Source organism: Roseovarius conchicola (assembly GCF_041403425.1).
GTDB classification, from domain to species: domain Bacteria; phylum Pseudomonadota; class Alphaproteobacteria; order Rhodobacterales; family Rhodobacteraceae; genus Roseovarius; species Roseovarius conchicola.
In genome coordinates this window covers 1-54,253 of record NZ_JBGEHK010000010.1, presented here as the reverse complement: position 1 = coordinate 54,253, position 54,253 = coordinate 1, and the positions used below count along the sequence as shown (strand labels likewise).

At 58.3% G+C, this 54,253-nt stretch carries 66 protein-coding genes (1 of these 66 cut by a window edge); 12 read left to right on the top strand and 54 right to left on the bottom strand.

The genetic code is table 11. The annotated features are described in order from the left end of the window. Positions 1-233 carry the 5' end (the start) of an amidase gene (locus tag V6N02_RS19995; RefSeq protein WP_371228681.1) on the bottom strand. 1,168 nt of this gene lie to the left of the window's left edge, so only the first 233 of its 1,401 coding nucleotides appear in the window; it begins with the start codon at positions 231-233; its stop codon lies off the left edge, out of view. A gap of 27 nt (positions 234-260) precedes the next feature. Then, positions 261-1,004, bottom strand: a complete 744-nt coding sequence (locus V6N02_RS19990) for a DUF3592 domain-containing protein (RefSeq protein WP_371228678.1) — start codon at positions 1,002-1,004, stop codon at positions 261-263. A gap of 120 nt (positions 1,005-1,124) precedes the next feature. Between V6N02_RS19990 and V6N02_RS19985 the strand changes: the two genes are divergently transcribed. Next, entirely contained in the window at positions 1,125-4,292 is a 3,168-nt protein-coding gene (locus tag V6N02_RS19985) for a valine--tRNA ligase (RefSeq protein ID WP_371228676.1), read from the top strand. 52 nt (positions 4,293-4,344) lie between these two features. Here the strand turns inward: V6N02_RS19985 and V6N02_RS19980 are convergent, their stop codons facing one another. Then, complete coding sequence (locus V6N02_RS19980) at positions 4,345-4,632, bottom strand: DUF1467 family protein (protein WP_371228672.1); 288 nt, start codon at positions 4,630-4,632, stop codon at positions 4,345-4,347. Further along, the gene (gene mce, locus V6N02_RS19975) at positions 4,632-5,036 is read right to left on the bottom strand and encodes a methylmalonyl-CoA epimerase (RefSeq protein WP_371228670.1); all 405 of its coding nucleotides are present in this window, start codon (positions 5,034-5,036) and stop codon (positions 4,632-4,634) included. Before mce ends, V6N02_RS19980 begins: the two co-directional genes overlap by 1 nt. A 149-nt stretch (positions 5,037-5,185) precedes the next feature. Between mce and V6N02_RS19970 the strand changes: the two genes are divergently transcribed. Beyond that, entirely contained in the window at positions 5,186-5,902 is a 717-nt protein-coding gene (locus V6N02_RS19970) for a response regulator (RefSeq protein ID WP_371228668.1), read from the top strand. Between the two features lie 2 nt (positions 5,903-5,904). On the opposite strand, the gene V6N02_RS19965 is transcribed toward V6N02_RS19970, so the two are convergent. Beyond that, positions 5,905-6,624, bottom strand: a complete 720-nt coding sequence (locus tag V6N02_RS19965; RefSeq protein ID WP_371228665.1) for a GNAT family N-acetyltransferase — start codon at positions 6,622-6,624, stop codon at positions 5,905-5,907. A gap of 100 nt (positions 6,625-6,724) precedes the next feature. After that, entirely contained in the window at positions 6,725-8,578 is a 1,854-nt protein-coding gene (gene aspS, locus V6N02_RS19960) for an aspartate--tRNA ligase (protein WP_371228662.1), read from the bottom strand. Between the two features lie 246 nt (positions 8,579-8,824). Between aspS and V6N02_RS19955 the strand changes: the two genes are divergently transcribed. Next, entirely contained in the window at positions 8,825-10,057 is a 1,233-nt protein-coding gene (locus V6N02_RS19955) for a class I SAM-dependent methyltransferase (RefSeq protein WP_371228878.1), read from the top strand. Here V6N02_RS19955 and V6N02_RS19950 read toward each other — a convergent pair whose 3' ends face one another. After that, entirely contained in the window at positions 10,058-11,173 is a 1,116-nt protein-coding gene (locus tag V6N02_RS19950; RefSeq protein ID WP_371228659.1) for an aminodeoxychorismate synthase component I, read from the bottom strand. It lies immediately after the preceding gene. 157 nt (positions 11,174-11,330) lie between these two features. Between V6N02_RS19950 and carB the strand changes: the two genes are divergently transcribed. Then, a complete protein-coding gene (carB, locus tag V6N02_RS19945; protein ID WP_371228657.1) occupies positions 11,331-14,627 on the top strand; it encodes a carbamoyl-phosphate synthase large subunit in 3,297 nt (1,098 codons plus the stop codon). A 203-nt stretch (positions 14,628-14,830) separates the two neighbouring features. Next, complete coding sequence (locus tag V6N02_RS19940; protein WP_371228655.1) at positions 14,831-14,953, top strand: hypothetical protein; 123 nt, start codon at positions 14,831-14,833, stop codon at positions 14,951-14,953. A 334-nt stretch (positions 14,954-15,287) separates the two neighbouring features. Here V6N02_RS19940 and V6N02_RS19935 read toward each other — a convergent pair whose 3' ends face one another. The 13 genes from V6N02_RS19935 to rplO all read right to left on the bottom strand — a co-directional run bounded on the left by V6N02_RS19935 (position 15,288) and on the right by rplO (position 29,441). Continuing rightward, entirely contained in the window at positions 15,288-16,958 is a 1,671-nt protein-coding gene (locus V6N02_RS19935) for an ABC transporter ATP-binding protein (protein ID WP_371228652.1), read from the bottom strand. Between the two features lie 3 nt (positions 16,959-16,961). Further along, positions 16,962-18,026 (bottom strand): ABC transporter permease, encoded by a 1,065-nt coding sequence (locus V6N02_RS19930; protein ID WP_371228650.1) that lies wholly within the window; start codon positions 18,024-18,026, stop codon positions 16,962-16,964. 13 nt (positions 18,027-18,039) lie between these two features. Further along, positions 18,040-18,996 carry an ABC transporter permease gene (locus tag V6N02_RS19925; RefSeq protein WP_371228647.1) on the bottom strand — a complete coding sequence of 319 codons (957 nt, stop codon included), beginning with the start codon at positions 18,994-18,996 and terminating at the stop codon, positions 18,040-18,042. Between the two features lie 210 nt (positions 18,997-19,206). Beyond that, on the bottom strand, positions 19,207-20,808 hold the full coding sequence (locus V6N02_RS19920; protein WP_371228644.1) for an ABC transporter substrate-binding protein: 1,602 nt from the start codon (positions 20,806-20,808) through the stop codon (positions 19,207-19,209). Positions 20,809-21,104: 296 nt separating this feature from the next. Beyond that, positions 21,105-22,412, bottom strand: a complete 1,308-nt coding sequence (locus V6N02_RS19915; RefSeq protein WP_371228642.1) for a replication-associated recombination protein A — start codon at positions 22,410-22,412, stop codon at positions 21,105-21,107. A gap of 2 nt (positions 22,413-22,414) precedes the next feature. Beyond that, positions 22,415-23,794, bottom strand: coding sequence for a trypsin-like peptidase domain-containing protein (locus V6N02_RS19910; RefSeq protein ID WP_371228639.1), 1,380 nt, complete (start codon positions 23,792-23,794; stop codon positions 22,415-22,417). A 139-nt stretch (positions 23,795-23,933) separates the two neighbouring features. Next, complete coding sequence (rplQ, locus tag V6N02_RS19905) at positions 23,934-24,356, bottom strand: 50S ribosomal protein L17 (RefSeq protein ID WP_371228636.1); 423 nt, start codon at positions 24,354-24,356, stop codon at positions 23,934-23,936. A gap of 164 nt (positions 24,357-24,520) precedes the next feature. Further along, positions 24,521-25,537 carry a DNA-directed RNA polymerase subunit alpha gene (locus V6N02_RS19900; protein ID WP_371228633.1) on the bottom strand — a complete coding sequence of 339 codons (1,017 nt, stop codon included), beginning with the start codon at positions 25,535-25,537 and terminating at the stop codon, positions 24,521-24,523. A gap of 114 nt (positions 25,538-25,651) precedes the next feature. Next, entirely contained in the window at positions 25,652-26,041 is a 390-nt protein-coding gene (gene rpsK, locus V6N02_RS19895; protein WP_007817184.1) for a 30S ribosomal protein S11, read from the bottom strand. A gap of 15 nt (positions 26,042-26,056) precedes the next feature. After that, positions 26,057-26,425 carry a 30S ribosomal protein S13 gene (rpsM, locus tag V6N02_RS19890; protein WP_371228628.1) on the bottom strand — a complete coding sequence of 123 codons (369 nt, stop codon included), beginning with the start codon at positions 26,423-26,425 and terminating at the stop codon, positions 26,057-26,059. 427 nt (positions 26,426-26,852) lie between these two features. Beyond that, positions 26,853-27,497 carry an adenylate kinase gene (locus V6N02_RS19885; protein WP_371228626.1) on the bottom strand — a complete coding sequence of 215 codons (645 nt, stop codon included), beginning with the start codon at positions 27,495-27,497 and terminating at the stop codon, positions 26,853-26,855. Then, complete coding sequence (gene secY / locus V6N02_RS19880) at positions 27,494-28,858, bottom strand: preprotein translocase subunit SecY (RefSeq protein WP_371228623.1); 1,365 nt, start codon at positions 28,856-28,858, stop codon at positions 27,494-27,496. Before secY ends, V6N02_RS19885 begins: the two co-directional genes overlap by 4 nt. A 109-nt stretch (positions 28,859-28,967) precedes the next feature. After that, positions 28,968-29,441: a 50S ribosomal protein L15 gene (gene rplO / locus V6N02_RS19875; RefSeq protein ID WP_371228620.1), complete on the bottom strand. Its 474-nt coding sequence runs from the start codon at positions 29,439-29,441 to the stop codon at positions 28,968-28,970. A 559-nt stretch (positions 29,442-30,000) separates the two neighbouring features. On the opposite strand from rplO, the gene V6N02_RS19870 reads away from it, so the two are divergent. Both V6N02_RS19870 and V6N02_RS19865 read left to right on the top strand, forming a co-directional pair. Next, positions 30,001-30,771 carry a hypothetical protein gene (locus V6N02_RS19870; RefSeq protein ID WP_371228617.1) on the top strand — a complete coding sequence of 257 codons (771 nt, stop codon included), beginning with the start codon at positions 30,001-30,003 and terminating at the stop codon, positions 30,769-30,771. Positions 30,772-31,036: 265 nt separating this feature from the next. Next, entirely contained in the window at positions 31,037-31,693 is a 657-nt protein-coding gene (locus V6N02_RS19865) for a hypothetical protein (RefSeq protein WP_371228614.1), read from the top strand. Between the two features lie 86 nt (positions 31,694-31,779). Here the strand turns inward: V6N02_RS19865 and V6N02_RS19860 are convergent, their stop codons facing one another. Beyond that, on the bottom strand, positions 31,780-33,039 hold the full coding sequence (locus tag V6N02_RS19860; protein WP_371228611.1) for an adenylate/guanylate cyclase domain-containing protein: 1,260 nt from the start codon (positions 33,037-33,039) through the stop codon (positions 31,780-31,782). Positions 33,040-33,108: 69 nt separating this feature from the next. Then, entirely contained in the window at positions 33,109-33,480 is a 372-nt protein-coding gene (locus V6N02_RS19855; RefSeq protein ID WP_371228609.1) for an ectoine synthase, read from the bottom strand. An 84-nt stretch (positions 33,481-33,564) separates the two neighbouring features. Between V6N02_RS19855 and V6N02_RS19850 the strand changes: the two genes are divergently transcribed. Continuing rightward, positions 33,565-34,239 (top strand): vWA domain-containing protein, encoded by a 675-nt coding sequence (locus V6N02_RS19850; protein WP_371228606.1) that lies wholly within the window; start codon positions 33,565-33,567, stop codon positions 34,237-34,239. A gap of 4 nt (positions 34,240-34,243) precedes the next feature. After that, entirely contained in the window at positions 34,244-34,993 is a 750-nt protein-coding gene (locus tag V6N02_RS19845) for a vWA domain-containing protein (protein ID WP_371228603.1), read from the top strand. On the opposite strand, the gene V6N02_RS19840 is transcribed toward V6N02_RS19845, so the two are convergent. The 14 genes from V6N02_RS19840 to V6N02_RS19775 all read right to left on the bottom strand — a co-directional run bounded on the left by V6N02_RS19840 (position 34,990) and on the right by V6N02_RS19775 (position 40,454). Beyond that, on the bottom strand, positions 34,990-35,142 hold the full coding sequence (locus V6N02_RS19840; RefSeq protein WP_371228601.1) for a hypothetical protein: 153 nt from the start codon (positions 35,140-35,142) through the stop codon (positions 34,990-34,992). The genes V6N02_RS19845 and V6N02_RS19840 overlap by 4 nt on opposite strands. Positions 35,143-35,322: 180 nt before the next feature. Beyond that, a complete protein-coding gene (rpmD, locus tag V6N02_RS19835; protein WP_069301454.1) occupies positions 35,323-35,511 on the bottom strand; it encodes a 50S ribosomal protein L30 in 189 nt (62 codons plus the stop codon). Positions 35,512-35,523: 12 nt separating this feature from the next. Continuing rightward, positions 35,524-36,105: a 30S ribosomal protein S5 gene (gene rpsE / locus V6N02_RS19830; RefSeq protein ID WP_371228598.1), complete on the bottom strand. Its 582-nt coding sequence runs from the start codon at positions 36,103-36,105 to the stop codon at positions 35,524-35,526. Between the two features lie 104 nt (positions 36,106-36,209). Further along, a complete protein-coding gene (gene rplR / locus V6N02_RS19825) occupies positions 36,210-36,566 on the bottom strand; it encodes a 50S ribosomal protein L18 (RefSeq protein WP_371228595.1) in 357 nt (118 codons plus the stop codon). 12 nt (positions 36,567-36,578) lie between these two features. Next, a complete protein-coding gene (gene rplF, locus V6N02_RS19820) occupies positions 36,579-37,112 on the bottom strand; it encodes a 50S ribosomal protein L6 (RefSeq protein ID WP_371228593.1) in 534 nt (177 codons plus the stop codon). Positions 37,113-37,124: 12 nt separating this feature from the next. Further along, a complete protein-coding gene (rpsH, locus tag V6N02_RS19815) occupies positions 37,125-37,517 on the bottom strand; it encodes a 30S ribosomal protein S8 (protein ID WP_371228590.1) in 393 nt (130 codons plus the stop codon). 12 nt (positions 37,518-37,529) lie between these two features. After that, positions 37,530-37,835 (bottom strand): 30S ribosomal protein S14, encoded by a 306-nt coding sequence (gene rpsN / locus V6N02_RS19810; RefSeq protein ID WP_371228588.1) that lies wholly within the window; start codon positions 37,833-37,835, stop codon positions 37,530-37,532. Positions 37,836-37,854: 19 nt separating this feature from the next. Then, positions 37,855-38,418 (bottom strand): 50S ribosomal protein L5, encoded by a 564-nt coding sequence (gene rplE / locus V6N02_RS19805; RefSeq protein ID WP_371228585.1) that lies wholly within the window; start codon positions 38,416-38,418, stop codon positions 37,855-37,857. Next, positions 38,411-38,722: a 50S ribosomal protein L24 gene (rplX, locus tag V6N02_RS19800; protein WP_371228582.1), complete on the bottom strand. Its 312-nt coding sequence runs from the start codon at positions 38,720-38,722 to the stop codon at positions 38,411-38,413. Before rplX ends, rplE begins: the two co-directional genes overlap by 8 nt. 1 nt (position 38,723) lies before the next feature. After that, entirely contained in the window at positions 38,724-39,092 is a 369-nt protein-coding gene (gene rplN, locus V6N02_RS19795) for a 50S ribosomal protein L14 (protein WP_371228581.1), read from the bottom strand. A gap of 77 nt (positions 39,093-39,169) precedes the next feature. Beyond that, complete coding sequence (rpsQ, locus tag V6N02_RS19790) at positions 39,170-39,400, bottom strand: 30S ribosomal protein S17 (protein ID WP_371228579.1); 231 nt, start codon at positions 39,398-39,400, stop codon at positions 39,170-39,172. A gap of 11 nt (positions 39,401-39,411) precedes the next feature. Continuing rightward, on the bottom strand, positions 39,412-39,615 hold the full coding sequence (gene rpmC, locus V6N02_RS19785) for a 50S ribosomal protein L29 (protein WP_371228576.1): 204 nt from the start codon (positions 39,613-39,615) through the stop codon (positions 39,412-39,414). A 234-nt stretch (positions 39,616-39,849) separates the two neighbouring features. Beyond that, entirely contained in the window at positions 39,850-40,212 is a 363-nt protein-coding gene (locus V6N02_RS19780; RefSeq protein ID WP_371228574.1) for a hypothetical protein, read from the bottom strand. Between the two features lie 35 nt (positions 40,213-40,247). After that, positions 40,248-40,454 (bottom strand): cold-shock protein, encoded by a 207-nt coding sequence (locus V6N02_RS19775; protein ID WP_371228572.1) that lies wholly within the window; start codon positions 40,452-40,454, stop codon positions 40,248-40,250. Positions 40,455-40,881: 427 nt separating this feature from the next. Between V6N02_RS19775 and V6N02_RS19770 the strand changes: the two genes are divergently transcribed. Continuing rightward, positions 40,882-41,712 carry an SAM-dependent methyltransferase gene (locus V6N02_RS19770; RefSeq protein WP_371228569.1) on the top strand — a complete coding sequence of 277 codons (831 nt, stop codon included), beginning with the start codon at positions 40,882-40,884 and terminating at the stop codon, positions 41,710-41,712. A gap of 12 nt (positions 41,713-41,724) precedes the next feature. Here the strand turns inward: V6N02_RS19770 and V6N02_RS19765 are convergent, their stop codons facing one another. After that, on the bottom strand, positions 41,725-42,279 hold the full coding sequence (locus V6N02_RS19765) for a TetR/AcrR family transcriptional regulator (RefSeq protein WP_371228567.1): 555 nt from the start codon (positions 42,277-42,279) through the stop codon (positions 41,725-41,727). 186 nt (positions 42,280-42,465) lie between these two features. Here V6N02_RS19765 and V6N02_RS19760 point away from each other — a divergent pair, with 186 nt between their 5' ends. Next, a complete protein-coding gene (locus tag V6N02_RS19760; protein WP_371228564.1) occupies positions 42,466-42,936 on the top strand; it encodes a YHS domain-containing (seleno)protein in 471 nt (156 codons plus the stop codon). Between the two features lie 127 nt (positions 42,937-43,063). Here the strand turns inward: V6N02_RS19760 and V6N02_RS19755 are convergent, their stop codons facing one another. The 6 genes from V6N02_RS19755 to V6N02_RS19730 form a co-directional block, all read right to left on the bottom strand. After that, the gene (locus V6N02_RS19755) at positions 43,064-43,951 is read right to left on the bottom strand and encodes an IS1 family transposase (RefSeq protein WP_371228875.1); all 888 of its coding nucleotides are present in this window, start codon (positions 43,949-43,951) and stop codon (positions 43,064-43,066) included. A gap of 31 nt (positions 43,952-43,982) precedes the next feature. Next, positions 43,983-45,143, bottom strand: coding sequence for a helix-turn-helix domain-containing protein (locus tag V6N02_RS19750; RefSeq protein WP_371228562.1), 1,161 nt, complete (start codon positions 45,141-45,143; stop codon positions 43,983-43,985). Positions 45,144-45,153: 10 nt separating this feature from the next. Then, positions 45,154-45,855: a hypothetical protein gene (locus tag V6N02_RS19745; protein WP_371228561.1), complete on the bottom strand. Its 702-nt coding sequence runs from the start codon at positions 45,853-45,855 to the stop codon at positions 45,154-45,156. Between the two features lie 49 nt (positions 45,856-45,904). Next, positions 45,905-46,120, bottom strand: coding sequence for a histone H1 (locus V6N02_RS19740; RefSeq protein ID WP_371228558.1), 216 nt, complete (start codon positions 46,118-46,120; stop codon positions 45,905-45,907). Between the two features lie 87 nt (positions 46,121-46,207). Beyond that, positions 46,208-46,636: a hypothetical protein gene (locus V6N02_RS19735; protein WP_371228557.1), complete on the bottom strand. Its 429-nt coding sequence runs from the start codon at positions 46,634-46,636 to the stop codon at positions 46,208-46,210. Between the two features lie 99 nt (positions 46,637-46,735). Next, positions 46,736-47,356, bottom strand: coding sequence for a 2OG-Fe(II) oxygenase family protein (locus V6N02_RS19730; RefSeq protein WP_371228554.1), 621 nt, complete (start codon positions 47,354-47,356; stop codon positions 46,736-46,738). 261 nt (positions 47,357-47,617) lie between these two features. Between V6N02_RS19730 and V6N02_RS19725 the strand changes: the two genes are divergently transcribed. Next, the gene (locus V6N02_RS19725; RefSeq protein WP_371228552.1) at positions 47,618-48,031 is read left to right on the top strand and encodes a hypothetical protein; all 414 of its coding nucleotides are present in this window, start codon (positions 47,618-47,620) and stop codon (positions 48,029-48,031) included. A gap of 226 nt (positions 48,032-48,257) precedes the next feature. Here V6N02_RS19725 and rplP read toward each other — a convergent pair whose 3' ends face one another. The 11 genes from rplP to V6N02_RS19670 all read right to left on the bottom strand — a co-directional run. Continuing rightward, a complete protein-coding gene (gene rplP, locus V6N02_RS19720) occupies positions 48,258-48,671 on the bottom strand; it encodes a 50S ribosomal protein L16 (protein WP_371228550.1) in 414 nt (137 codons plus the stop codon). A gap of 13 nt (positions 48,672-48,684) precedes the next feature. Beyond that, on the bottom strand, positions 48,685-49,407 hold the full coding sequence (gene rpsC, locus V6N02_RS19715) for a 30S ribosomal protein S3 (RefSeq protein ID WP_371228547.1): 723 nt from the start codon (positions 49,405-49,407) through the stop codon (positions 48,685-48,687). Then, complete coding sequence (gene rplV, locus V6N02_RS19710) at positions 49,407-49,787, bottom strand: 50S ribosomal protein L22 (protein WP_371228545.1); 381 nt, start codon at positions 49,785-49,787, stop codon at positions 49,407-49,409. Before rplV ends, rpsC begins: the two co-directional genes overlap by 1 nt. A gap of 3 nt (positions 49,788-49,790) precedes the next feature. Continuing rightward, positions 49,791-50,069, bottom strand: coding sequence for a 30S ribosomal protein S19 (gene rpsS / locus V6N02_RS19705; protein ID WP_371228543.1), 279 nt, complete (start codon positions 50,067-50,069; stop codon positions 49,791-49,793). 3 nt (positions 50,070-50,072) lie between these two features. Further along, positions 50,073-50,915 (bottom strand): 50S ribosomal protein L2, encoded by an 843-nt coding sequence (rplB, locus tag V6N02_RS19700; protein WP_371228540.1) that lies wholly within the window; start codon positions 50,913-50,915, stop codon positions 50,073-50,075. A 453-nt stretch (positions 50,916-51,368) separates the two neighbouring features. Beyond that, the gene (locus V6N02_RS19695) at positions 51,369-51,743 is read right to left on the bottom strand and encodes a hypothetical protein (RefSeq protein ID WP_371228537.1); all 375 of its coding nucleotides are present in this window, start codon (positions 51,741-51,743) and stop codon (positions 51,369-51,371) included. Positions 51,744-51,849: 106 nt separating this feature from the next. Next, positions 51,850-52,146 carry a 50S ribosomal protein L23 gene (locus V6N02_RS19690; RefSeq protein ID WP_371228534.1) on the bottom strand — a complete coding sequence of 99 codons (297 nt, stop codon included), beginning with the start codon at positions 52,144-52,146 and terminating at the stop codon, positions 51,850-51,852. After that, entirely contained in the window at positions 52,143-52,760 is a 618-nt protein-coding gene (rplD, locus tag V6N02_RS19685; protein ID WP_371228532.1) for a 50S ribosomal protein L4, read from the bottom strand. Before rplD ends, V6N02_RS19690 begins: the two co-directional genes overlap by 4 nt. Then, a complete protein-coding gene (gene rplC / locus V6N02_RS19680; RefSeq protein ID WP_371228529.1) occupies positions 52,757-53,620 on the bottom strand; it encodes a 50S ribosomal protein L3 in 864 nt (287 codons plus the stop codon). Before rplC ends, rplD begins: the two co-directional genes overlap by 4 nt. 15 nt (positions 53,621-53,635) lie before the next feature. Beyond that, positions 53,636-53,944: a 30S ribosomal protein S10 gene (rpsJ, locus tag V6N02_RS19675; RefSeq protein ID WP_057795293.1), complete on the bottom strand. Its 309-nt coding sequence runs from the start codon at positions 53,942-53,944 to the stop codon at positions 53,636-53,638. Between the two features lie 80 nt (positions 53,945-54,024). Further along, positions 54,025-54,253: EF-Tu C-terminal domain-related protein (locus V6N02_RS19670; RefSeq protein WP_478013484.1), on the bottom strand; the 229-nt coding region annotated here is incomplete at its 5' end.

Below are 54,253 nucleotides of genomic sequence, written 5' to 3'. Positions count from 1 at the left end.
TTGACCGTCACCGGCAGCCCCCAGAGCGGAGGCAATTCATCGGGGCGATTGGCATCCATCGCGCGGGCCTGCGCCATCGCCTGATCGCCAAAAGGCTCCACGACAGCGCGCAAATGCGGCTCGCAGTACTCTACCCGCTCCAGATGCGCCTCAGTCACGTCCGCCACGCTGACCTGTTTGGTGGCAATGGCACTGGCGGTCTCGGTCGCACTCCAACGGATGATCTCGTTCATATATGCTGTCCTTGTCCTACCCGTTGGCTACTGAGCAAATTCCGGGCGCTCGCCGATATCGCCCACCCACCATGACGTCTTGAGACCCATGTAAATCTCGATCGGGTCACCCTTGCCGAAACTCTCCAGATCCGCCCCCTTGCGCAACAGGCTTGCGCCCTCGCGCCCCTTGCTGTCGCGCCAGATCAGGCGATACCGAGGTCGATTGTTTATGCGAACCGCGGTCCGCCGCACCTCTTTCACCTTGGCCGTCTCACGCGTGCCGAACCGACGGGCACGTACCGCCGAGACGGACCAGCCACCGACCTTCCACAGCCCAACCAGCCAGATCAGACCAAGAACCAGCGCCATGATCTGGAACACCCTTGATCCTCGGCGGTTGCTGCCCGGTGTCGCCTCGATCTTCTGCGGGTTGCTGGCCAGATAGAGCAACTCAAACGGTTGCCCCACTTCGGCGCGACGATAGGCCGAGGTGCCGACCGACTCGGTCACGGTCACCTCTTCCCTGCGCTCGGTGACAAAATCGAAGGTCAGCCAATAGGTGGTGGTGCGGTCCCCGTCTGAATCCCGGCTTTCGGTGGTGTATTTCTCGGTCACCATGGCGCTGGCCATGCGGCCTTCGCGCTCGAACTGTTTGGCGGTTTGCAGGGCCAGGTGGCTGATCAAGGTAAAGAGCAGCAGGATCGCCCCGCTGATCAGCACGATCCAGCCGCCCATTTTCAGGAACAGCCGCCAGATTGGCACCGGGTATCGCGGGATCTCAAGGCTCATGAGATCAGACTGAGACGATTCACATCCTCGTGCAAGCGAAAGGGCATAACCGCTTCCCCTTGGCCGCCACATTGGGTAGACGAGGCCCGATACGCAAGATGAAGCACGGGATGCACGACCATGGCGATGGAAAAGACCTTTGATGCCGCCGAAGCGGAACGCCGGATTTACGAGGCGTGGGAGGCTGACGGGGCCTTTGCCGCGGGTGCCAATGCCTCGCGCGATGAAACCTTCAGCATCATGATCCCGCCGCCCAATGTGACGGGCAGCTTGCATATGGGCCACGCGTTCAACAACACGTTGCAGGATATCCTGATCCGCTGGCACCGGATGCGCGGCTTTGACACGCTCTGGCAGCCGGGCACCGACCATGCAGGCATCGCCACGCAGATGGTGACCGAACGCGACATGGCGGAAAATCAGGAACCCTCGCGCACCGAAATGGGCCGCGAGGCGTTTGAAAAACGCGTCTGGGAACAAAAGATCAAATCGCGCGGCACCATCATTGGTCAGTTGAAACGCCTCGGCGCCAGCTGCGATTGGTCCCGCGAGGCGTTCACCATGTCCGGTGCACCCTCGGCCCCAGAAGGTGAAGAGGGCAATTTCCACGATGCCGTCATCAAGGTCTTTGTGGATATGTACAACAAGGGCCTGATCTATCGCGGCAAGCGGCTGGTCAACTGGGACCCGCATTTTGAAACCGCCATTTCCGATCTTGAGGTCGAGAATCTCGAAGTGGCGGGCCATATGTGGCATTTCAAATACCCGCTGGCTGGCGGGGCCACCTATACCTATGTCGAAAAAGACGAGGACGGGAACGTCACGCTTGAGGAAGAGCGGGATTACATTTCCATCGCCACCACGCGGCCCGAAACCATGCTGGGCGACGGGGCGGTCGCGGTTCATCCGTCAGATGAGCGATATGCCCCCATTGTCGGCAAGCTGTGCGAAATCCCGGTTGGCCCGAAAGAGCATCGCCGCCTGATCCCGATCATCACTGATGAGTATCCTGATCCCAATTTCGGTTCGGGCGCCGTGAAGATCACCGGCGCGCATGACTTCAACGACTACGAGGTGGCCAAGCGCGGTGGCATCCCAATGTACCGTCTGATGGATACCAAAGGCGCGATGCGTGCCGATGGCGCGCCTTACGCCGAGATGGCCGAAACCGCCATGGCCGTCGCCAAGGGCGAACGCCAGCTGAGCGTGGCCGAGGCCGATACGGTGAACCTTGTCCCCGACGATCTGCGCGGGCTGGATCGGTTCGAGGCGCGCGAGAAGGTGGTGGACCAGATTACCTCCGAAGGCCTCGCCGTGATGGTCGCCACCCAACACGAGGACAAGAGTAGGCCGGGGTTCACCCCGGCACCCGAGGACGGTGCCGAGCCGGGGTCAACCCCGGCCTACCTCCCTTATGTTGAAAACAAACCCATCATGCAGCCCTTCGGCGACCGCTCGAAAGTGGTGATCGAGCCGATGTTGACCGATCAGTGGTTCGTCGATACCGCCAAGATCGTGGGCCCGGCGATTGATGCCGTGAAGAACGGCGAGGTGCGGATCATGCCCGAAGCCGACCGCAAGGTCTATTTCCACTGGCTGGAGAATATCGAGCCCTGGTGCATCTCGCGCCAGCTGTGGTGGGGGCATCAGATCCCGGTTTGGACTGCACGGGTTCCAGATTTGAACGGAACCGTTGGAACCCATAGTGTCGGCGTTACCGGAGGTGTTGAGCTTTCAAGAGCAATGGACTTCATGCGCGAAAACGCTCCCAAGGATGACCCCGAGGCTGGCTATCGCACACGGGGCGGCCTTTTGGTCAAAGATTTCTGCGCTGCGTCTATTGAAGAAGCGAAAGCTCAGATTTCTAAGGTCTGGATGGAGCGGGCTGGATACACTCCTGCATGTTTCTTTGATACAGAGGGTGACCCGGGTTCTTGGGAAATAAACTTCCCTGAAGCCCCGAGCGGCGCTTGTCCTATGTGGCAAGACCCCGACGTCCTCGACACCTGGTTCTCTTCCGGCCTCTGGCCGATCGGCACACTGGGCTGGCCTGAAGAAACCGATGAGCTCAAGAAATACTTCCCCACCTCCACCCTGATCACCGGGTTTGATATCATCTTCTTCTGGGTCGCCCGGATGATGATGATGCAATATGCGGTGGTGGGCGAAAAGCCGTTCTCGGACGTCTATGTCCACGCGCTGGTGCGCGATGAGAAGGGCAAGAAGATGTCCAAATCGCTGGGCAATGTTCTGGACCCGCTGGAGCTGATCGACGAATACGGCGCCGATGCGGTGCGGTTCACCCTGACGGCCATGGCGGCGATGGGGCGCGACCTCAAGCTGTCACCGCAACGCATTGCCGGCTATCGCAATTTCGGCACCAAGCTGTGGAATGCCGCGCGCTTCGCCGAGATGAACGGGGCCGTGGGCAGCGATGGGCAAATTCCGGATGCCAAGGCCACCGTCAACCGCTGGATCATCGGCGAGACCGCCAAGGTGCGCGAGGCGGTGGATGGCGCGCTTGAGCAATACCGCTTCAACGATGCGGCCAATGCGCTTTATGCCTTTGTCTGGGGCAAGGTGTGTGACTGGTATGTGGAGCTGTCCAAGCCCCTGCTGCTGGACGGCGACGAGGCCATGAAGGCAGAAACCCAAGCCACCATGGCCTGGGTGATTGACCAATGCGTGATCCTGCTGCACCCGATCATGCCGTTCATCACCGAAGAACTCTGGGGCACGCTGGGCAAGCGCGATAAGGCACTGATCCATGCGGATTGGCCGACCTATACCAGTGATTTGGTCGATGCCGAGGCAGATCGCGAGATGAACTGGGTGATTGACCTGATCGACTCGATCCGCTCGGCCCGCGCGCAGGTGCATGTGCCGGTTGGGCTGTATGTGCCGCTGTTGGTGACCGGATGGGACGACAACGCCAAGGCCGCATGGGCCAACAATGAAGTCATGATCAAGCGGCTGGCCCGTGTGGCGGACCTTTCCGAGGCCGAGGCCTTTCCGAAAGGTTGCATCACCATCGCTGCTGAGGGGGCCAGCTTTGGCCTGCCATTGGCGGATGTGATCGACGTGGCCGAAGAAAAGGCACGACTAGAGAAGACGCTTGGCAAGCTGGAGAAAGAACTTGGTGGATTGCGCGGACGCCTGAACAATCCGAAATTCGTGGCCAGCGCGCCGGAAGAGGTGGTGGCCGAGGCCCGCGAGAACCTTGCCCTGCGCGAAGAGGAAGAGGCGACGTTGAAGGCGGCTTTGGCGCGTCTGGCAGAGCTCGGGTAAGTGTGGCGGGGTGAAACCCCGCCCTACGGCCTATTCAGGACGGGTATTCAAGTCAGTCGGTCGGATTATGCGCGCCGCTCATCGTGCCGAACCAGTCGATATCGCGCACCGTGATCGTGCCGGTCAGGATGATCGTCGCGATGATCGCCCATAGGACAAATGCCACCCCGGTGGTGATCCACGCCTTCTTTTTCAGGTGATGTTGTTCAGGTGAGCCATGATGCGTGCCCGGCACGGTCGTTCCGGCCTCGCCCTGGGTCTTTATGCGAATGGGCAAGGCCACGAGGAAGGTCATGAACCACAGCACAAGGTAGAGAACAAGACCCGAGACCGGCCCCATCAGACCTGCTCCAGCTCAACAAGGCATCCGTTGAAATCCTTGGGATGCAGGAACAGCACGGGTTTGCCATGCGCCCCTATCTTGGGCTCTCCCGATCCCAGCACGCGGGCACCGGTTTCCTTCAGGTGGTCACGGGCGGCGATGATATCATCGACCTCGTAACAGACATGATGAATGCCCCCCGACGGGTTCTTTTCCAGAAAGCCATTGATCGGGCTGTCATCGCCCAGCGGATAAAGCAGTTCGATCTTGGTGTTGGGCAGTTCTATGAAAATCACCGTCACGCCGTGATCCGGTTCATCCTGGGGTGCGCCGACATTGGCGCCCAGCGCGGAGCGGTATTGATCCGCGGCCGCCTCAAGGTCGGGCACGGCGATGGCAACGTGATTCAGGCGTCCGATCATGACGGGTCTCCTTTGCGTTTGTCAGGACACGTTATGGGGCGGCACGACCCGCCTGACAAGCGACAGGGCGCCGCAATCCGCGCATTAACCAGTCATTAGGTATGAAAGCGTAGCGTTCCCTCTGACGAACCCGCCACAGGAGACATATCATGGACAATCTGGACCCTTTCGCGCCACACCAGACACCCACCGCCAAGAGGCCCCTTTTGGGCATGATCGTGCTGGTGGTGGAAGACAGCCGATTTGCCAGCGAGGCGCTGCGCCTGATGTGCCTGCGCAGCGGTGCGCGGATCAGGCGGGCGGATTGCCTGCGTTCGGCACGGCGGCATTTGCAGGTCTATCGTCCATCGGTGGTGATCATTGACCTGGGCCTGCCCGACGGTTCGGGGCTTGAACTGATCGAAGAGCTGAACCGCGCCGCCCCGCGTGTGGGTGTCATTCTGGCAATCAGTGGTGATGAACACGCCCATAACCCGGCCATCGCTGCCGGGGCCGATGGCTTTCTGGCGAAACCTCTGGACGGTCTGGGCGTGTTTCAACAGGCCATCGTCGGTGCCCTGCCGCCCGAACTGCAGTCAAATCAGCTCTGCGCTGTCAGTGATGAGGTGGTCGTGCCTGACCCGGTGGCCTATCGCGATGACATGAGCCACGTGGCCAATCTTCTGGATGATCATCAGGATGGGTCGACACTGGATTATGTCGCGCAGTTTCTGGCCAGCGTCGCCAAGTCGGCCGATGACGGACCACTGGGCCGGGCTGCCGAGGATCTGGCGAGGGCATGCGAAGACAGCGGCGTGTCCCGCGCCAAGGTGGCGCGACTGGCTGGCATGGTGCAGGAACGCCTGGGCGAAAGAATCGCGATCTGAATTCAGGCGCTTTGATCCGGGTCGCCCGCGCGACGCACAAGGCCAGTCAGATCGCTCAGCCGCTCGCGTTGCCGGCCCTTTTCGTCAAAGTTCGAGGGTGACAACCAAAACTCATAAGCCTCACGCAGAGCAGGCCACTCGCCATCAATCGCGGCGAACCAGGCGGTATCACGATTGCGCCCCTTCACCACAGTTGCCTGCCGGAAGATGCCTTCAAAGGTCAGGCCCAGACGCTGAGCCGCCCGGCGCGAGGGCGCGTTCAGGGCATCACATTTCCACTCGTAGCGACGATACCCGGATTCAAAGGCCCATTTCATCAACAGATACATTGCCTCGGTGGCCGCGCGGGTGCGCTGAAGCTGGGGGGCCATCGCGATGTAACCAACCTCGATGGAGCCGCTGTTCGGTTTGATCCGCATATGCGAAGCAAACCCGCCGAATTCCCCGCGCTCCAGATCACGGATGGCATAAAACACGGTATCGTCCTGCGCCGCCAAATCGCGCAGCTGTCGGTGAAACTGTGCCGACGAGGAAAACGGCCCGCTGGGCATGTAATCCCAAACCCAGTCATGACCGTCAAACGCCTTGTAAAGCAGGGCCGCATGGGCATCGGCGTCGAGCTTCTCCAGCCCGACATACCTGCCCGTCATCGGCGCACCATCGGGCGCGGGTGGCGGCGTCCAATTGTCAACGCTGGGGCCGAGGGGCCGTGACTTATCCATGCGGATATCTTTCTTTCACCTGTTCCCTTGTCTTGCAGGCAAGCCTGCCGCCCCCGAAAAGTAAAGCGTTTTCAGGCTCCAACAAGGACCGAGGTTCCGATTACTCCTGCGGAATAACACGCAGCCCCAGTTCCATCAGCTGATCGCTGGTGGGATCGGAGGGGGCATTCATCATCAGATCTTCGGCGCGTTGGTTCATCGGGAACATGATCACCTCGCGGATGTTGGCCGTGTCGGCCAGAAGCATCACGATCCGGTCGATCCCAGCGGCGCATCCACCGTGGGGCGGTGCGCCATATTGGAACGCGTTGACCATGCCACCAAAGCGCGCATGCACCTCGGCCTCGTCATAACCCGCAAGACCAAAGGCCTTGATCATGATCTCAAGCTTGTGGTTCCGGATCGCGCCCGAGACCAATTCATAGCCATTACAGCTGAGGTCATACTGATAGCCCAGCACATCCAGCGGATTACCATCCAGCGCCTCAAGCCCGCCTTGCGGCATCGAGAACGGGTTATGCGAGAAATCGACCTTGCCGGTCTCCTCATCCGCCTCGTAGAGCGGAAAATCAACGATCCAGGCAAAGGCAAAGCGATCCTGTTCTGTCAGGCCCAGCTCTCCTCCAATGACGTCACGGGCCTTTCCGGCCACTTTCTCAAACGCTGCCGGCTTGCCGCCCAGGAAGAACGCCGCATCGCCCACCTCAAGACCCAGCTGCTGGCGGATCGCCTCGGTTCGTTCGGGGCCGATATTCTTGGCCAGGGGCCCTGCGGCCTCTTCGCCCAGGGTAATCTCGCCCGCCTTGATCTTGGCGTTGACCTCTTTGACCGAAATCCCCTGCTCCTGGGCAATCGAATCCGCCGATTGTTTGCGCCAGAAGATATAACCCATCCCCGGCAGGCCCTCTTTCTGGGCAAAGGCGTTCATCCGATCACAGAATTTGCGGCTGCCACCCGTGGGCGCAGGGATCGCCCGCACCTCGGTGCCGTCCTGCTCCAGCAGCTTGGCAAAGATCGCAAAACCAGACCCGCGGAAATGCTCGGACACATCCTGCATCTTGATCGGGTTGCGCAGGTCGGGCTTGTCGGTGCCATACCAGAGCGCGGCATCGCGGAACGAGATTTGCGGCCACTCTTCATCGACCTTGCGACCAGCGCCGAATTCCTCGAACACGCCCTTGATCACCGGTTGGATGGTGTCGAACACATCCTGCTGCTCGACAAAGCTCATCTCAAGGTCAAGCTGGTAGAAATCGGTGGGCGAGCGGTCGGCACGCGGGTCTTCGTCGCGGAAACACGGCGCGATCTGGAAATACTTGTCGTAGCCCGACATCATGATCAACTGTTTGAACTGCTGCGGGGCTTGCGGCAGCGCATAGAATTTGCCCGGATGCTGGCGCGAGGGCACAAGAAAGTCGCGCGCGCCTTCGGGCGACGATGCGGTGATGATCGGCGTTTGATATTCACGGAACCCGATATCCCACATCCGGCGGCGCATCGAGGCCACCACGTCCGAGCGCAGGGTCATGTTGCGCTGCATCGCCTCGCGACGCAGGTCGAGATAGCGATAGCGCAGGCGGGTTTCTTCCGGGTATTCCTGATCGCCGAACACGATCAGCGGCAGATCGCCATTCACACCGCCCAAAATCTCCATATCGCGGATATAGACCTCAACCTCGCCGGTGGGCAGCTTGGGGTTGATCAGGCTTTCGTCGCGCGCCTTCACAGTGCCATCGATACGAATGCAGAACTCGCTGCGCAACTTTTCGACATCTGCAAATACCGGGCTGTCGGAATCGCACAATACCTGCGTGATGCCATAATGATCGCGCAAATCGATAAACAAAACGCCGCCATGATCCCGAATCCGATGCACCCAACCTGACAGGCGGACGGTTTCGCCAACATTGGCTTTGGTGAGGTCGACGCAAGAATGGCTGCGATATGGGTGCATAATATCCTCTCGGCCCAGTCCCGGGCGCTGGTATTGGTTCGCGCCGATACACCGTGCAGCGACGATAAAGTCAAGGGCACGAACCGGCCAATCCGCGCCCAATACGGCAAAACCGTTTACAGACGCCGGATTTTGAGCAAAACTACGTCCCGTTCGGGCAAAACACCCGGGATCACCGGGAAAATTGGCAGGTTTCGCATCACCAGAAAAACGCGCCGGGTGGGCGCAATTCAGGGGGGTGAAAACATGTGGACCATGGCTTTGGACAAGTTGCTGCGGCACTTGATCCGCACCGGTGAGATGACCGTGCAATACCCGGATGGACAGACGCGGCGATACGGTGAGGCTGATAACGGTGCAAAGGTCAGCATCGCGCTGAATGATCCATCTTTGCCACGCAAGATCGCGCTTTCCCCGGATATGGCGGTGGGTGAGGCTTATATGGACGGCCGCCTCACCATCAAGGACGACGATCTTTACGGGTTCCTGGGCCTGGCGATTTCCAACATCGCCGCGCAGGGACAACCATGGTTTCGCCGCCCGCTCGAAGCCGGCCGGCACTTGCTGCGTCATCTGCAACAGTTCAACCCGGTGCATCGCGCGAGGGCCAATGTGGCGCATCACTATGATCTGTCGGGCGAACTCTACGACCTGTTCCTGGACGAAGACCGCCAATACTCCTGCGCCTATTTCCGCGATCCGGACATGTCTTTGGAACAGGCGCAAGCGGCCAAGAAACACCATATCGCGCGCAAACTGCGGATCGAGCCGGGGATGCGCGTTCTGGATATCGGCTGTGGGTGGGGGGGCATGGGTCTGACCCTCGCACGCGATTACGGCGCCGAGGTGATGGGCGTGACCCTGTCACGCGAGCAACACGCGATGGCCAATGCCCGGGCTGATGCAGCCGGATTGGCCAACAAGGCGCAGTTCCGGCTGATGGATTACCGTGATGTCACAGGGCAGTTTGATCGCATCGTTTCGGTCGGGATGTTCGAGCATGTGGGCGTGCCTCATTACCGCGAGTATTTCGATGCCGTTCGCACCCTGCTGCCCGAAAGCGGTATCGCGTTGATCCACACGATCGGGCGCGCAAGGCCCCCCGGCAGCACCAGCCCGTGGATCACCAAATACATCTTTCCCGGCGGGTATTGCCCGTCCTTGTCCGAGGCCAGCGCGGCGGTGGAACGCGCCGATCTGATCGCCACCGATATCGAGATATGGCGCCTGCATTACGCCGAAACCCTGCGTCATTGGCATGATCGCTTCATGGCCAATATCGATCAGGCCCGCGCGCTTTACGATGAGCGGTTCTGCCGGATGTGGCGTTATTATCTGGTCGCCAGTGAGCTGACATTCCGGTTGAACAGGCAGGTGGTGTTCCAGATGCAGCTGACCCGTGCGCAGGATGCGGTGCCGTTGACGCGGGATTACCTCTATACATCTGACGATGAGGCCGCGCGCCACGCCGCGCAGTGATCAGCGCGTTGGCTGCACAAATCGGGCCTTCCAAAGCGCCTCTTCGTATTCGCTGGTTGCGGTGCTGTCGTAAACCACGCCGCCGCCCACGTTCAGGCGCGCGCGCCCATCCTCCTCCAGCATCAAGGTGCGGATCGCCACGTTGAACTCGGACCGCCCGTCCGGCGCAGCCCAGCCGATGGTGCCGCAATAAATGTCGCGCGCCGCCCCCTCCAGATCGGCCAGCAGCTCCATCGCGCGCATCTTGGGCGCGCCGGTGATGGATCCACAGGGGAACAACGCGCGGAACACATCACTCAGCTGCGTGCCCTGCTGCATCTGCCCGGTAATCAGCGAGGTCATCTGATGCACGGTCTTGTAGGTCTCGATTGAAAACAGTTCGGGCACCCGCACGCTGCCGGGGACAGAAATGCGCGACAGGTCATTGCGCAGCAAATCCACGATCATCAGGTTTTCGGCGCGGTTCTTCTCATCGGTTTGCAAGAAAAACCGTCGGCGCGCATCCTCGGTCGGATCCTCCGAGCGGGGCTGCGTGCCCTTCATTGGCCGGGTCTGGATCACGCCGCGTGTGTCGGTGCGGAAAAACAACTCGGGCGATCGGGACAGAATATCAGGCAGCCCATCCTGTTCAACCAGCGCCCCAAAGCGCACGGTCTGCAGATTGCTGAGCGCGCGATACAGGGCCTGCGCCGGACCGCTGGTCTCAAAATCAATCGGAAAAGTCAGGTTGGCCTGATAAAAATCGCCCGCACAGATATGGTCATGTACGGTTTGAAAGGCCTCGCTATAGCGCGCCTCGTCCCAATGCGGCTTGATCTCGCCCAAGACAGCGGACCCTTCCGGGATCACGGGCGCAATCGAGGGCCAGTCATAGACCCCGAACTGCAACAGTGGCAGGCGGCGGGTCTCGGGCATCAGCGGCGCCAGTTTGGGCTCTAACGCGAATCCCAATTCGTAGCTTGCGTAGCCCGCCAGCCATTGCCCCTCGCTGCGCACTCGGTCCATAGCGGCCAATGCCTCGGGCACCTCTTCCGGTTCATGGGCCGTGATCACCTGACGCGCCCGCGCAAAACTGCAGGCGGTGCCATCCGGGCCATGATCAAAGCGAATCTGCACGCGTGCGTCCTTTTTGTGCTCAACGATCGGTATCTAGCGCCCGGGCCCCGAAATGGCACCCCAAAAAGCGGCACATGCGCTCAGTTTCGCGATCCCCCTTGCGCCGCCGCTGCACATGGATATAACGCCAACAATTTGCGCGTACCCGGGGGATGTCATGCCAAAAAGAACCGATATCAAATCCATCATGATTATCGGCGCAGGCCCCATCGTGATCGGGCAGGCCTGCGAATTCGACTACTCGGGCGCTCAGGCGTGCAAGGCGCTGCGCGAAGAGGGGTACCGGGTGATCCTGGTCAATTCCAACCCAGCCACCATCATGACCGACCCCGAACTGGCCGATGCCACCTATATCGAGCCGATCACCCCCGACGTTGTCGCCACCATCATCGAAAAAGAACGCCCCGACGCGTTGCTGCCCACGATGGGCGGGCAAACTGGCCTCAACACCGCGCTGGCCGTGGCCGATATGGGCGTGCTGGAAAAATTCGGGGTGGAACTGATCGGGGCCAACCGTGAAGCCATCGAGATGGCCGAGGATCGCAAGCTGTTCCGTGAAGCAATGGATCGGCTTGGCATCGAAAACCCCCGCGCCACCATCGCCAACACGATGGAAGAATGCATGGCTGCCCTTGATGATATCGGCCTGCCCGCCATCATCCGCCCCGCCTTTACGTTGGGCGGCACCGGCGGTGGCGTGGCCTATAACCGCGATGATTACGAATTCTTCTGCAAATCCGGCCTCGATGCCAGCCCCGTCAACCAGATCCTGATTGATGAGTCGCTGCTGGGCTGGAAAGAATACGAGATGGAAGTGGTGCGCGACACCGCCGACAACGCCATCATCGTCTGTTCCATCGAAAACGTGGACCCGATGGGCGTGCATACCGGCGACAGCATCACCGTCGCCCCTGCCCTGACCCTAACCGACAAGGAATATCAGATCATGCGCAACGGCAGTATCGCCGTGCTGCGCGAGATCGGCGTGGAAACCGGCGGGTCCAACGTGCAATGGGCGATCAACCCCGATGATGGCCGCATGGTCGTGATCGAGATGAACCCGCGTGTGTCGCGCTCCTCGGCTCTCGCGTCCAAGGCCACGGGCTTCCCGATTGCCAAGATCGCCGCCAAGCTGGCTGTGGGCTATACGCTGGACGAGTTGGATAATGACATCACCAAGGTGACACCCGCCAGCTTCGAGCCAACAATCGACTATGTCGTCACCAAAATCCCGAAATTCGCGTTCGAGAAATTCCCCGGCTCCGAAGCCTACCTGACCACCGCGATGAAATCCGTGGGCGAGGCTATGGCGATTGGCCGCACGATCCATGAAAGCCTGCAAAAGGCTCTGGCATCGATGGAATCCGGCCTGACCGGCTTTGACGAGGTCGAGATTGAAGGCGCCCCCGAGAAATCCGCCGTCATCAAGGCAATCAGTCAGCAGACACCCGACCGGATGCGCACCATTGCCCAGGCCATGCGCGAAGGTCTGAGCGATGACGAAATCTTTGGCGTTACCAAGTTCGACCCGTGGTTCCTTGCCCGCATCCGCGAGATTGTCGAGGCCGAAGCGCGCGTGCGGGAAAATGGCCTGCCCGAGGACGAGGCCGGCCTGCGCGCCCTCAAAATGCTGGGCTTCACCGATGCGCGCCTCGCCAAACTGACCGGGTTTTCCGAGGCAGAAGTCCGCCGGGCACGCCATGCCCATGGGGTGACGGCCGTGTTCAAACGCATCGACACCTGTGCCGCCGAGTTCGAAGCGCAGACGCCCTACATGTATTCCACCTACGAGGCCCCGATGATGGGTGACGTGGAATGCGAGGCACGGCCCTCGGACAGTAAGAAGGTCGTGATCCTCGGCGGCGGTCCCAACCGGATCGGTCAGGGCATCGAGTTTGACTACTGCTGTTGTCATGCCTGCTTTGCCCTGACAGATGCGGGCTATGAGACGATCATGGTCAACTGCAACCCCGAGACGGTCAGCACCGATTACGACACGTCCGACCGGCTGTATTTTGAACCGCTCACCTTTGAACATGTGATGGAAATCCTGCGCGTTGAGCAGGAAAACGGCACGCTGCACGGCGTCATTGTCCAGTTCGGGGGGCAGACCCCTCTGAAGCTGGCCAACGCGCTTGAGGCCGAGGGTATACCGATCCTCGGGACCACACCGGATGCGATTGACCTGGCCGAAGACCGCGAGCGGTTCCAGGCGCTGGTCAATCAGCTGGGATTGAAGCAACCGCGCAATGGCATCGCCAGTTCCGACGCGCAGGCCTTGGCCATTGCCGAGGAAATCGGTTTCCCGCTGGTCATCCGCCCGTCTTACGTGCTGGGCGGACGTGCGATGGAAATCGTGCGCGACATGGCCCAGTTGGAACGCTACATCGCCGAGGCGGTTGTGGTGTCTGGCGACAGCCCGGTTCTGCTGGATGGCTATCTGGCCGGTGCGATTGAATGCGATGTGGATGCACTCAGCGACGGCAAAGATGTTCACGTGGCTGGTATCCTGCAACATATCGAAGAGGCCGGCGTGCATTCCGGTGACAGTGCCTGTTCCTTACCTCCCTATTCACTGAGCCCGGGGATCATTGCCGAGATCGAAAAACAGACCCGGGCGCTGGCCCTTGCCCTGAATGTGCGTGGGCTGATGAACATTCAGTTCGCGGTGCAGGGCGACGATATTTACCTGATCGAGGTGAACCCCCGCGCCAGCCGCACCGTGCCGTTTGTGGCCAAGGCAACGGATAGCGCGATTGCCTCGATCGCCGCGCGGTTGATGGCCGGCGAAAACCTGACGGATTTCCCGCATCGCGGCGAATATCCGACAGATGCCAAGCCCGGCACCCTGCCGATGGCCGATCAGATGACACTGGCCGATCCGGCGATGCCGTGGTTCTCGGTCAAAGAGGCGGTGATGCCCTTTGCCCGCTTCCCGGGGGTGGACACCATCCTTGGGCCTGAGATGCGCTCGACAGGCGAAGTGATGGGCTGGGACGTGTCGTTCCCCCGCGCCTTCCTCAAGGCGCAGATGGGTGCAGGCACCGAATTGCCAGATGGCGGCACAGTGTTCTTCTCGATCAAGGATGCGGACAAAACCCCGCAACTGGTGGAATGCGCACAGACGCTGGTTGATATGGGCTTTTCGATTGTGGCCACTGGCGGCACAGCGGCATTCCTTGAAGGCCACGGGATCGCCTGCGAGATCGTCAAGAAAGTCTATGAAGGGCGGCCCAACGTGGTCGACATGCTGAAAGACGATCAGATTTCACTGGTGATGAACACGACCGAGGGCGCTGCCGCGGTCGAAGACAGCCGCGAAATCCGCTCGGTTGCGCTCTATGATCGCATTCCCTATTTCACCACCGGAGCAGGTGCACATGCCGCCGCAATGGCGATCAAGGCCCGTCAGGAGGGTCCGGTCAAGGTCATGCCGCTTCAAGGGGCCAGTTGATCGGAAAAAGGTCCCGCCGCAAAGCACTGAAAGTGCTATATATTTTATAGTTATCCACGCTATGCGTTGCCGCGTTACCACCTATGCAAAATGAACATAGGATTTTTTGATCTCCGCCATTGCATTGCCATATTTTTTGACTATTTGTCGGACATGGATGTTGAGACATCTCATGAACGCAACAGCTGAAACCGGAGGCCATCATGACACGTGACGAACTGAACCGCGAATTGCGTATGCATAGTGCCACCTGGCAGGCTGTAGCCGCCGTTTATGGCGCCATCGTTGGTACGCTTGTTCTGTCTGCAATGGCGATTGTGTCCTAAGACAGAACCCAGGGATCAGAACGGTCTCTTCCACACATAGCATTGAACAGCGCCGCGACGGATTTCCGCACGGCGCTTTCGCGTACCGGGCCATTGCGCCCTGATCCCCACCCTCTTGAGCAGGAGGCATTCATGACCCGCGATGAAATGATCCGTGAAATGCGTATGCACAGCGCAACCTGGAAATCGGTTGTGATTTTCTACGCGATTCTTGTTGGCATCCTGGTCGGGTCGGCGATGGCCATCCTCTGACGCCATTTAAACAGCGCACCCATAGAAAACGGGCGGCCCTTGGGAAAAGGCCGCCCGTTTTTACATCATATCAAACTGCTATCTAGTCGCCAATTTTAGCGGATGCCGCATCGCCTACATTGTCCACGCCGCGCTCTTCCAGCAGTGTGGTCAACCAGTTCGGGTCCATCTCGGGGACCGAGCTGAGCAGCAGATCGGTATAGGGGTGGTGCGGAGGCGTGAACATATCGTCCTTCGGCCCCTGCTCAACCACTTTACCTTGCTGCATGACAACAACCTCATCCGCGATCGAGCGTACCGTCGCCAAATCGTGAGTGATGAACATATAGGCCAGGTTGAACTCGTTCTGCAGACGATCCAGCAGTCGAAGGATACCTTCAGCCACCAGTTGGTCCAGCGCCGATGTTACCTCATCACAGATGATAAAGGTCGGCTCGGCCGCAAGCGCCCGTGCAATCCCGATCCGCTGTTTTTGACCACCGGACAGTTCGGACGGATAGCGGTTGTAGTACTGCGATGGCTCAAGCTCGATCAGATCAAGCAATTCATCCACCCGCGCCTTGAGCGCTGCACCGGTCAGGCCAGAGTAGAACTGCGCCGGGCGTCCGATGATTTCCGAGATTTTCACCTTTGGGTTCAGCGACGTGTCTGCAGACTGATAAATCATCTGGCATTGACGCAACTGGTCTTTGGTCCGTTGATGATAATCCGTCGGGAACGGCTCGCCCCGGAACAAAACTTCACCTTTGGACGGTGGCAACAGCCCCGTGATCACGCGCGCACATGTGGATTTGCCAGACCCGGATTCCCCCACAACAGCCACGGTCATCCCTTCGTACATGTCAAACGACACATCGTTGAGGATTTTGGGGCCGGAACTATAGGATGCATCCACGTTCTTCAGCGAAATCAGTGGCGGTGACCCGTCTGTGGGACGGTGCCGCTGTGGGCTGGTAAAGCTGCGCACTGCCCAGAGAGATTTGGTGTAATCCTCTTTCGGGTTCTTCAGCATCTCCTCGGTCGAGGCTTCTTCGACCTCTTCGCCTTTCAGCAACACTTTGATCGTGTCAGCCATCTGCGCCACAACCGCAAGGTCATGGGTGATGTAGAGGGCTGCTGTGTTGAACTGATCCACGATATCGCGGATCGCGGCCAGCACCTCGATCTGGGTGGTCACGTCCAAAGCTGTGGTCGGCTCATCAAAGATGATGAGATCCGGCCGACAGGACATGGCCATTGCCGTCATGGCGCGCTGCAACTGACCGCCCGACACCTGGTGCGGATACCGGAACCCGATTTCCTGTGGGTGCGGCAGACGCAGACGCTCGTAGAGGTCCATTGCGTCTTCCTGCGCTTCCATCCGCTTTTGCAGACGGTATTGCAGCGGGGCTTCGGTGTGCTGATCAATGATCTTGTGCGCCGGGTTGAACGAGGCTGCCGCCGACTGGGCCACGTAAGCGATCCGTGAACCGCGCAGGGCGCGTTTCTCGGCTTCGGTGGCCGTGGTCAGCTCCATCCCGTCAAACTCGATGGAAGATCCTTCCGAGATCCGTGTGCCATCCCTGGCATAGCCCATGGCACCAGCACCGATGGTCGATTTACCGGCGCCGGATTCCCCGATCAGGCCCATCACCTCACCGCGGTGGAGGGTCAGGTCGACACCTTTGATAATGTCGACCCATGTTTCGTCCGAGTAACCTTCGATTCTCAGATTTTTGATATCGAGCAGGACTTCTTTTTTCTTAGGGCTCATAACTTATTGCTCCTTCAGACCGGAGGACCGGAACAACATCCAGTCAACCACGAAGTTAACCGCCACCGTTAACAGCGCGATGGCTGCCGCCGGAATAAGCGGTGTGATGTCGCCGAACGAAATCAGCGTTGCGTTTTCCCGCACCATGGACCCCCAGTCCGCCGTGGGCGGTTGGATACCAAGGCCAAGGAACGACAGGCCCGCGACCAGCAGGAACACAAAGCAGAACTCCAGACCAAACTCGGCAATCAGGGGTGCCATACAGTTGGGCAGGATTTCCTTGCGGATCAGGTAGAACGTCCCTTCCCCGCGCAGCTTGGCCGCTTCGATATAGTCCATGACCACCACGTTGCCGGCCACAGCGCGTGTCAGGCGGAACACCCGAGGCGCATAGATGATGGCAACCGCGATGATGATCACCGGGGTTGTGGGGCCAAAGATCGACAGCATCAGCAGGGCGAAGATCAGCGACGGGATCGACATGATCACATCGGCAAACCGGCCCATGAACTGATCAAACCAACCGCCCTTGGTGGCCGCCAGAAGGCCAGCACCCGCGCCCAGAATGAACGCCGCGATGGTCGCTGTCAGAGCCAGCCCAACCGAGTTGCGCGTGCCATAGACCAGACGGCTGAACATATCGCGGCCCAGCTGATCGGCCCCCAGCAGCATGTTTTCGTCTGCCGGTGCAAAGGCAGATGAAACGATCTCAGCCTCTCCGAAGGGCGCGATGACCGGCGCAAAGATTGCCGCCACGGCGTAGGTGAATATCACGAACATCCCGAAGGCGGCGGTCAGCGGCGCTGTGCGCAGCTCTTTCGCCACCTCTGGCGAAGCTAGGGCGATCAGGAACTCGCGGAAGGCGTAAGACACCATTGCCGCCAGCGCCAGAACCCCGGCCGCAACCGCGATCATCCGCAGGGCACCTGGCCCCCCGACAATACCGACCACGAAAGAGACCAGCGTCAGCGAAAAGGCCAACATGAAGATAGACCGCTTGTTGAAGTAAGCTGCCAGGCAGGATGCGCCCAGAAGCAACGTGTAGTATGTGATTACGAATACACTCATATCTCTGCCCTCCTTATTTCGGGTGCCGCAGACGCGGGTTGGTAAGAATGGCACCGACATCGGCTGCAAGGTTCAGCAGGATGAAGGTGGCCGCGAAGATCAGACAGCAGGCCTGAACAACGGGGAAGTCACGCTTGGACACCGCGTCCACCAGCGCCTGACCGATGCCAGGATAGACAAACACCACTTCCACCAGAACCACACCGGTGATCAGGTAAGCCAGGTTCAACGCCACAACGTTGATGATCGGCGCCCAGGCATTGGGCAGCGCGTGGCGCACAATCACCTTCCAGGGGGGCACCCCTTTTAGCCGCGCCATCTCGATATAGGGCGAGGCCAGAAGGTTGATGATCGCAGCCCGGGTCATCCGCATCATATGCGCCACAACCACCAGAACCAGCGTCAGGGCCGGCAGGAAAGTGCGGTTCAGCAACTCTCCCAGGCTCATGCCCTCACTGAGGCTGGCGATGGCCGGGAACATGCTCCACTTCACGGCGAAGTAGAGGATCAGGATGTAACCCAGAAAGAATTCAGGAGACGAGATCGACGTCAGCGTCAGAACGTTGGCCACACGGTCAAAAATCGAGTTGCGCAGCAGAGCCACAACAACCCCAAGAATGATTGCAACAGGCACCGCGATCACAGCAGCGTAGGCCGCCAGGAACAGCGTGTTCATGAACCGCTCACCAATCACCGTGGTGACTTTTTCGCCGGTCACGATGGAATTGCCGAAATCGAAAAATACAGCGCCGCCAAGCCATTCAAAATATCTGACAAACGCGGGCTTATCCAATCCCATTTCCTTGCGCAGTGCTGCAAGGTTTTCTTCAGTCGCGCCCTGCCCCAACACCGCTTGCGCGATATCGCCTGGCAGAAGTTCGACCATGAAGAAGATGATGATCGAGATGACGAACAAAATCACCAACCCGAGACCGAGCCGTTGTCCAACGAGCTTCAGTATGTCTCCCATGAGTCCCTCCCTGTAGGGTTATTGTTATTGTTTTCAGCTTTGAGGAAAAAAACCTGTGGGTCAATGCGCCAGCGGGCAATCCCGGTTCGCAAGAGGCAATTTGGTCCACAAAAGCTGTTGATGCGGGCTGGCTTCTGTTCGGCGAGGCCGCCGACATCCCGAATTGAAAACCCCGGCACCTTCGTGGGGCGCCGGGGTTCATGTCTTGCCTTAGGTGTCGAACCACCAGCGGCTGGCGTGACGGTACCCGTCCATTTGCCATGCCGGCGACAGGTTCTCGCCGCGACGGCAGTTTGCCCGGCGGCCATAGACGAAGTTCGGGAAGTACGGGATAACCGTGCTGCCTTCATCGCGCGAGATCATGCCCATTTCATGGTACATCTCGGCGCGCTTCGTGTCGTCCAGTTCGGCCTTGGCCTGCAACAGCAACTCGTTAAAGCGTGCATGCTGGAAGTGGGATTCATTCCAGGCTGCATCATCCTTATAGGCCAGCGTGTACATCACGTCCGGTGTCGGGCGTGCACCCCAGGTCACCATGCACCACGGCTTGACCAGCCACACATCCGACCAGTAGCCATCGTTCGGCTCGCGTACGACCTTGATGTCGATGCCTGCCGCCTTGGCCTGCTCAGAATAGAGGATCAGCGCGTCAACAGCACCGGTGGTGATGGATTCAGCAGTCGAAATGCTGACCTGCTGACCTTCCATACCAGCCTTTTTCCACAGCGACGCCGCCTGATCGGGATCGTACTCGCGCTGCGGAATATCCGCCGGGAAATACGGCATGGCCGGCGAATGATGGAAGTCATTGCCGATTGTGGCCGCACCGAAGGTGATCTTTTCGATGATCTCTTCGCGGTTGATCGCCAGTTTCAGCGCCATGCGGACATCGTTATTGTCAAACGGTGCGACATCCATGTGCATCGGAAGCGTGATGCACTGAGCGGACGACACATTGTCAACTTCGATATTTGGGTCACGGCCCAGCAAGCCAAGCGTTTTGTTTTCCAACAGTGAACAGGCATCGACATCGCCCGTCACCAGAGCAGTCTGACGGGCGTTCGGATCGTTGATCACCAACATCTCGACTTCATCGAAATAGGCACCTTCACCATGCCATTCCTCGTGGCGAACCAGGTTACAGCCAACGCCGAATTCCAGGTTGACGATCTTGTAGGGACCCGAACCATCGGCAGATTGCCAGTTGGCCGTGCCATCGGCATTCGCAGGCACGATCGGCAGGTGATAGTCGGTCAGCAGCCATGGCAGGTCAGCGTTGGGGGCCGACATCTTGAAGGTGATCGAGTCACCGTTGTTGGTGATGTCTTCAACACCGGCCAGCAGCGCCTTGGCCGCCGAGGTGGTTTCCTCACCGCGGTGATAGTTCATCGAGGCAATGACGTCTTCTGCTGTCACCTTGGGGCCACTGTGGAAGGTGGCGGCCGGGTTCAGAACAAAAGTCCATTCCTTGGCATCAGGGGACGCCGACCATTCCGAGGCGATATCCGGGCCAAGTGTGCCGTCGGCATTGATCATGGTCAGGAACGACCGGAACGTATGCACTAGGCTGATGTCAAAGTTCGACTGGTACTTGCCGGGATCATGCGTATCCGAGGTGTTCCCGTCATGTTGGGCGACGCGGTACTTGCCGCCTCGCTTGGGTTCAGCATTTGCCGTGGTGCCCCAAAGACCGGTTGCGGCCGATGTGGTCATCCCCGCGGCAAGCGAGTAGTTCATGAACGACCGGCGCGAAATCTTGCCCTGACGGGCAGCATCGGCGAGGCGATCAATCATCATCTGATCTTTGATCATTGTTATTCTTCTCCCTGTGAGTGATATGTCGAATTCAGCGATCGGCTTACAAAGCCCGTTTGATACACCCGAGTTTCTTCCAGCGCTGATAGGTCAAATCCGACATGCGCGAAGGAAACCATGAAACTTTCATGTCTTCCACATAATCCGGCATAACTTCAATATTTCTTAATTTTGAAGCCTTTTTCAAGTGAAATTGAACTCAAAGACGCACGATATGCGCGCGCGGCAGCGGCGTGAAAGGCACGGAATTGTCCTGAAAACGACATCAGCAGGAAGCATTCCGACGATTTGCCCTACCCTCGGCGCAAGCGCAGTTTGGCAAAGTAATCCAACCGTTTTTTCAGCTCTCTTTCAAAGCCGCGCTCGACCGGTTGGTAAAGCACCGGGCGTTTCATGGATTCGGGGAAATAGTTCTGACCCGAAAATCCATCTTCAGCGTCGTGATCATAAGCGTATCCGTCGCCATAGCCCTGCTCTTTCATCAGGTTTGTCGGCGCATTCAGGATATGTTTCGGCGGCGGCTCACTGCCGGTTTTCCCCGCTTCTTTCATCGCGGCCTTATAGGCGACATAGGCGGCGTTGGATTTCGGGGCCAGTGCCAGGTAGGTCACCGCCTGCGCCAGTGCCAGTTCCCCCTCGGGACTGCCCAGACGCTCATAGGTCTGCCACGCGTCCAGACACCGCGCCTGTGCCTGTGGATCGGCCAACCCAATATCTTCGATCGCCATCCGGGTGATCCGGCGGGCCAGATAGCGCGGGTCTTCCCCACCGGTCAACATCCGCGCCAGCCAATAGAGGGCTGCGTCCGGGTCTGACCCACGCACCGATTTATGAAGCGCAGAAATCAGGTTATAGTGCTCATCCCCACCCTTGTCGTATTTCGCCGCGCGTTTCATTAACCGCTTGGTCAGGGCATCCGTGTCCAGCTTTCCATCGGTCTTCCATGCTGCAACCTGCTCGATCAGGTTCAACAGCGCGCGGCCATCACCATCGGCCATCTCCAGCAGCGCCTCGCGCGCCGGACCATCCAGCGGCAGCGCCTTGCCCAGTTCCTTCTCGGCCCGTTGCGCCAGACGCTCAAGGTCACTCAAAGCCAGCCGTTCCAACACCAGAACCTGCGCCCGGCTCAGCAAAGCGGCATTCAGCTCGAAACTCGGGTTCTCGGTTGTCGCGCCAACCAGAAGGATGGTGCCATCCTCCATATGCGGCAGGAAACCGTCTTGCTGTGCCTTGTTGAAGCGATGAATCTCGTCAACGAACAGCAATGTGCCCTGCCCGTTCGCCCGGCGATGCTTGGCCGCCTCGAACACTTTGCGCAGCTCGGGCACGCCGGTGAAGATCGCGCTGATCTGAACAAAATGCAGATCGGTTTCGTCCGCCAGCAGGCGCGCGATGGTCGTCTTGCCCACGCCGGGCGGGCCCCAGAACACCAAAGACCCAAGCGATCCCGAGGCCAGCATCACGCCCAAGGGGGCCTCGGGGCCCAAAACCTGATCCTGCCCGATGACATCCGACAGCTTCTGCGGCCTCAACCGATCCGCCAGCGGGCGCGGGCCAGCATCAGATCTAGGCGGCGGGGCGGTGTCAAACAGATCGCTCATGCTCAGATCCTGAAACGAAGCGAAATCATCTGGGTGCCGCGCTGCACCCTGAGGGCAACACGCCCCCGCACGCTTTCCAATTGATCGGCGGCCTCTGATGGTGTGGTCACCGACGCCCGGTTGACGGCGTGCAGAATGTCACCCGGGCGCAGACCAACCCGCGCGCCGATCTCTCCGGGATCCGCCACCACAACGCCCTCGCTCATCAATGGCAGGTCAAACTCGGCGATCACTGCCGGGTTCACCTGCTCCAGCATAAGGTCCGGAATAGCCGAGCGGCGCGTCGTGCGTAGCGTATCGCGGGGCGGGTCATCCGGCGCAGCGATCAGATCAAGCGTGACATCGCTGACCTCCCCATCGCGCACCCGTGTGACCACCGCCTGCCCGCCTAAGCCCGCTGCCGACATGCGATAAATCATCTCTGCAGGCGTGTTCACGGGCGCGCCATCCACGGCAATGATCACATCGCCCGTTTCCAGCCCGGCGGCCTTTAGCGGGCTGGCCGGGTGAAACTGTGACAGGATGATGCCACCGGGGCGATCCAGTCCCAGCACCTCGGTCATATCGGCACTGACAAGTTGGCCGGTGACCCCGGCCCAGGGACGCTCAAAGCGCGTGTTTCCAGCCTTGGCCTGTGCCACGAACTGCGCCACCAAAGCGGACGGAATGGCGAACCCGATGCCGTTTGACCCGCCCGAGCGGGACAGGATCGACGTGTTGATGCCAATCAGCTGCCCGTTGATATCCACCAGCGCACCGCCCGAATTACCCGGATTGATCGGTGCATCGGTCTGGATGAAATACCCGCGGCTGTTGCCCATCGCGGTGCCCGACCGGGCCAACCCCGACACGATCCCGCTGCTGACGGTTTGCCCCACTCCAAAGGGGTTGCCGATGGCCAGCACCAACTCGCCCACCTCAACCGTATCGCTGTCACGCAAGCTCAGGGCGGACAGGTCGGAAACGCCATCAAGTTTCAGGATCGCCAGATCGCTTTCCTCGTCCGCCAGAAGCACGCGACCGGCAAACTCACGCCGGTCATTCAGCACCACGCGGATATCCGTTGCCTCGCCCACCACGTGGTAGTTGCTGACCACGATCCCATCCGGGCTGAGGATCACGCCCGAGCCAAGCGAGTTTTGCACCCGCTGGCGTGGGCCACCGAAGTCCCTGAAAAGGTTCTGGAAAAAAGGATCGTTGGAAAACGGGCTGGCACGGACATTGACGATCCGCTTGGCATAGATATTGACCACCGCCGGGGCGGCCTGTTTCACCAGCGGTGCAAAGCTAAGGCTGATCTCGGCAGGGCTTTGCGGCACCCGGGTTTCTGCCCAAAGCGGTGTGGCAAGCAGTACGAGACTGGCAAGAAGCGCACGAAACATAGGGCCTCCGATTTGCATTCGGTGCTCAGGATATGAGCCGCCCGGCAGCGGATTGCAAGCCTGCCGGCCTGTCTGCCACCCAAACGAGAAAGGCCTCACCGATCTGGCGAGGCCTTTCAAAATCTGTCATCCGCGCGACTTATTCGTCGTCAGCGGCATCCTCGATGGCAACGCGCGCCTTGTCGGCGGCACCTTTGGCATCCACGTCGCGTTCCACGAACTCGATGATTGCCATGGGTGCCATGTCGCCATAGCGGAATCCTGCTTTAAGAACACGGACATAGCCACCCTGACGCTCGGCGTAGCGAGGGCCAAGCACGTCAAACAGTTTGGTGACGTACTGATCCTGCTTAAGCTGTGCAGCGGCCTGACGACGGGCGTGCAGATCGCCGCGCTTGCCAAGGGTGATCAGCTTTTCCACCACGCGGCGCAGTTCTTTCGCCTTGGGCAGGGTTGTTTTGATTTGCTCATGTTCGATGAGCGAGCCGGCCATGTTGGCCCACAACGCCTTGCGGTGTTCGTGGGTGCGGTTCAGGCGGCGGTAGCCTTTTGCGTGACGCATTTTCTTAGTTCCTTCTTCGTTTTGCTTTGTCCGGCGGTCTGATGCGTGTCAGCCGCTCTCCTTGGGGCGGGTGCCCGGGTTTGTACAATTTGGGGTAACCCTGAGAGGTCAAAAACCCATTTTGTACAAGGCGTAAGCCGGGGTGAACCCCGGCCTACGGGTGATTAAAACTGGTCCTCGAATTTCTTGGCCAGGTCCTCGATGTTGTCGGGCGGCCAGTCTTCGACATCCATGCCAAGATGCAGACCCATGCCCGAGAGCACTTCCTTGATCTCGTTCAGCGATTTGCGGCCGAAGTTCGGGGTGCGCAGCATCTCGGCTTCGGTCTTCTGGATCAGATCGCCGATATAGACGATGTTGTCGTTCTTCAGGCAGTTCGCCGAGCGGACAGACAATTCCAGCTCGTCCACTTTCTTCAGCAGCAGCGGGTTGAATTCCAGACCATCGTCTTCGTCCTGACGGCCAGCGGCCTCGGGCTCTTCGAAGTTGACGAAGATGCTGAGCTGATCCTGCAGGATACGCGCAGCATAAGCCACGGCATCGTCCGGCGTGATCGAGCCGTCGGTTTCAACCTTCATGGTCAGCTTGTCATAGTCCAGAACCTGACCTTCGCGGGTGGGTTGGACGTCATAGCTGACCTTGATGACGGGCGAATAGACCGCATCAACCGGGATCAGGCCAATCGGCGCATCCTCGGGCTTGTTCTTGTCAGCCGCGACATAGCCTTTGCCGGTATTCACGGTCAGTTCCATGAACAGATCGGCCCCATCGTCGAGGTGGCAAATCACGTGTTCCTTGTTCAGAACTTCTATGCCGGCGCTGTCAACGATATCACCCGCGGTGACGACACCCGGGCCCTTGGCATTGATCGACAGGCGCTTGGGGCCTTCGACATCCATGCGCAGGGCGACGCCCTTGAGGTTCAGAACGACGTCGGTGACATCTTCGCGCACACCGGCGACGCTTGAGAATTCGTGCAGAACATTGTCGATTTGCACCGAGGTGATCGACGCGCCCTGAAGCGAGCTGAGAAGCACGCGGCGCAGCGCGTTGCCCAGGGTCAGACCAAAGCCGCGCTCCAGCGGTTCAGCCGTGACAGTGGCCTGACGCAGCGGGTCATTGCCCGGCTTCACGTCCAGCTGTGTCGGTTTGATCAATTCTGCCCAGTTCTTATGGATCATGCTGTCCCTCCATTCCTGTTCCCGGCCCCATGTCCGAAGGCTGGAAACGCCCGAGGTTTAAAAAAGCGGATTGGGGCCGTGCAAAACACGCGGCCCCTTTCCGTAGAAAAATGCTTAGACGCGACGGCGTTTCGGCGGGCGGCAGCCATTGTGCGCAATCGGGGTCACATCACGGATCGAGGTGATGTTGAAACCGACAGCGGCCAACGCGCGCAGAGCCGATTCACGGCCCGAACCGGGGCCCTGCACTTCGACTTCCAGCGTCTTCATGCCATGTTCCTGCGCCTTGCGGCCGGCATCCTCGGCGGCCATCTGAGCCGCGTAAGGTGTCGATTTCCGCGAGCCTTTGAAGCCCATGGTGCCTGCCGACGACCATGCGATGGCGTTGCCCTGCACGTCCGAGATCAGGATCTTGGTGTTGTTGAAAGAGCTGTTCACATGAGCAACGCCGGTGGCGATGTTCTTGGAAACCTTTTTCTTCGTACGACGAGTATCGCGTGCCATATCAGATGCCCTCCCTTACTTCTTCTTGCCGGCAATGGCCTTAGCGGGGCCTTTGCGGGTGCGAGCGTTGGTATGGGTGCGCTGACCGCGAACCGGCAGGTTGCGACGGTGGCGCAGGCCACGGTAGCAGCCCAGGTCCATCAGGCGCTTGATGTTCATCTGTGTCTCGCGACGCAGGTCACCTTCGACGGTGTAGTTGGCGTCGATATGCTCGCGCATGGCCAGAACTTCAGCGTCAGACAGTTCGTTGACGCGACGGGTCGGGTCAATCTTGACGGCTTCGCAGATGGCTTTGGCGGAAGTGTTGCCAATACCGGTGATGTAAGTGAGGGCGATCGGGACCCGTTTGTGGGTCGGGATGTTAACGCCGGCGATACGTGCCACGTGTTACTTTCCTTTTCGTTGCGGGTCCGTAACTCCAGACCCTTTTTTCACAACGTAGGCCCGAGGCGTTACGCACCGGGCCGCAGCTGAATTCAGGTGATCGATTCGGTGGCGGGCGCGACCCGTCAAGGAATCATTTTCTCTTAGAGATGGTGCGGTCTAGTAGGGATTTGGGAGGGCGTCAAGCCCTAGGTTTCAATACGCTTAGACAGGCCCATCGCCAGACCGCGGGATGGCGAGCCGACAAGGGTTTTGAGGCGCTTTACACCCGCCAAACACATCCAACAGAAGAGCGTTGCGCCCAAGGTCTCCAAATCGCCAGCCCTTGCGGGCGGCCCCCCTACGTCGATTGCTGAGCAATCGACTTTCGGTCAATGGACGATGGGCCGGGGCGCTGACGCGCCTGTTAACCGGCCCGGGTTATCCTTTAGCCGTCCAACGCGCCTGCAATGGACCCGGCGACCTCGTCGATCTCGCCCAGCCCGTTCACTGAACGAAGCTGCCCCTTGGCATAGTAATAGCCAATCAGCGGCGAGGTTTTCTTGTAGTATTCCATCAGGCGGTTCTTGAGGCTGTCCTCGTTGTCATCCGCCCGGCGTTTGACGTCCGTAGAGCCACAGTTTTCGCATTTGCCATCCGCGGGCCATGGTTTGGTGATGTCGTTATAGACATTGCCACAGCCACCACAGGTCGAGCGCGCCGTGATCCGCTGTACCAGCGCGTCATCGTCCACCTGCATCTCGACCACCGCGTCCAGCGTTTCGCCGTTTTCTTCCAGCAAGGTACCAAGCGCGTCGGCCTGCGCCAGCGTGCGGGGGAAGCCGTCAAAGATGAACCCACCGGCCTTGTCGCCCTGCAGTTTCTCGCGGATCAGCCCGATCACGATCTCATCCGTCACAAGATCCCCGCGCGCCATCACGTCGGCCACGATCTTGCCCATCTCGGTGCCGGAGTCCTTGGCTTCGCGCAGCATGTCGCCGGTGCTCAGCTGGATCATGTTGCGCCCATCCACGAGGATATGCGCCTGGGTGCCTTTGCCCGCGCCCGGCGGTCCGAGAAGGATGATATTCATTTGCGACCCGCTCCTTTTCTGCGAGCGCGCTTCTTGCCTTTGCCGCTCAACTGGGATTTCTCGATCAAACCCTCATATTGATGCGCAAGCAAGTGGCTTTGAACCTGCTGGATCGTGTCCATGGTGACCGAGACCACGATCAGAACCGAGGTTCCGCCGAAGTAGAACGGGATGTTGAACTGCGCGCGCAGGATTTCAGGCAGGAGACACACAGCCGCCAGATAGCCCGCCCCCAGCACCAGAATGCGGGTGACCACATAGTCCAGGTATTCCGCCGTCTTCTTGCCCGGACGCACACCGGGGACAAAGCCGTTCTGGTTCTTGAGGTTGTCGGCGACATCCTCGGTCTTGAAGGCCACGTTATAGGTGTAGAAATACGTGAAGAAGACGATCATGATCGTGAAGAACAGCAGGTAGGCAGGCTGACCGGGGCCGAAATAGGCCAGGATGGTCGACATTACCGGATTGGTGGTATTGCCCGAGAACGTGCCAACCGTGACCGGCAACAGCAACAGAGAGCTGGCGAAGATCGCCGGGATCACGCCCGCCGGGTTCACCTTGACCGGCAGGTGCGAAGAGCCACCGTCATAGACTTTCATCCCCACCTGACGGCGCGGATACTGAATCTGGATCTTGCGCAAGCTGCGCTCCATGAACACCACGAAGGCGATGACAGCGATGACCATGACGATCACGGCGATGATCACCGCCGGGCTGATCGCGCCGGACCGACCGGAGGCAAAGAACTGTGCCATCGCGGCGGGGACTTCTGCGATGATGCCCACGAAGATGATCAGCGAGATGCCGTTGCCGACGCCGCGCGCGGTGATCTGCTCGCCCAGCCACATCAGGAACATCGTGCCCCCGATCAGTGTGACCATGCATGAAACGATGAAGAAGGTGCCCGGGTTGCTTACGATATCGCCGCTTTGCAGGCTCATCGCGAGGCCGTAGGATTGCAGGGTCGCCAGTGCCACGGTGCCGTAGCGCGTGTACTGGTTGATCTTCTTGCGGCCCTGTTCGCCTTCTTTCTTCAGCTGTTCCAGCTGCGGCACCATGGCCGTGAGAAGCTGCACGATAATCGCCGCCGAGATATAGGGCATGATGCCAAGCGCAAAGATCCCCATCCGGCCCAGCGCGCCGCCGGTGAACATCGACAGGATCCCGCCGATACCGGTCGCGGCCTCTTCCATGAACTGGCGCAGTTCGGCGCCATCGATCCCCGGCACCGGAATATAGGTGCCCAGACGATACACGATCAGCAGGCCCAGCGTGAAAAGGATACGATTGCGAAGGTCAGTGGCTTTGCCAAGGGCCGACCAAGAGGTGTTGGCGGCCATTTGTTCTGCAGCAGATACCATGCGGCTCTCTTCTGTTATGACAACGCCGCCAAAGCCGTTTTCCGGCCAGGCGGCGTGTTTTTGGAAAACTAAGACGTATTTAAGGGGCGTGCGGCCCGCTCACAACCTCTTATTCGGCCGCCTTGGCAGATGTGATCGTCAGTGATCCCCCTGCTTTCTCGACAGCTTCCACGGCTGCTTTCGAGGCACCGGTGACTTCCAGCTTCAGTTTTGCACTGATCTCGCCCTTGGCCAGAACACGCACACCATCCAGTTTGCGACGCACCAGGCCCGATTCAATCAGGACGTCCTCGGTGATCGCTTTCTTGGCGTCGAGTTTCTTGTCATCGACGAATTTCTGGATCAGGCCCAGGTTGAGAACGGCGAATTTCTTGCGGTTCGGCTTGTTAAAGCCACGCTTGGGCAGGCGTTGATAGAGCGGCATTTGCCCGCCTTCATAGCCCTTGATGGCCACACCCGAGCGGGATTTCTGACCTTTGATACCGCGACCGGCGGTTTTGCCCATGCCCGAACCGGGGCCACGGCCAACACGTTTACGGCGCTTGGTCGCGCCTTCGTTGTCACGAAGTTCGTTGAGTTTCATATCGCTTCTCCTAAGCCGGATGTGACCCCCGAAGCGTAACGGGCCAACCACGGCGTTTCTTGGTTTTTCGAGTCATGTGGCATCGCGCCACCGGGGGCGTATAGACCTGTTGGGCATGGCGATCAAGAGGCCAGATCGGTTTGTTTGAACCGCTTGGGTGGTTTGGCGGGTTTGAGCCCTTTGCAATCGCCGCTGGCCTGCGCCCAGCCGGTTAACAGCCGCGCAGCGGCCCGGCCATCGTCAGCCCCTCCCTTGGGCTGGCGATTTGTTTGACGACAGCGCTGCGTTCGTTCTGAGGATGTGCTTTGCGACCATAAAGCGCCTTGCAACATATGTTGGATCGCCACCCCAGGGGCCGACGCTGGCCTCTAGTGCATGGGGCGTGGCGAACGAGAGTTTCGTCTGGAAAGAGCCCAAAGTGTTGAATGCTGCGCTTTATACGAATGTCCATTATGCGGAAAACTGGTTCGAGAAAAGAATCTGATCTATACACCGTTAAAAATGGGGGGGTCTTCTTGCTCATTTCCGTATCGTTGCCGCAAACTTTATAGGAATGCTAATGAGTGATCAGCTAGTCGACCAGCTTAAAGAAGATATAAGAGCTTTGATCGATAACCTGACCGACCCCAATAGGCTTGAAATATCCCGCATCCGAAATGTCTCGACTAGTATTTGCCGACGTTGGTTGATCGATAAAGGACTGGTGAATTTGGCCCATTCCCTCGGTGTTAAGCCCTCACTTCCTGCTCTCGACAACGCTTCGCACGTAACTGACATCGAAAAATGGAAATACGTTGAGTTCTATACACTGGGCGGTGTTTCTTTGGAGGGGCAGCCAATAAACTCGATCTTCAAGATGAGAACTGGATTTCCGGGACGAGCTAACTTTTCGATCCCCAAGAAAAAAGACTTTCCACCAGCTCGCTTTCTCCGCCGGAAATGTGCTTTTGGGCAGGGCGTTTGGTTCACTGCAGAACACATTTTGCGCCATATGGCTAACAAAGCCGGTGGTGTTCATTTTGATACCGCCCGAGAAAAAGTTATCGACGAGCGGATAGACGAAGTTAGACAAAACTATCTTATCAATTCAAGCGCAGATGTGCTGAAGATGTCTGGACCTAAATATATTGAAATTGAAGGAAAATTCGAAGAGCAGTTTGATTTTTGCTTCCTTGAGATGATGTCTATCGCGCAGTCTCTCTGCAATGTGCGTTTTGATCAGAAACGTGTCGTCCACATGCGAAGGATCAGGGAGGATAATACTGGATATGGTGATGATATTTTGCTCGGCCATACTCACCACTTCCGAGTTGATCTGCCGGAGACGTAGGAGGCAAAGCAGACGTTGGCTAGCTTGCAGCGAAGGCCGGGAATGTCCCGCATTGCGACCACCGGTGCGCTTATCGCGGTCGGGCGCGGCGGAACTGCCAACGGCATGATGTTTTTCCAACCCGCGCAGCGCAGGTGTAAACACGTAAATCTGCCGACATCACGCGCCGCGCTTTTCGGCAGGCACCGGGGCGTGATATGTTGGGCCTGTGATGCCTTTGAGCGGATGCGACATAAAACGATGGGGTCTATGGCCCTCCCTTGGGATGGCCCGAACGCTTTGCGGTGGTCTTCTCCTCGCCCTGATGCTTCTTACCGGTCCGGCAACAGCCGCCAGCCAGGTCGAAACGCCGCGGACCGGTCTGCTCTGGCATCGCAGTGGGCTGCCCGCCACCTTCCCGCTTCAGATCAAGACCCTGCCCGGAGACGATTATTACCTCACCCTGATCGACGCCGAGACGCAAAACGCCGTTCTTGCGGCCTATATCGAAGGGGGTGCGTTCTTTCGCATTCTTGTCCCGCCGGGGGTGTTCATCTTGCGCTTTGAGCATGGCCGGACGTGGTACGGGGAAGACGAGCGGTTTGGATCGGGGCCCGAGGCCGGTGTCTTCGTGCTGGACACCCCGCTTGAGTTTGCCGTGGAGGGCGTCAATCGCAAGGCCGGGCATCTGGTGGACCTGCGCGGTGTGTTTCAGCGGGATGCGATTGTTGATGTCTGGCCTGACGCCATCTGCCAATCCGTCAGCGTCACGCTGGAACCTTCGCCCGGGGCAGAGGCGCTGCCGCTGGAAAAGCGGGAGGAGTGGGAATTTCCCTACCGGGAGCTTACAAAAGACCCGCTTGAGGCCGCGAGAGAGCGCGTGCAGCGCGTCCCGCCCCGCCTGATCCGGCGCACCGAGGTGCGCACCCGCATCTGCGGCTGAACCTCGCCGATTTCGACATGCTTCCCCCACCATTGATGCGGTAACTGGTCAAGATAAATGCGGGAAGCCTCTGAGATCATTACGACTCATCTGAGGATTGCGTAATATCGAAGATCGTTTTGGTTGCCGGTTTGTGTCATGAAACGTTTCTGAGTTTCATCGTCCAGCTCGGCCAGAGTTGCGAGATCGACAGCCACAGAATACTGATCACGTGGAGCGGCGTCACAGATGCGCTTGGCGAGTGAAGGGGCCCGCCCCAGAATACTTGCAGAACGCAAATGTCCGAAAGACAACACCATCGGATGCAGGATTCCGGTCGACATTCCAAACCTTATGTTCAGCTCTAGAGCCAAACCATCCAGATCTTTTGCATAGTGAGAAACGATCTTGGAAAACGCCTCGTGCACACTTTCCGCGCATCTCAAAGCCGAGTCAGCGGAATTGGAGGTCTCGGTAGAGGGGAATGCAGCCAGGAAGCCATCGCCCGTGAAGCTTTCGAACGTACCGCCTCCATCGACAATCAGGTCGACGCTTTCCTTGATGATCCGCTCCATCAGCGCGCGCGTTACCTTGCTTTTTGCTTCGTTCATGAACAATTCGGACGAGTTGGAAATATCCATGATCAGCGCCGTGCCTCGAACCGAGGTGACCGGCACGTCAATTCCGATTTCCTTGAGGTCTTCTGATCTCACGGATTTCAACATGGCGGCTTGTTCCGTCAGATGTTCTTCAAACAAACGTGTTGCCTGCTTGGCTTTTTCCAAACCATCCGGGCGCTCCTTCTTCTGATCGTTGAGAAGCTGCAAGACGCCGACGAATGAGCCGTCTCCATCGATGCCACTGGTCCTGAGCGGGTGCGCATAGGTTTCAGTGGGCCTCAGATTGTCGAAACTATAGACCGCCTGCGTAGAGGTATTGTCCTGGCCTGAGAGGTAACTTTTGACGGCGCGCGAATCCTGACCGGAAAAGACAGTCCCAAGAAAGTCGTCTTGCGAAAGATCTGTCGGGGCCGTGGCAATCACGACCAATCCCAGAAAGTTATCATACCTGTCCCAGGTCGGCAGGTAGAGCGTGGCACGGTCCCATCCCGAATGATCTATGAGGTCTTTGAGCGCTTCGCCGGCTGCTTTCTTTGCGTCAATCAACTCCGTCACACCGGAGTTGGCCGACGCGGCCGCTGTCTTAAGTGTTTTGTTTTCCTGTATCTTTTGACCGAGGTCGTTTTTAAGCGCCGCAATCTCTGTTTTCAGACCTGCTTTGGTTTTGTAATCAACGACAAATGTACCGACAACGCCCGCCAGCGCCCCTATTCCTGTGGAAATAATCGCTGTTAGATCTATCGACATCGTGTTGGTCCCCACTGTTGCCTTTGCATTTGAACAGATCATCGATGCTGTTCATATATTCCGAAAAATTCAATAGCTCCCGTCCCGATCGTGCCTTTCGTGTCCACTCAGAGCCGGTGTGAAGATACAGATCAGGCGCAAATCGGTCTCGGCCCGGATGATATGCGGGTCATGTTGATCGAGCACATACATCGTTCCCGGCATCAGCGGCCAGACCTGCCCGGTGACCGCGTTTTCCACCTCGCCCTGCCCTTCGATGCAATAATTGGCCTCGATATGGTTCTTGTAATGCAGGTTCTGGGTGCTGCCCGCCTTCACAATCGTGTCGTGAAAGGAATAGCCCAGATCATCGCGCGCCAGCAGAATGCGGCGCGACTCGAAAGCCTCGCCCCTGGCATGGTCGGCGGTATCGAGAATATCGCTGAGGGTTTTGACGAACATGGCACGGCTCCTTCCGGGGGGCATGGTGGGTTTTAAACCCACCCTACGGATTGATTTTGAACTTGTCTCGGTGTGACATGGGGCATGGCTTTACGCGCCCTGCCCCTTGTTGCCGCCCTTGCCCTTGCCCCTATGGCGCAGGCCAATTGTGCGCGCGATGCGATGCTGGTGATGGACGGCTCGGCCTCGATGGCGGAACTGGGGTTCGATCCGACGGCGCCCACCCGGATCATGGAGGCGCGCGATGCGGTGCGCAGGGCCATGCCCCGGATCGCCCCGGTGCGGCGGGTGGGATTGATCACCTATGGGCCGGGTGGCGCGGACAGTTGTTCGGGCATCAATCTGGTGTTTCAGCCGGTGCCCGACGCGGCGGGCCCCGTGATCGCCGGGATCGACGCGCTGGACCCCGGCGGCCTGACCCCCATTGCTGCCTCCGTCGAGGCCGCCGCAGGCGTTCTGGAGCGGGACGGCATCGTGGTGCTGGTCACGGACGGCAACGAAACCTGTGGCGGCACGCCCTGTGCTTTGGGCAAGGACCTGGCGCTGTTCGCGCCGGATCTGACAGTGCATGTGATCGGCTTTCGCGTGGTCTATGACCCGTTTGCATGGGACAGCCCCGAGGCAGGCATCTATTCTGGTGGCGACAGCGTGGCGCGGTGTTTGTCCGAGGCCACGGGCGGGATGTATGTGAACACCGAAACCGTCGGCGAGCTGGCCGAGGCGCTGCGCCGCACCTTGGGATGCGCGTTGATTGGCTAGGCGGGTGGCCCTCTCACTGGCGGTCATGGCCTGCCTCAGCGCCGCGCCTGGTGATCAGGCCGAGGCCCTGGCCTGCAGCCGCGATGCGATGCTGGTCTTCGATGGCTCGGTCTCGATGGCGGCGATGGGATATGGCATCAAGGCCCCGCCCCGCATTGCCGAGGCGCGCGATGCCATGGCCGAGGTTCTGCCCAAGGTGGCCCCCCTGCGCCGGATCGGGTTGCTGGTCTATGGGCCGGGGATGGGCGATGTTTGTGGCGGGATAGACGTGAAGTTTGCGCCCATCGAGGACGCCGCCGATCCGATCCTTGACGCCTTGCGCCAGATTGCGCCAACCGGGCTGACACCGCTGACTGCCTCGGTCCATGAGGCTGCCAATGTATTGGAGCATGAGACCCGGCCCGGCATCGTGGTACTGGTCACCGACGGGTCAGAAACCTGCGGAGGAATGCCATGCCAACTGGGGGCCGAGCTGGCGGCCACATCTGATGACCTGACCGTGCATGTGATCGGGTTCCGGTTGGTCTATGACCCGCTTTCGTGGAACAGCATCGAGGCGTTTCGCGAGGCCAATGACGCGATCCGGTGCATGGCCGAGGAAACCGGCGGGCTGTATGTGGAGACCGAAACGGTTGAAGAACTGAGCGAGGCGCTGAAGGTGACGTTGGGGTGTGCGTTGATTGGGAGTGGTGAAAATGGAAGACAAGTTCACGGGGTTGCGCAGAGGATTTTATCTGTGGGTTCAATGGGCTAGTAGATCACGCCCAGCTTCGTAAGTTCTTCCTGAACATTTCCATCAAAGGAAATAATGTCGAGATAAGTATGATGCGTCTTCATTTGCGTTTCCTCAAGTGAATCAAGCTTTGTACGCGCTTCTTTCTCACTGTCGTAAATGTTGTCCATGTTTATCAACGCGGGTGGTCCACTTGTTGGAACGCGTATGATTGCAAATCTCTTCATAGAGTCAGTCTAGCATTCTAGGCATAAAACGAAAACACCCCGGCCATTTCTGACCGGGGTGATTGGCGGGGTGAACCCCGCCCTACGGTTTGGGGGTAGGCCGGGGTTCACCCCGGCACGAACTCACCCTTTTTCTTCGATGATCTCGACCATGTGGGGGATCTTGGCGATCATGCCACGCACGGCCGGGGTGTCTTCCAGCTCGCGGGTTTTGTGCATCTTGTTCAGGCCCAGGCCGATCAGCGTCTGGCGCTGTTTTTCCGGGCGGCGGATCGGCGAGCCGATCTGTTTGACGACGATGGTTTTTGCCATGGTGCGATCTCCTTATGCGTCCGCGTCAGCGGGGGCTTCGGCAGGGGCGGCAGCCGGGGCGTGATCCTTTTGCAGGATGTCAGCCACTTTCTTGCCGCGACGCTGGGCCACCATACGGGGGCTGGATTCCTTGTTCAGCCCGTCAATGGTGGCGCGGATCATGTTATAGGGGTTCTGCGAGCCGATCGACTTCGCAACAACGTCCTGCACGCCCAGCATTTCGAACACGGCCCGCATCGGACCACCGGCGATGATACCGGTACCCTGAGGCGCGGTGCGCATGACCACTTTACCGGCGCCGTGACGGCCTTCGATATCGTGGTGCAGGGTGCGGCCTTCGCGCAGCGGTACGCGGATCATCTGGCGCTTGGCTTGCTCGGTGGCCTTGCGGATCGCCTCGGGCACCTCTTTGGCTTTACCCTTGCCGAAGCCGACACGACCTTTTTGGTCGCCCACAACGACGAGAGCGGCAAAACCAAAGCGCTTGCCCCCTTTTACGGTCTTGGAGACCCGGTTGATTGCGACCAGGCGGTCGGCGAATTCCGGCGTTTCGTCGCGATCGCGACCGCGGCCGCGGTTGTCATCTCTTGCCATTATGGCGTCCTTTCAAAGTGGCGCGCGCTGCGCCTGTTTTGGTCAATCCCAGTGGGCAGCCTGCCCCCGGATCATCGAAGCGGCCCCGAAAGGCCGCTTGCGCTTTAGATTTTCAAGCCACCTTCGCGGGCGGCATCGGCCAGGGCCTTGATGCGACCGTGGAACAGGAAGCCGCCACGATCGAAATACGCCTCGTCCACACCCGCCTTCTTGGCGCGCTCGGCGATGGCAGCCCCCACTTTGGTGGCGGCTTCGGTGTTGTTCTTGCCGGTGCTCAGGCCCTTTTCGAGGGTCGAAGCGGCGGCCAGTGTTACGCCGTTCACATCGTCGATCAGCTGAACGCTGATGTTCTTGGAAGAGCGGTGAACGCTGAGGCGCGCGCGCCCTGCATTGACCTTGCGAAGTTTGTTCCGAACGCGCAGGCGGCGTTTGAGGAACAGTTGTCTTTTGCTGTTTGCCATCTTCTTGCGTCCTTACTTCTTCTTGCCTTCCTTCTGGAAGATATACTCGCCCTTATAGCGGATCCCTTTGCCCTTGTAGGGCTCGGGACGGCGCCAGTCGCGGATGTTGGCCGCGACCTGACCGACGAGCTGCTTATCGGTGCCTTCAACGACCAGTTCGGTCTGTTTGGGCGCGGTCACAGTGACCCCGTCCGGCACTTCAAAGTTCACGTCGTGGGACAGGCCGAGGTTCAGCTTCAGGACATTGCCCTGCATCTGAGCACGGTAGCCAACGCCGTGAATTTCCAGTTCCTTGCGGAAGATATCGTTTGCACCATGCACCATGTTGGCGATGACCGTGCGGGTCATGCCCCATTGCTGGCGGGCGCGCTTGGATTTGCCACGGGGTGTGACGGTGACCTGACCATCCTCAACCGTCAGGGTGACATCATCTGTCGCCGTGAAGGATTTGGTGGCTTTGGGGCCTTTGACCTCGATGGTTTGACCGCTGAGTGTTGCGGTCACGCCATCAGGAAGGGCCACGGGTTGTTTGCCGATACGAGACATAAACAGCCCTCCTTAGAAGATCGTGCAAAGCACTTCGCCGCCAACATTCTGGCTACGAGCGTTTGCATCCGACATCACACCTTTGGAGGTGGAGACAATCGACACGCCCAGGCCCTGACGGACCACGGGGATGTCATTGACGCCCAGATAGACGCGACGACCGGGTTTGGAGACCCGCTTCATTTCGCGAATAACAGGAGCGCCGTCAAAGTATTTCAGGCTGATTTCGATGGCCGGGTGGCCGTCGGCGCCTGTGACGGTTTCATAGCCGCGGATATAGCCTTCGTCGGCCAGCACATCCAGAACACGGGCGCGCATTTTCGACGCCGGTGTCATCACGGTGGATTTGCCGCGCATCTGGCTGTTGCGGATACGGGTGAGCATGTCTGCGATTGGATCGTTCATATCATACCCTCCTTACCAGCTTGATTTCACAACGCCGGGCAACTGGCCGGCAGAACCGAGGTCGCGCAGGGCGATCCGGCTGATTTTGAGCTTGCGATAATACGCATGCGGACGACCGGTCAGCTGACAACGGTTGTGCAGACGCGTGGCCGAGCTGTTGCGCGGCAGTTTCGCCAGCTTCAGAGAAGCGCGGAAGCGATCCTCCATCGGCTTGCTCTCATCGTTGATGATCTCTTTGAGGGCGGCGCGCTTGGCGGCGTATTTCTCAACGAGCTTCTGGCGCTTTTTCTCGCGCTCGATCATTGCTTTCTTAGCCATGTGGTAATCCTCCCCCGGCTCAGCTGTTGAAGGGCATGTTGAAATGGGTCAACAGCGCCTTGGCTTCAGCGTCGGTCTTCGCCGTGGTTCCGATAACAACGTCAATTCCCCAAACTTCGTCGACCTTGTCGAAGTTGATTTCGGGGAACACGATATGTTCCTTGATGCCCATCGCGTAGTTGCCGCGCCCGTCAAAGGACGATGCCGACACGCCGCGGAAGTCGCGGATGCGGGGCATGGCAATGGTGATCAGACGGTCGAGGAATTCGAACATCCGGTCGCCACGCAGGGTGACTTTTGCGCCCATCGGCATGCCTTCACGAACACGGAAGCCCGCGATCGAGTTCTTGGCCGTCGTCGTCACAGCGTGCTGGCCAGCGATGGTTGTCAGGTCTTCCTGAGCCGACTTGGCTTTCTTGCTGTCCTTGACCGCTTCGGCACCACAGCCGATGTTCAGAACGATCTTGTCCAGACCAGGGATCTGCATGTCGTTCTTATAGCCGAACTCTTCTTTCAGAGCGGCGCGGATGGTGTCGCGGTAGAGCGTCTTCAGACGCGGGGTGTAAGCTGCGGTATCAAGCATCGATCACGTCCCCCGTGGTTTTGGCGAAACGCACTTTCTTGTCACCTTCCATCTTGAAGCCGACGCGGGTGGCTTTGCCGTTTTTGTCGAGATAGGCCAGATTGCTCAGGTCGATCGGCATCGCCTTGGGGATGCGGCCGCCCTGGCTGGTCTGGCTTTGACGTGTGGCGCGGATCGCCATGTTGATCCCGTCAACAACGGCTTTACCGGCTTTGGGGTCAACCGAAGAGATGGTCCCTTCTTTGCCCTTGTCCTTACCGGCAAGAACGATGACCTTGTCACCTTTTTTCAACTTAGCAGCCATCTTACAGCACCTCCGGCGCAAGCGAGATGATTTTCATGAAGTTCTTGGCACGCAATTCGCGAACAACCGGCCCGAAGATACGGGTGCCCATCGGTTCACCTGCGTTGTTCAGGATCACGGCGGCGTTGCGGTCAAAGCGGATGGCGGTGCCGTCTTCACGGCGGATTTCCTTGGCGGTGCGTACGACGACGGCCTTGCGGACGTCCCCTTTTTTCACGCGACCACGCGGGATGGCTTCCTTCACCGAGACGACGATCACGTCGCCGACGGAGGCGTATTTACGCTTGGAACCACCCAGGACCTTGATGCACTGAACACGGCGGGCGCCGCTGTTGTCAGCTACATCCAGATTGGTCTGCATCTGGATCATATGGTTTCTCCTGACCTTTGGGGGGCTTGCTTCGCCTTGTCCCCATGGTTTCGTTCAAACCGAAAGGTTCGGGTGGCTTACGCCTCCAGAACCTCCCAGCGTTTCGTTTTGGATTTGGGCGCGCATTCGATGATGCGAACCGCGTCCCCTACTTTGTAGGCGTTCTTCTCATCGTGAGCCCGGTACTTTTTGGACTTACGGATGGTCTTTTGCAGAACCGGGTGCTTGAAGCGGCGTTCGACCGAAACAGTCACGGTTTGGGCATTTGCGTCGGAGGTCACGACGCCTTGCAGGATACGCTTGGGCATGGTCGCTCTCCTTATTCGGAAGCCGCGGAGGCGGCTTTTTCGTTCAGCACGGTTTTGACGCGGGCCACATCGCGGCGGACGGTCTTCATGCGGGCTGGGTTTTCGATCTGGCCGGTGGCGGCCTGAAAGCGCAGGTTGAACTGCTCTTTCTTCAGGTTGACCAGCTCTTCGCGCAGCTGATCAGGTGTCTTATCACGTAGCTCGTGGGCGTTCATGCGCCATATCCTTTTCTCAAAACACCAGCAGGCCCCTGACATTTGGCTCAGGGTCACCCGATTTCCGGTGGATGACGTGTAAAATGCACGACTCACCGGCAGGCCGGATCACGTGCGATGCCGCTCTATAAGGGAGGTGCGGGGATAGGGCAAGGGATAACTCCGCCTTTTTCCGTAGAGTGCTCATTCATGGCGCACCTTCCCTTTCCCCGCGCCACCCGAGGCGCGCATTCGTTAAGGCATTTCGCCAAGCAGGTAGGCGTAGGATGGGCAAAGCACGCTAAGAAAACAGAAACAACCTTTCACCGTGCTTGTTTTAAACCACACCCAACTCTTCAAGCAGGTCGTGTTGTTTTTCTTTTCAGCGGACCAGTTTTCAAGTCGAAATCCAGTCTGCGGCGCGTCGTCGCCTATCAGTAACTTGATCAGCAAAAACCCGCCTTGGGTCGGGTTGAGCGCTTGTATATGGAGGTTTGTGTGTTCAATTGACATCGCACGCGCAAGGTTGGCATCGCATCCATCTGTGGTTAACAGCACGCGTAGGGTGGGTTTCCAAACCATCACCCCCAACACAAAAAACGGGCGGCACCGGATCATCCAGCACCGCCCGCTCATTTCAACTCGCGTCTGGCTTAGGCCAGGGCGATGTTCGTTGCCGACTCGCGGCCGTCACGGCCTGCTTCTACGTCGAAAGTCACTTTCTGGTCGTCGGCCAGGCCGGTCAGACCAGCGCGCTCAACGGCGGAAATGTGAACGAAGACGTCTTTGCCGCCACCCTCAGGTGCGATAAAGCCGAAGCCTTTAGTTGCGTTGAACCATTTTACGGTGCCATTGGCCATTCCGTAGTCTCCTAAATTGTGCTGCCCGCGTTGGTGCGGCAGCCCGGCATTGTTGGTCTGGATCGATAGACTGAATGCCGTAAAGGGAGACAGTGGGTCGAAAAAGAATAACGTTAGCAGCGTCTACATGGGGGGGCTGGCCTCATATTGCAAGTCTTTTCCGCCCCCTAGCCGATTTGAGGCTGATTTCCTCCCACGCCCCTGAGCGCCCCGATGCGGGTCTTCAACAAAATGCGGGGACGCACTTCATGGTTGCATTGAGTTCAGAGGGATCGCCCAAAGCATCGCAGGGCAAGGGGTTGCCGTCGGCCCGGCAGCAGCCTCGGGGTGTATCAGATGGCCATCAAAACGATCTCTCGCCCCGTCCCGGCCATGTTTATCCATCCGTCCGGATTTCCATGCTAGGCTCGGGAAAAACGGATTGCCCATGACCCAGACCGACATCAAATCCATGCAGCTTTATCCGCGGCCGGAGCGTATTCTGGCCGATCTTGCCGCGCTGGGATATCCCGACGAGACACCGCTGGACATGGATGTGCTGACCCGGCTGGACCAGTTGCATTACCACGGCACCGATGCGCTGGACGAGGCGATCAAGGCCTGTGGTATCGCGGTGGGAGACGCGGTTCTGGAGGTGGGCTCGGGCTGGGGTGGGTGCGCGCGCTACATTGCGCATCGCGCAGGGGCGCATGTCACCGCTGTCGAATTGCAGGCCGATTATAACCGCATTGCCCGGCATCTGACCGACAGAACGGGGATGCAGAGTGGTGTTCGCCATGTGAACGCGGATTTTCTGGCGCTTGACCTGCCCGCGGGCGGGTTTGATCACGTGGTCAGTTGGCTGGCCCTGTTTCACATCCCCAAGCGCGACACCTATCTGCGCAAGATTCAGGATGCGCTGCGCGCTGACGGGTCCTTCTTTGCCGAAGACCTTTATCTGATCACGCCGCCCCCCGATGAGGAGCAAGACGATTTTCAGCGCCACCTCTACCCAAACTCGCTTGTCGATCTGGAACAGTATCACCGCACCTTGACCGCCGCTGGGTTTGAAAAGGTGGAGAGTCAGGACATGACCGCCAGCTGGACGGCTTTCACCAAGACGCGACTGCACGCCTTTCGTGACAACAAGGCCAGTTATGAACGCGTTCACGGCGCCGAAAACTACGCGGTGATCGAGATGTTCTACGACAAGATGGCCGGTTACTTTGAACGTGGGATTGTTGGTGGCCTCAGGATTAGGGCGCAAAAACACCGCTAAGGGCAGATCGCGTCAGGCCGCGCCCTCGCCCAGCAACAAAGCCAGATGGTGACGCCAGCTGTCCTGACTGGCCTGCGCCTTGCCCAGGGCCTGATGCCCGAAGTAGAGATGCAAAACCAGATCGGCGGTTTCCTCGGCCTGTCGATCCACACCGTGACGTTCCAGAACCGATTGGATCGCGGCGCGTAAACGCCCGGTCATTGCCACCGCCTTGCTGGCGACCTCTGGATGGGTCGGGGCCAGCTCGACAATGGCATTGCACAGGAAACAGCCCTGCCGGGCATCCTTGGCCGAGGCAAAAAGCTGGGACAGGCAATCACTGGCTGTCTCCATCTGGCATCCATCCAGCATCGCGACACCCCGCGAAATCGCAACACGGTCGTAGTGATCAAGCGCGTGGAGATAGACGCTCTCTTTATCGCCGAACGCCTTGTAGAAACTGCCACGGGTCAGGCCCATCGCCTCAAGCAGGTCCGGCAGGTTGGTCGCCTTATAGCCCTGACGCCAGAAAATCGTCATGGCACCTTCAATGGCGGCGTCTGTATCGAATTCTCTTGGTCGGCCCATAATCTTGTTTTCGATGGTTTTCACAAACATAGCGCGGATTTTCCCTGAGATCACATCTATTTGATTTGTACCATTTGGTTCCTAATGTCAAATAACAGTCATTCACGAGGCTTCATCGTGAATCATTTAAACCTTTCAGATCGCCGGACCGCCCCTGTCCGGCCCCAACTTGGAAAGACTGACCCCATGAACGCGATCAAAACCTTCGTTTCCGGTGCAGCCCTGTCTGTCGCCATCGCCACCTCTGCCATTGCGGCCGGTGTGGAACTGAACGCCTCGTCCACGGGCCTTGCACTGCAGGGTTATGACCCGGTGGCCTATTTCACCGATGGTCAGGCCACACCCGGCAACTGGAAAATCACCGCTGTGCATAACGACGCCACCTACCGCTTCGCCAGCGAAGAACACAAAGCCGCCTTCCTCGAAAACCCCGATGCCTACCTGCCCCAGTACGGCGGCTACTGCGCCTTCGGTGCGGCCATGGGCTATAAGTTCGATGGCGATCCGCAGCAGTGGAAAGTTGTCGATGGCGAGCTGTTCCTGAACATCTCGAAAGACATTCAGGAAAAATGGGTCGAGGACATCCCCGGCTACGTCACCAAGGCTGATGCCAACTGGAGCGAAATCTCGCACAAAGACCCGTCTGAACTCGAGTAAGACAGACCACAAAACCACCACGGAATCCCCTGCCCTCACGGGTGGGGGTTTTAGCTTGAAGTCAGGGTATGTTCGCGAAAAACCCGCGCTGGGTATGATGGGATTACTGACAAAAAGGGGTAGTGGGTCACTTTGAAATTCGTTTCTTGTAAAGCCCACGTTTTTTCGGCGCTTCCTCATTCGCATCAATGATAGCAACCAGATCGGCAACATCCCAGAGGCGATCAGTCAGGCCAGATTCCATTGCTGGCGTCACTTTCAACGTCTGATGCACTTTAACAAAGTTGTAATACATGAAGTGCAGCGCTACGGCGTGCATGTGGTTTTCAACCTTCTTGCTGAAACCGTTTGTCAGGCGCGTGAAACGGCGCATGTGCATCCGCATGGTCAGGTTTTGGCGTTCAACGTGACTGGTGCTGACCAGGGCCTTTTCGGGACGACCCTCAATTGTGCGTTTTTTCGTGCCTGTGCATTCTGCGGGACTGTACTTCTTCTCATGTGATTTGCCGCCGGGTGCGTTGCCGTACAGCTTGATAAGCTGGGCATAGTCGACATCACCGCCAAAAGCGCCCTCTACGGCCTCCAAATACGCCTTGTGACCATCTGTGGTCAGTTGGACCCGGTTCGCCAGACGAGCGCGTAGATCGTCCATGAACTCGATTGCGTATTCGCTGTCACGACCGCCTACCATGTAGGACACGATCAACTTGCTATCGCTGTCCAGCGCGGTCCACGTCCATGTGTCGCCAGCAGCCTCTGGGGCCGCTATGGCTGTCTTGACGTTCTTTTGCTTAGCGTAGGTGAATGACCAGATTTCATCGCACTGGATCACGGACGCTTTGACGTTCCGTACATGTTCGTCGTGATACTTGGCGCAAGCCCGACCCGCGTCTATCAGCAGCTTGTTAACGGTGTTCTTTGACACGTCCGCGATGCGGCTGGTGGCACGGATGCTGTTGCCTTCAACAAGCAGGCGGATGATCAGGCTGCGGGTTTTGGTGTCGAGCTTTCTCATAAGCTCAACATAAATGATCATGCAACTTTAGTCAAGCATTTTGGTCAGTTTGACGAACGGAAATTACATCCGCAAGACTAACAACTTTGTTGTCCAAGAACCCGCTCGGAAGCCCGCAGATCGCTTCAATATCTTTCGGGTTTTTTGCTAGCGCCGACGCAATTTGAGCTTTGCTCTGAACGCCATGATCAACCAACATTCTGACTGCATGACTTATCAGCGATGGCTTTGAGGTCGTGATATCTTCGTCATAGGGTTCTTTCTTCCTAATGCCCTTGGCATTCATTTGGCGTAGCAGGTAGCCATATTGATGCTTAGTCAGAATGCCTAGGTCCTTGGCTCTATAACCAATTGCTGCAACCGCCACGTTCCACCGTAGCTTCAATGACAATAGATAATTCAAGGATGTCCCGATAATTTCTGAACCGAAACTCTCCTGCGGCATCAAGAATGCGCTGGCAAAGCGGTTTGCCTGCTTTTCAACTCTGTCCAGGTTCTTGGCGTCCAGTTCGACCAAAGCATGAAGAACCAGATGCCCAAGCTCGTGCGCCAAGTTGAAGTTCTTCCTTGGCCCCAAACGATCTTCTTCCGCCAACAATATTACCGGGCGTCCCTCAATCCACCAAGAAACGGCGTCCATATCTTGGCAACCCACCCGTTCTTCAATCACCGTGATACCGTTCAACTCAAGAACGCCAACTAAATCATCAATAGGGCCGCGTCCAAGACTCCACTCATCCCTGAGTGCTTCGGCAACTTCTTCTATGTCCGCGTCGTCTGCCGTTTCATGATCAAAGTCAAAGGTCGGGATATTGGGCTGCGGAAGATCAATAAACCTCTCAAGATACTCGACCACCTCCCGCGCCCAAGTTAGACGGCGACGAATTCGCCTGCGATGGTGCGCCTCCATGCGCTTAAGGCTGCGCCAGAACGGCGTGCCACTCTCACTGATCGTGATAGGTGCCGTGAAAAAAGAGGGCGGCTGCTCTACGAGCGCTATTATGCAGCTCATAACTTCACCAGACGGTGATATCTGCCCGGATTCATATTGAGCAACGGCAGACTTGGTTACACCGAGTTCTTCGGCAAAGCCTTCCAGAGTATAATCGCGAGCTTCGCGGGCTTCTTTTATCCGTGCTGGAATCAGTTTTGCCGGGGCTGAGATATCGGCCCCGGCGTTGTCACTGTTCATAGCGGCCTCCCTAGTCTTCTTCTTTTTTCTTCTTGTCAGTTTTGCGAAGTGCTTCGCCGATATCGCGCTTGAACTTCAAAACGTCGTTCGGGTCCACCCCCTTCGGCTTCGGCTTATGCGATTGCCCCGAGCGCCGCAGGCGCTCTACAACATTGACGTGTGCATACCACGTTTCCGCAACTGTAGGCGGCGAAGGCATCGCCCAACACGCATGGGTCAAATCGCCATCGGGCGTATATCCGTAGGTCAGCCAGACGCATTTTTCCTCCACCGATTTGATCGCGGCGCTCAAGCTAATCACATTGTTATCGAACAAGTCGGGCTGGTTAGTGATGCGCTCATCTTGACGGTTGGGAGTGTCTTTCGGAAACGCCAAAGAGCTTTCAGTGCGGCAAAGGTGAGAGACCATAGTGTCGGAAGCTTTAAGCACCAAGTGATGCCAGCTCCCAATTGGCATGAGGTCGATAGCGGCCTCAAAGGGCAACTCGCCACGATCACAGAGCGCCTGAATGCGGGAAATCACGCCTGCACGGCGCAAATGGCCTGACAGGTCGCGGCCAACAAGACCAGAAAGGATCGGATCGCTTGCCCTCAATTGGTCCGCGAGAGCAATACCCTCTGTTATTCCGCGTACAAGGCTCTTGTCGGCTGACGCCGGGAAATGGGCCTCAACCATCTCCTGCAATTCCTGAATCATGCTTTTCTTCCGCATCTGCTCGTTTCAAGTAGATTGCAGATTTTACAGACTCAGGTCAAGTGAATTACTTGCTCCATCGCGCCGCAGCAGCCTTTTTTGCGATTTCCCGCCGTTCTTCGGCGGAAAGTGCTTCCGCCCGTGCCTTGCCGCCAGCCAAACCACCCTTGCGCTGCCCCTCAGCTTTCGTGGGAATCACGTCATCAACTTCGCCCGTCGCCACGTCCACAATGAACTTAGCAAGTTGGTTTGCGTCTCTGGGTCTTTTGGGTTTGTCTGTCATACTCACAGGATAAGACCTGCTAGCGCTGGGCGCAAATCAAAGATGTATTAGGTCAAATTTCAAAGTGACCCACTACCCAAAAAGGAGTCAATTCGGCCGCAAACGACGGTACCAGATCTTCCTCATATACTCTGCAACGTGGAAATTGTCTTCGTCGTCGCGTTCTTCATCATCAAAACCCGACCAGTACCAAACCTGCCATTCATGGTACTGAAAACCATTATCCAAAACATCGAGGAAGCTTGTCCATCTTTTGTCGGTGCAAAACTCAGTAGCATTGTCTGACCCAAGTATATCATCAAATGCCTGAATAATAATATCCGTGAGAGTGAAACGGGCCTCAGAATCAGAAGCAAGCGTATAGAACAGTTCCAGATACCGATCTAAGTCTTCCGTGTCGGCGACCTGAAACGGCCAATCTTGAAATAGCTGACTATATTCCGGCAGCTTTAACTCTTTCGACAAGAACTCGATTGAATCTAGCGACCAGAATCTCCTTTTTGGCTCTCGTTTCATTTGCTCCAATCAAGCCCAGCAACAGTAGCAACGCGGACCCTGATGGCCGCCTTTATCATTCGCCTCTGAGTCACCCCAAACTGCGCTTTCGACAAAACCTCACTCCCACTTGTAATTAAAGCTGACGCTGATCCGGTCGTCTTCGGACATGTTCATTGGCACCTCGTGGCGCAGCCAGCTTTCCCACAGCAGAACATCGCCCACCTTGGGCGCGGCATAGATAAAGCTGCGCATCTCTTCACGGGCGTCCTTGAGCCGCGCAGGGGCCGCCATCATCCGGGCCGAGCGCGGGTCTTCCAGTTTCAACGCGCTGGCCCCGTCGGGCATGGCGACGTAGGTCGTGCCGCTGATCACGGAATGGGGGTGGATATGGCTGGAATGGGTGCCGCCCTCGGGCAGGATGTTGATCCAGAGGTCTTCCAGAACCAACGCCCGTCCGTCGAGATCAAATTCAAGGTCCTCGGCGAAGCCGGCCACATGGGCATCCAGCGCTTTGACCAGATCGGCAAAGATCGGAAAGCGCCACGGCAGGTCGGTCAGGGAGGCATAGGAGGTGTACCCGGGATAGCCGTTTTCCTCGCACCACGTCTGACCGGCCTCGTCATCCTCGGCAATGGAATAGCACGAAGCTTCCATCTCCTCCGGGTCGATGGCAGGAGCGTGTTCGCCAAGGGCGGCACGGTAGAGGCGGGTCACGAAGAGGGATTTGATATCGGGCATGGGGGTGGTTTTAACCTGAGTCTGAAACAAATTCGAGAGAGAGATTAAATGCCGGCAACACGGTCCTTTCTCCCGTCCGCTACACCTGCTTCTCTGGCCGTATTCAAGCATCAAGTATGCATTGGGTTTAAACTTTTCTGTCTTTGGTGTACCATCACAGAGGTCAATGCATTCAGTAGAAGGCCTTGAAACCTGGAACTGTCTTTGGACAATCGGATAACCATCTCCACTTCAAAAGTACCGTCTAAAATCGCGTGAATTATGATCGAATTTTTTACGCGGCGTATTTTCATACTGAGATGGCAACAAGCGCGTACCAGCGCCGCCCGCGGCAACGACCGGCGCGCTGTGACAATTTTCCGTAGTCTGACACCACCACCAAACTTGGTTTCTATTTGTTCTGCGCAAATGGCAGATAGCTACTTTCGGCTTGGACGATTTACAGATGCTTACTCTCTCTACAGTTCAGCTTTGAGACAGGAAGAACAGTTTACAAGCAGAGCACGCTCCGCCAATGGCGTCTACATAATGTCGTATTGCCAGTATTACATGAACGCTATTGCCGAACATCAAGGCGCAGATGAACTTCCGTTTGCGGAGCACGAAGTAGAAGCTGGGTTGGGCAATACTTCGGTCAATCGCCGATTAAGAGAATTTCACCTGCCCCGGCCTTAATTTCCGCAGTGCTTTTCACCGCATTCTTTCATGCGCTATCTGAACTTCGTGCAGGTTGCAGCATTCGAGACTTTGGGCTCAAAGTCGCCATTCGATTACTAGAAACCACAAACAAAACCCCGCCGGTTTCCCGACGGGGTTTTGATTTTTTCGACCGGGGTGCGGCCCGCATTTTCTCTATGAGAAATTGCTACACCGCACTTGGTGGTTTTCGCTTAGGCGAAAATCACCAATCCTCACGCTCGACGACGCGGGTTTTGATCGGAAGTTTCATCGCGGCAAGGCGCAGGGCCTCGCGGGCGATCTCTTCACTGACACCGTCGATCTCGAACATCACGCGGCCGGGCTTGACCTTGCAGGCCCAGAAATCGACCGAGCCTTTACCCTTACCCATCCGAACTTCGGTGGGCTTCGAAGTAACCGGGGTGTCGGGGAAAATCCGGATCCAGACACGGCCCTGACGTTTCATGTGACGCGTCATGGCACGACGGGCGGCTTCGATCTGACGCGCTGTGACGCGCTCTGGCTGTGTGGCCTTTAGGCCAAACGAGCCGAAGTTCAGATCAGATCCACCTTTCGCCAGGCCCTTGATGCGGCCCTTGTGCTGTTTGCGGAACTTGGTGCGCTTTGGTTGAAGCATCTATCTGTCCTCCTCAGCGACGACCGCCGGGACCGCGCGGGGCGGCACCACGGGGGGCGGGTCCATCCTGAAGCTCTTGGGCTTTGCGATCACGTGCACTGGGATCGTGCTCCATGATCTCGCCTTTGAAGATCCAGACTTTGATGCCGATGATGCCATAGGGCGTCACGGCTTCGGTGGGCGCATAATCGATATCCGCGCGCAGGGTGTGCAGGGGCACACGGCCTTCGCGATACCATTCTGTCCGCGCGATCTCGGCACCGCCAAGACGACCCGCCACGTTCACACGGATGCCCAGGGCCCCCATGCGCATGGCGTTTTGCACGGCGCGTTTCATGGCGCGGCGGAAGCTGACCCGGCGTTCCAGCTGCTGGGCGATGCTTTCCCCGACCAGGGCTGCGTCCAGTTCAGGCTTGCGCACTTCAACGATGTTCAAATGCAGCTCGCTGTCGGTCATGGCGGCGATCTTGCGACGCAGACCTTCAATGTCGGCACCTTTTTTACCGATGATCACGCCCGGACGCGCGGTGTGAATGGTCACACGGCACTTCTTGTGAGGGCGCTCGATGATCACACGGCTGACACCGGCTTGCTTGCACTCTTTCTTGATGAACTCGCGGATCGCGATGTCTTCCAGCAGAAGATCACCGTAATCCTTGGTATCGGCGTACCAGCGGCTGTCCCAGGTGCGGTTGACCTGAAGGCGCATGCCGATCGGATTGACTTTGTTACCCATTAGGCTTGCTCCTCAACTTCACGCACCTTGATGGTGATCTCCGAGAACGGCTTCATGATCTTGCCGAACCGGCCACGGGCACGAGGACGGCCACGTTTCATGACCAGGTTCTTGCCCACATAGGCCTCGGCGACGATCAGCTCGTCTACATCAAGATTGTGGTTGTTTTCAGCATTGGCGATGGCCGACTGAAGACATTTCTTGACGTCTTCGGCGATCCGCTTGTTCGAGAACGTGAGGTCGGTCAAAGCCTTCTCCACTTTCTTGCCACGGATCATGGCGGCAACCAGGTTCAGTTTCTGCGGGCTGGTGCGAAGCATGCGCAGTTTTGCCATTGCTTCGTTGTCGGCCACGCGGCGGGGGTTCTTTTCCTTGCCCATGACTTACTTCCGCTTCGCTTTTTTGTCGGCGGCATGACCGTAATAGGTACGGGTCGGTGCGTATTCGCCGAATTTCTGACCAATCATATCTTCCGAGACGTTGACCGGGATATGCTTGCGGCCGTTATAGACGCCAAACGTCAGACCCACGAACTGGGGCAGGATCGTCGAGCGGCGCGACCAGATTTTGATGACTTCATTACGACCGCTCTCGCGCGATGCTTCGGCTTTCTTAAGCACGTAGGCATCCACAAAAGGGCCTTTCCAGACTGAACGAGACATTGATTAACGCCCCTTCTTCTTGGCGTGACGCGAGCGGATGATCAGCTTTTGCGACGCTTTGTTCTTGTTGCGGGTGCGGGCACCCTTTGTCGGCTTACCCCAGGGCGTGACCGGGTGACGACCACCCGAGGTCCGGCCCTCACCACCACCATGGGGGTGGTCGATCGGGTTCATAACCACACCACGGACGCTTGGGCGGATGCCCTTGTGGCGCATGCGGCCCGCTTTACCGTAGTTCTGGTTGCTGTTGTCGGGGTTGCTGACCGCACCAACGGTGGCCATGCATTCCTGACGCACCATGCGCAGTTCGCCCGAGCTGAGGCGGATCTGAGCGTAGCCACCGTCACGACCCACGAACTGAGCGTAAGTACCAGCGGCGCGGGCAATCTGACCGCCTTTGCCGGGTTTCAGCTCGATATTGTGGATGATGGTACCGATCGGCATGCCCGAGAACGGCATCGCGTTGCCCGGCTTGATGTCGGCCTTGGCCGAGGCGATCACCTTGTCACCAACAGCCAGACGCTGTGGAGCAAGGATGTAAGCCTGCTCGCCATCGTCGTATTTGACGAGGGCAATAAAGGCGGTCCGGTTCGGGTCATACTCGATCCGTTCAACGGTGGCCGCCACATCGAATTTGTTGCGTTTGAAATCAACGATCCGGTAGAGGCGCTTTGCCCCCCCACCCCGCCGCCGCGAGGTAATCCGCCCGGTGTTGTTCCGGCCGCCCGACTTGGTCAAACCCGTGGTGAGGGATTTGACAGGACGTCCTTTATACAGCTCCGAACGGTCGATCAGCACCAGCCCACGCTGGCCCGGCGTCGTTGGTTTGTACGACTTGAGTGCCATGCTTTCTGTCTTCCGTTTAGCAAACGGCGAGTTGCCCCGCCTATGTAGGGTGCGTGATCTCACGCACCATGGTTATAAGCCCCCGTAGGTGCCCGGTTAGATGTTCAAAACGAACAACGGCGAAGCCCCGGACGAATCCGGGGCCTGCCGATGGGGTCTGATAGGGGAGTGGGACGGTCAGGTCAAGCGTTGCGGCCAAGAAACAAGGGATATTCCGCCCCCTGCCTCCGCCGGGCCATCGTCAGCCCCCGGGATGGCGACCCAACAGGGGTTTTAGAACGCTTTATGGTGGCCAAATCCGTACACAGAATGGGCGGAGCGCGAACCTCACCCAATCGCCAGCCCAAGGAGGGGGGCTGACGATGGCCCGGCGGCCTGCGGCCTTGATTCCGGGCTTCGAAAAAGCGGTATTGTGGTTCGATTCCTTAGATAAAACTCAAAAGACCAGTTCTTCTATCGTTCAACCCAATCTGCATAAACTCCTGAAAGACCGCAGCTTCGGCAGTGGGCACCGACATAAGCCCAATCAATATCATGCGAATTCTCGTGTTTTGATACACCAACTCCAACAACCAATGTCTCAACTCCACAATTGCAAGTGTTCTGCACGATTTCTTCGGCATATTCTCTACTGTTCAGAATATCATATTGTTTGTCGCATAGCGGGCATTCAACGAATGCGGCACCACTCTCATCGTCACTAAACAAATAGAACTCTTCGCCGCCACATTCACAAGACAATGGCGCGAACTCAGTCGCAATCGAACCATTTAGCTTGGAGTAGCGCGTCACTTCCTCGCGCAGAACAGAAATATAGTTTTGTGCCATTTTCGAATGATATCCAGTTTTGCGAATAAAATAAAACCCCGGCCGCTTTCGCAGCCGGGGTTTCTCAATTCCTACCGTAGAGCGGGGTTACACCCCGCCGCACCGATCAAAGGCCAGTGCTCACGTCGATCGTGTTGCCTTCTTCCAGGGTCACGTAGGCTTTCTTGACATCCTTGCGGGTGCCCATCTGGCCGCGGAAGCGTTTGTTCTTGCCTTTGGTGATGGTGGTGTTGACCGCCTTCACCTTGACGCCGAACAGCGCCTCGACCGCTTCCTTGATCTGTGGTTTCGCAGCACCAATCGCCACTTCGAACACCACCGCGCCATTCTCGGACGCCAGGGTGGCTTTCTCGGTGATGATCGGCTTGCGGATCACGTCGTAATGTTCTGGTTTCGCGCTCATTTCAGACGAGCCTCCAATGCTTCGACACCCGCCTTGGTCAGAACCAGCGTGTCCCGCTTGAGGATGTCATAGACGTTTGCGCCCATGGAGGGCAGCACATCGAGACCTTCGATATTGCTGGCCGCCTTGGCGAAGGCCGCGTTGACCTCGGCACCGTCGATCACCAGGGCACGTTTCCAGCCCAGGTCCTTGACCTGCTTGGCCAGGGCCTTGGTTTTGCCATCGGAATCGGCGGCATCGATCACCACCAGTTCACCGGCTTTCGCCTTGGCCGACAGGGCGTGCTTGAGGCCAAGCATCCGCACCTTCTTGGGCAGGTCATGGCCGTGGCTGCGCACAACCGGGCCTTTGTAGATGCCACCACCGCGGAAGATCGGCGCGTTGCGGTCCCCATGGCGTGCGCCGCCGGTGCCCTTCTGACGGTAGATCTTCTTGGTCGAATAGCTGACCTCGGAGCGGGTCTTGACCTTATGGGTGCCCGCCTGCGCATTGTTGCGCTGCCAGCGGACCACACGGTGCAGGATGTCTGCACGCGGTTCCAGGCCGAAGATGTCTTCGCCCAGATCGACCGAGCCGGCTTTCTTGCCGTCCAGTTTGATCACGTCGAGTTTCATTCCTCGCCTTCCTTCTTGTTCTCAGCTTCTTGCGCTTCGGCAACAGCATCGGGTTTGTTCGCTTCAGCCTCGGCAGCGTCCAGAGCGGCTTGCTCTTCGGCGGCAGCGGCGGCAGCAGCGGCTTCGGCCTCGGCAGCAGCGGCGGCAGCGGCCTCTTCGGCGGCTTTCTCGGCCTCGGCAGCGGCTGATTTCAGCGCGGCGGGGATGATGGCATTCTCAGGGAACGGCTTTTTGACCGCATCCTTGATGGTGACCCATCCACCTTTCGAGCCGGGAACAGCGCCTTTGACCATGATCAGGCCACGGTCCGCATCGGTGCGCACAACCTGCAGGTTCTGCGTGGTCACCTTGGCAGCGCCCATATGCCCGGCCATTTTCTTGCCTTTGAACACCTTGCCCGGATCCTGACACTGGCCGGTCGAACCGTGCGAGCGGTGAGAGATCGACACACCGTGGGTGGCCCGCAGGCCGCCGAAGTTGTGACGCTTCATCGCACCGGCAAAGCCTTTACCGATCGAGGTGCCCGACACGTCCACGAACTGACCTTCAAAGTAATGATTGGCGGTGATCTCCTCACCCACATCAATCATCGCTTCGGGGGCGACGCGGAACTCGGCCACTTTACGCTTGGGCTCAACCTTGGCCGCGGCAAAGTTGCCGCGCATGGCCTTGGAGACGCGCTTGGCTTTGACCGAGCCTGCCCCCAGTTGAACAGCCGTATAGCCGTGTTGTTCAGGGGTACGGTTGGCGACCACCTGAAGTTTGTCCAGTTGAAGAACGGTCACAGGGATCTGCTTGCCGTCTTCCATGAAAAGCCGGGTCATGCCGACTTTCTTTGCGATTACACCAGAGCGCAACATATCTGATTGCCCTCCTTAGACCGAAATCTGCACGTCCACACCGGCCGCCAGGTCGAGCTTCATCAGCGCGTCCACGGTCTGGGGTGTGGGATCAACGATGTCCAGCAGGCGCTTATGCGTGCGGATCTCGAACTGATCGCGGGATTTCTTGTTCACGTGGGGGCCACGCAGAACGGTGAATTTCTCGATTTTGTTCGGCAGCGGGATCGGGCCACGCACGTCAGCGCCGGTGCGCTTTGCGGTGTTGACGATTTCCTGCGTGCTGGCATCCAGAACGCGGTAATCGAATGCCTTCAGCCGAATGCGGATGTTTTGGCTTTGCATGTCTTTAGCCTTTCAAGGCTTGGAGTTGATAGGAGGAAGGCCGGACCATCCGGCCTCCCTCTTCGAACCCATCGGGTAGATTACTCGATGATTTTAGCGACGACGCCGGCGCCGACGGTGCGGCCGCCTTCGCGGATGGCGAAGCGCAGGCCGTCTTCCATGGCGATCGGCGCGATCAGTTCAACGCCGAACTTCAGGTTGTCGCCCGGCATCACCATCTCGGTGCCTTCGGGCAGCTCAACCGTACCGGTCACGTCGGTGGTGCGGAAGTAGAACTGCGGACGGTAGTTGGCGAAGAACGGCGTGTGA

What these genes read in the sequence shown, in the direction of transcription:
- V6N02_RS19980 (WP_371228672.1), bottom strand. Translation starts at nt 4,632, where the DNA reads ATGGGGCCGGTCTCGGGTCTTGTTCTCTACCTTGTGCTGTGGTTCATG.
- rplE (WP_371228585.1), bottom strand. Translation starts at nt 38,418, where the DNA reads ATGCTTGATACCGCAGCTTACACCCCGCGTCTGAAGACGCTCTACCGC.
- V6N02_RS19850 (WP_371228606.1), top strand. Translation starts at nt 33,565, where the DNA reads ATGGCTTTACGCGCCCTGCCCCTTGTTGCCGCCCTTGCCCTTGCCCCT.
- rpmD (WP_069301454.1), bottom strand. Translation starts at nt 35,511, where the DNA reads ATGGCAAAAACCATCGTCGTCAAACAGATCGGCTCGCCGATCCGCCGC.
- rplF (WP_371228593.1), bottom strand. Translation starts at nt 37,112, where the DNA reads ATGTCTCGTATCGGCAAACAACCCGTGGCCCTTCCTGATGGCGTGACC.
- V6N02_RS19760 (WP_371228564.1), top strand. Translation starts at nt 42,466, where the DNA reads ATGAACGCGATCAAAACCTTCGTTTCCGGTGCAGCCCTGTCTGTCGCC.
- V6N02_RS19840 (WP_371228601.1), bottom strand. Translation starts at nt 35,142, where the DNA reads ATGGACAACATTTACGACAGTGAGAAAGAAGCGCGTACAAAGCTTGAT.
- rplX (WP_371228582.1), bottom strand. Translation starts at nt 38,722, where the DNA reads ATGGCTGCTAAGTTGAAAAAAGGTGACAAGGTCATCGTTCTTGCCGGT.
- V6N02_RS19860 (WP_371228611.1), bottom strand. Translation starts at nt 33,039, where the DNA reads ATGTCGATAGATCTAACAGCGATTATTTCCACAGGAATAGGGGCGCTG.
- rpsE (WP_371228598.1), bottom strand. Translation starts at nt 36,105, where the DNA reads ATGGCAAGAGATGACAACCGCGGCCGCGGTCGCGATCGCGACGAAACG.
- V6N02_RS19725 (WP_371228552.1), top strand. Translation starts at nt 47,618, where the DNA reads ATGATCGAATTTTTTACGCGGCGTATTTTCATACTGAGATGGCAACAA.
- rpsK (WP_007817184.1), bottom strand. Translation starts at nt 26,041, where the DNA reads ATGGCACGCGATACTCGTCGTACGAAGAAAAAGGTTTCCAAGAACATC.
- V6N02_RS19925 (WP_371228647.1), bottom strand. Translation starts at nt 18,996, where the DNA reads ATGGGAGACATACTGAAGCTCGTTGGACAACGGCTCGGTCTCGGGTTG.
- rpsJ (WP_057795293.1), bottom strand. Translation starts at nt 53,944, where the DNA reads ATGCAAAGCCAAAACATCCGCATTCGGCTGAAGGCATTCGATTACCGC.
- V6N02_RS19915 (WP_371228642.1), bottom strand. Translation starts at nt 22,412, where the DNA reads ATGAGCGATCTGTTTGACACCGCCCCGCCGCCTAGATCTGATGCTGGC.
- mce (WP_371228670.1), bottom strand. Translation starts at nt 5,036, where the DNA reads ATGATCGGACGCCTGAATCACGTTGCCATCGCCGTGCCCGACCTTGAG.
- V6N02_RS19690 (WP_371228534.1), bottom strand. Translation starts at nt 52,146, where the DNA reads ATGAGCGCGAAACCAGAACATTACGACGTGATCCGCAAGCCGATCATC.
- V6N02_RS19855 (WP_371228609.1), bottom strand. Translation starts at nt 33,480, where the DNA reads ATGTTCGTCAAAACCCTCAGCGATATTCTCGATACCGCCGACCATGCC.
- V6N02_RS19885 (WP_371228626.1), bottom strand. Translation starts at nt 27,497, where the DNA reads ATGAATATCATCCTTCTCGGACCGCCGGGCGCGGGCAAAGGCACCCAG.
- rplQ (WP_371228636.1), bottom strand. Translation starts at nt 24,356, where the DNA reads ATGCGTCACGCAAAAGGCTACCGCCGCCTGAACCGCACCCACGAACAC.
- V6N02_RS19970 (WP_371228668.1), top strand. Translation starts at nt 5,186, where the DNA reads ATGGACAATCTGGACCCTTTCGCGCCACACCAGACACCCACCGCCAAG.
- secY (WP_371228623.1), bottom strand. Translation starts at nt 28,858, where the DNA reads ATGGTATCTGCTGCAGAACAAATGGCCGCCAACACCTCTTGGTCGGCC.
- rpsN (WP_371228588.1), bottom strand. Translation starts at nt 37,835, where the DNA reads ATGGCTAAGAAAGCAATGATCGAGCGCGAGAAAAAGCGCCAGAAGCTC.
- V6N02_RS19770 (WP_371228569.1), top strand. Translation starts at nt 40,882, where the DNA reads ATGACCCAGACCGACATCAAATCCATGCAGCTTTATCCGCGGCCGGAG.
- rpmC (WP_371228576.1), bottom strand. Translation starts at nt 39,615, where the DNA reads ATGAACGCCCACGAGCTACGTGATAAGACACCTGATCAGCTGCGCGAA.
- V6N02_RS19740 (WP_371228558.1), bottom strand. Translation starts at nt 46,120, where the DNA reads ATGACAGACAAACCCAAAAGACCCAGAGACGCAAACCAACTTGCTAAG.
- V6N02_RS19910 (WP_371228639.1), bottom strand. Translation starts at nt 23,794, where the DNA reads ATGTTTCGTGCGCTTCTTGCCAGTCTCGTACTGCTTGCCACACCGCTT.
- V6N02_RS19900 (WP_371228633.1), bottom strand. Translation starts at nt 25,537, where the DNA reads ATGATCCATAAGAACTGGGCAGAATTGATCAAACCGACACAGCTGGAC.
- V6N02_RS19930 (WP_371228650.1), bottom strand. Translation starts at nt 18,026, where the DNA reads ATGAGTGTATTCGTAATCACATACTACACGTTGCTTCTGGGCGCATCC.
- V6N02_RS19775 (WP_371228572.1), bottom strand. Translation starts at nt 40,454, where the DNA reads ATGGCCAATGGCACCGTAAAATGGTTCAACGCAACTAAAGGCTTCGGC.
- V6N02_RS19985 (WP_371228676.1), top strand. Translation starts at nt 1,125, where the DNA reads ATGGCGATGGAAAAGACCTTTGATGCCGCCGAAGCGGAACGCCGGATT.
- V6N02_RS19965 (WP_371228665.1), bottom strand. Translation starts at nt 6,624, where the DNA reads ATGGATAAGTCACGGCCCCTCGGCCCCAGCGTTGACAATTGGACGCCG.
- V6N02_RS19730 (WP_371228554.1), bottom strand. Translation starts at nt 47,356, where the DNA reads ATGCCCGATATCAAATCCCTCTTCGTGACCCGCCTCTACCGTGCCGCC.
- V6N02_RS19745 (WP_371228561.1), bottom strand. Translation starts at nt 45,855, where the DNA reads ATGCGGAAGAAAAGCATGATTCAGGAATTGCAGGAGATGGTTGAGGCC.
- rplC (WP_371228529.1), bottom strand. Translation starts at nt 53,620, where the DNA reads ATGTTGCGCTCTGGTGTAATCGCAAAGAAAGTCGGCATGACCCGGCTT.
- V6N02_RS19920 (WP_371228644.1), bottom strand. Translation starts at nt 20,808, where the DNA reads ATGATCAAAGATCAGATGATGATTGATCGCCTCGCCGATGCTGCCCGT.
- rplR (WP_371228595.1), bottom strand. Translation starts at nt 36,566, where the DNA reads ATGGCAAACAGCAAAAGACAACTGTTCCTCAAACGCCGCCTGCGCGTT.
- V6N02_RS19865 (WP_371228614.1), top strand. Translation starts at nt 31,037, where the DNA reads ATGGCCCGAACGCTTTGCGGTGGTCTTCTCCTCGCCCTGATGCTTCTT.
- aspS (WP_371228662.1), bottom strand. Translation starts at nt 8,578, where the DNA reads ATGCACCCATATCGCAGCCATTCTTGCGTCGACCTCACCAAAGCCAAT.
- rplO (WP_371228620.1), bottom strand. Translation starts at nt 29,441, where the DNA reads ATGAAACTCAACGAACTTCGTGACAACGAAGGCGCGACCAAGCGCCGT.
- V6N02_RS19780 (WP_371228574.1), bottom strand. Translation starts at nt 40,212, where the DNA reads ATGATCCGGTGCCGCCCGTTTTTTGTGTTGGGGGTGATGGTTTGGAAA.
- V6N02_RS19990 (WP_371228678.1), bottom strand. Translation starts at nt 1,004, where the DNA reads ATGAGCCTTGAGATCCCGCGATACCCGGTGCCAATCTGGCGGCTGTTC.
- carB (WP_371228657.1), top strand. Translation starts at nt 11,331, where the DNA reads ATGCCAAAAAGAACCGATATCAAATCCATCATGATTATCGGCGCAGGC.
- rpsQ (WP_371228579.1), bottom strand. Translation starts at nt 39,400, where the DNA reads ATGCCCAAGCGTATCCTGCAAGGCGTCGTGACCTCCGACGCAAATGCC.
- V6N02_RS19755 (WP_371228875.1), bottom strand. Translation starts at nt 43,951, where the DNA reads ATGAGAAAGCTCGACACCAAAACCCGCAGCCTGATCATCCGCCTGCTT.
- V6N02_RS19955 (WP_371228878.1), top strand. Translation starts at nt 8,825, where the DNA reads ATGTGGACCATGGCTTTGGACAAGTTGCTGCGGCACTTGATCCGCACC.
- V6N02_RS19695 (WP_371228537.1), bottom strand. Translation starts at nt 51,743, where the DNA reads ATGGCACAAAACTATATTTCTGTTCTGCGCGAGGAAGTGACGCGCTAC.
- V6N02_RS19940 (WP_371228655.1), top strand. Translation starts at nt 14,831, where the DNA reads ATGACACGTGACGAACTGAACCGCGAATTGCGTATGCATAGTGCCACC.
- V6N02_RS19870 (WP_371228617.1), top strand. Translation starts at nt 30,001, where the DNA reads ATGAGTGATCAGCTAGTCGACCAGCTTAAAGAAGATATAAGAGCTTTG.
- V6N02_RS19750 (WP_371228562.1), bottom strand. Translation starts at nt 45,143, where the DNA reads ATGAACAGTGACAACGCCGGGGCCGATATCTCAGCCCCGGCAAAACTG.
- rpsC (WP_371228547.1), bottom strand. Translation starts at nt 49,407, where the DNA reads ATGGGTAACAAAGTCAATCCGATCGGCATGCGCCTTCAGGTCAACCGC.
- rplV (WP_371228545.1), bottom strand. Translation starts at nt 49,787, where the DNA reads ATGGGCAAGGAAAAGAACCCCCGCCGCGTGGCCGACAACGAAGCAATG.
- V6N02_RS19935 (WP_371228652.1), bottom strand. Translation starts at nt 16,958, where the DNA reads ATGAGCCCTAAGAAAAAAGAAGTCCTGCTCGATATCAAAAATCTGAGA.
- V6N02_RS19735 (WP_371228557.1), bottom strand. Translation starts at nt 46,636, where the DNA reads ATGAAACGAGAGCCAAAAAGGAGATTCTGGTCGCTAGATTCAATCGAG.
- rplN (WP_371228581.1), bottom strand. Translation starts at nt 39,092, where the DNA reads ATGATCCAGATGCAGACCAATCTGGATGTAGCTGACAACAGCGGCGCC.
- rpsS (WP_371228543.1), bottom strand. Translation starts at nt 50,069, where the DNA reads ATGTCTCGTTCAGTCTGGAAAGGCCCTTTTGTGGATGCCTACGTGCTT.
- rplB (WP_371228540.1), bottom strand. Translation starts at nt 50,915, where the DNA reads ATGGCACTCAAGTCGTACAAACCAACGACGCCGGGCCAGCGTGGGCTG.
- rpsH (WP_371228590.1), bottom strand. Translation starts at nt 37,517, where the DNA reads ATGAACGATCCAATCGCAGACATGCTCACCCGTATCCGCAACAGCCAG.
- rplP (WP_371228550.1), bottom strand. Translation starts at nt 48,671, where the DNA reads ATGCTTCAACCAAAGCGCACCAAGTTCCGCAAACAGCACAAGGGCCGC.
- V6N02_RS19765 (WP_371228567.1), bottom strand. Translation starts at nt 42,279, where the DNA reads ATGGGCCGACCAAGAGAATTCGATACAGACGCCGCCATTGAAGGTGCC.
- rplD (WP_371228532.1), bottom strand. Translation starts at nt 52,760, where the DNA reads ATGAAACTCGACGTGATCAAACTGGACGGCAAGAAAGCCGGCTCGGTC.